32 protein-coding genes (1 of these 32 only partly in view) are annotated in these 44,934 nt (G+C 50.8%); 24 read left to right on the top strand and 8 right to left on the bottom strand.

Features of this window, described 5'->3' with window-relative positions:
• The 9 genes from GC101_RS36085 to GC101_RS11435 all read left to right on the top strand — a co-directional run.
• Positions 1-2,997: beta strand repeat-containing protein (locus tag GC101_RS36085; RefSeq protein WP_171717357.1), on the top strand; the 2,997-nt coding region annotated here is incomplete at its 5' end.
• A 201-nt stretch (positions 2,998-3,198) separates the two neighbouring features.
• Positions 3,199-4,305 carry an alpha-helical endospore appendage domain-containing protein gene (locus tag GC101_RS36520; protein WP_216626559.1) on the top strand — a complete coding sequence of 369 codons (1,107 nt, stop codon included), beginning with the start codon at positions 3,199-3,201 and terminating at the stop codon, positions 4,303-4,305.
• Between the two features lie 27 nt (positions 4,306-4,332).
• The gene (locus tag GC101_RS36515) at positions 4,333-5,442 is read left to right on the top strand and encodes an alpha-helical endospore appendage domain-containing protein (protein WP_281365838.1); all 1,110 of its coding nucleotides are present in this window, start codon (positions 4,333-4,335) and stop codon (positions 5,440-5,442) included.
• A gap of 308 nt (positions 5,443-5,750) precedes the next feature.
• Positions 5,751-6,986 carry a collagen-like domain-containing protein gene (locus GC101_RS36510; RefSeq protein ID WP_171717356.1) on the top strand — a complete coding sequence of 412 codons (1,236 nt, stop codon included), beginning with the start codon at positions 5,751-5,753 and terminating at the stop codon, positions 6,984-6,986.
• A gap of 64 nt (positions 6,987-7,050) precedes the next feature.
• Positions 7,051-8,265 carry a collagen-like protein gene (locus tag GC101_RS36505; RefSeq protein WP_171717355.1) on the top strand — a complete coding sequence of 405 codons (1,215 nt, stop codon included), beginning with the start codon at positions 7,051-7,053 and terminating at the stop codon, positions 8,263-8,265.
• A 32-nt stretch (positions 8,266-8,297) separates the two neighbouring features.
• On the top strand, positions 8,298-10,622 hold the full coding sequence (locus GC101_RS36500) for a WD40 repeat domain-containing protein (RefSeq protein WP_216626558.1): 2,325 nt from the start codon (positions 8,298-8,300) through the stop codon (positions 10,620-10,622).
• A gap of 127 nt (positions 10,623-10,749) precedes the next feature.
• Positions 10,750-11,631: a glucose-1-phosphate thymidylyltransferase RfbA gene (rfbA, locus tag GC101_RS11445; RefSeq protein ID WP_171717354.1), complete on the top strand. Its 882-nt coding sequence runs from the start codon at positions 10,750-10,752 to the stop codon at positions 11,629-11,631.
• Between the two features lie 36 nt (positions 11,632-11,667).
• A complete protein-coding gene (locus GC101_RS11440; RefSeq protein WP_171717353.1) occupies positions 11,668-13,437 on the top strand; it encodes a thiamine pyrophosphate-binding protein in 1,770 nt (589 codons plus the stop codon).
• Between the two features lie 83 nt (positions 13,438-13,520).
• Positions 13,521-14,240, top strand: a complete 720-nt coding sequence (locus GC101_RS11435) for a glycosyltransferase (protein WP_171717352.1) — start codon at positions 13,521-13,523, stop codon at positions 14,238-14,240.
• 79 nt (positions 14,241-14,319) lie between these two features.
• Here the strand turns inward: GC101_RS11435 and GC101_RS11430 are convergent, their stop codons facing one another.
• On the bottom strand, positions 14,320-15,033 hold the full coding sequence (locus GC101_RS11430; RefSeq protein WP_343049659.1) for a GT-D fold domain-containing glycosyltransferase: 714 nt from the start codon (positions 15,031-15,033) through the stop codon (positions 14,320-14,322).
• 174 nt (positions 15,034-15,207) lie between these two features.
• On the opposite strand from GC101_RS11430, the gene GC101_RS11425 reads away from it, so the two are divergent.
• The 5 genes from GC101_RS11425 to GC101_RS11405 all read left to right on the top strand — a co-directional run bounded on the left by GC101_RS11425 (position 15,208) and on the right by GC101_RS11405 (position 19,398).
• On the top strand, positions 15,208-15,945 hold the full coding sequence (locus GC101_RS11425; RefSeq protein ID WP_171717351.1) for a glycosyltransferase: 738 nt from the start codon (positions 15,208-15,210) through the stop codon (positions 15,943-15,945).
• 29 nt (positions 15,946-15,974) lie between these two features.
• Complete coding sequence (locus GC101_RS11420; protein ID WP_246354291.1) at positions 15,975-17,312, top strand: nucleotide sugar dehydrogenase; 1,338 nt, start codon at positions 15,975-15,977, stop codon at positions 17,310-17,312.
• On the top strand, positions 17,312-17,722 hold the full coding sequence (locus GC101_RS11415) for a hypothetical protein (RefSeq protein ID WP_171717350.1): 411 nt from the start codon (positions 17,312-17,314) through the stop codon (positions 17,720-17,722). The genes GC101_RS11420 and GC101_RS11415 overlap by 1 nt, the downstream gene beginning before the upstream one ends.
• Before the next feature lie 37 nt (positions 17,723-17,759).
• Positions 17,760-18,167, top strand: coding sequence for a hypothetical protein (locus GC101_RS11410; RefSeq protein ID WP_171717349.1), 408 nt, complete (start codon positions 17,760-17,762; stop codon positions 18,165-18,167).
• Positions 18,168-18,270: 103 nt separating this feature from the next.
• Entirely contained in the window at positions 18,271-19,398 is a 1,128-nt protein-coding gene (locus tag GC101_RS11405; RefSeq protein WP_171717348.1) for a tetratricopeptide repeat-containing glycosyltransferase, read from the top strand.
• A gap of 21 nt (positions 19,399-19,419) precedes the next feature.
• Here GC101_RS11405 and GC101_RS11400 read toward each other — a convergent pair whose 3' ends face one another.
• Positions 19,420-22,533 (bottom strand): ATP-binding response regulator, encoded by a 3,114-nt coding sequence (locus tag GC101_RS11400; RefSeq protein ID WP_171717347.1) that lies wholly within the window; start codon positions 22,531-22,533, stop codon positions 19,420-19,422.
• A 67-nt stretch (positions 22,534-22,600) separates the two neighbouring features.
• Positions 22,601-22,756, bottom strand: coding sequence for a hypothetical protein (locus GC101_RS11395; protein WP_171717346.1), 156 nt, complete (start codon positions 22,754-22,756; stop codon positions 22,601-22,603).
• 181 nt (positions 22,757-22,937) lie between these two features.
• On the opposite strand from GC101_RS11395, the gene GC101_RS11390 reads away from it, so the two are divergent.
• Positions 22,938-23,981: a glycosyltransferase gene (locus GC101_RS11390; RefSeq protein WP_171717345.1), complete on the top strand. Its 1,044-nt coding sequence runs from the start codon at positions 22,938-22,940 to the stop codon at positions 23,979-23,981.
• A 15-nt stretch (positions 23,982-23,996) separates the two neighbouring features.
• Here GC101_RS11390 and GC101_RS11385 read toward each other — a convergent pair whose 3' ends face one another.
• Positions 23,997-27,086 carry a hybrid sensor histidine kinase/response regulator gene (locus GC101_RS11385; RefSeq protein WP_246354290.1) on the bottom strand — a complete coding sequence of 1,030 codons (3,090 nt, stop codon included), beginning with the start codon at positions 27,084-27,086 and terminating at the stop codon, positions 23,997-23,999.
• A gap of 148 nt (positions 27,087-27,234) precedes the next feature.
• Here GC101_RS11385 and GC101_RS11380 point away from each other — a divergent pair, with 148 nt between their 5' ends.
• The 4 genes from GC101_RS11380 (at position 27,235) to GC101_RS11365 (ending at position 31,597) form a co-directional block, all read left to right on the top strand.
• Positions 27,235-28,140 (top strand): O-fucosyltransferase family protein, encoded by a 906-nt coding sequence (locus GC101_RS11380; protein WP_171717343.1) that lies wholly within the window; start codon positions 27,235-27,237, stop codon positions 28,138-28,140.
• A gap of 73 nt (positions 28,141-28,213) precedes the next feature.
• Positions 28,214-29,695, top strand: a complete 1,482-nt coding sequence (locus tag GC101_RS11375; RefSeq protein ID WP_171717342.1) for a glycosyltransferase — start codon at positions 28,214-28,216, stop codon at positions 29,693-29,695.
• Positions 29,692-30,639: an NAD-dependent epimerase/dehydratase family protein gene (locus tag GC101_RS11370; protein ID WP_171717341.1), complete on the top strand. Its 948-nt coding sequence runs from the start codon at positions 29,692-29,694 to the stop codon at positions 30,637-30,639. Before GC101_RS11375 ends, GC101_RS11370 begins: the two co-directional genes overlap by 4 nt.
• Before the next feature lie 97 nt (positions 30,640-30,736).
• On the top strand, positions 30,737-31,597 hold the full coding sequence (locus tag GC101_RS11365; protein WP_171717340.1) for an alpha/beta fold hydrolase: 861 nt from the start codon (positions 30,737-30,739) through the stop codon (positions 31,595-31,597).
• A gap of 91 nt (positions 31,598-31,688) precedes the next feature.
• On the opposite strand, the gene GC101_RS11360 is transcribed toward GC101_RS11365, so the two are convergent.
• Positions 31,689-32,345 (bottom strand): class I SAM-dependent methyltransferase, encoded by a 657-nt coding sequence (locus GC101_RS11360; protein ID WP_171717339.1) that lies wholly within the window; start codon positions 32,343-32,345, stop codon positions 31,689-31,691.
• Between the two features lie 244 nt (positions 32,346-32,589).
• On the opposite strand from GC101_RS11360, the gene GC101_RS11355 reads away from it, so the two are divergent.
• From GC101_RS11355 to GC101_RS11340, 4 genes are all read left to right on the top strand, one after another.
• On the top strand, positions 32,590-34,980 hold the full coding sequence (locus tag GC101_RS11355; protein ID WP_171717338.1) for an alpha-L-arabinofuranosidase C-terminal domain-containing protein: 2,391 nt from the start codon (positions 32,590-32,592) through the stop codon (positions 34,978-34,980).
• 28 nt (positions 34,981-35,008) lie between these two features.
• Positions 35,009-36,823 carry a glycoside hydrolase family 43 protein gene (locus tag GC101_RS11350; RefSeq protein ID WP_171717337.1) on the top strand — a complete coding sequence of 605 codons (1,815 nt, stop codon included), beginning with the start codon at positions 35,009-35,011 and terminating at the stop codon, positions 36,821-36,823.
• Between the two features lie 32 nt (positions 36,824-36,855).
• On the top strand, positions 36,856-37,812 hold the full coding sequence (locus tag GC101_RS11345) for a glycoside hydrolase family 43 protein (RefSeq protein ID WP_171717336.1): 957 nt from the start codon (positions 36,856-36,858) through the stop codon (positions 37,810-37,812).
• Positions 37,813-38,012: 200 nt separating this feature from the next.
• The gene (locus GC101_RS11340) at positions 38,013-39,590 is read left to right on the top strand and encodes an alpha-L-rhamnosidase-related protein (RefSeq protein ID WP_171717335.1); all 1,578 of its coding nucleotides are present in this window, start codon (positions 38,013-38,015) and stop codon (positions 39,588-39,590) included.
• 54 nt (positions 39,591-39,644) lie between these two features.
• On the opposite strand, the gene GC101_RS11335 is transcribed toward GC101_RS11340, so the two are convergent.
• Genes GC101_RS11335 through GC101_RS11325 form a run of 3 tightly spaced genes read right to left on the bottom strand, consistent with a single transcriptional unit; the run spans position 39,645 to position 44,012 of the window.
• The gene (locus GC101_RS11335) at positions 39,645-40,637 is read right to left on the bottom strand and encodes an AraC family transcriptional regulator (RefSeq protein ID WP_171717334.1); all 993 of its coding nucleotides are present in this window, start codon (positions 40,635-40,637) and stop codon (positions 39,645-39,647) included.
• The gene (locus tag GC101_RS11330; RefSeq protein ID WP_171717333.1) at positions 40,618-42,198 is read right to left on the bottom strand and encodes a response regulator; all 1,581 of its coding nucleotides are present in this window, start codon (positions 42,196-42,198) and stop codon (positions 40,618-40,620) included. The genes GC101_RS11335 and GC101_RS11330 overlap by 20 nt, the downstream gene beginning before the upstream one ends.
• Positions 42,199-42,218: 20 nt before the next feature.
• Positions 42,219-44,012, bottom strand: coding sequence for a cache domain-containing sensor histidine kinase (locus tag GC101_RS11325; protein WP_171717332.1), 1,794 nt, complete (start codon positions 44,010-44,012; stop codon positions 42,219-42,221).
• Between the two features lie 150 nt (positions 44,013-44,162).
• Between GC101_RS11325 and GC101_RS11320 the strand changes: the two genes are divergently transcribed.
• Positions 44,163-44,934 carry the 5' portion of an ABC transporter substrate-binding protein gene (locus GC101_RS11320; RefSeq protein WP_171717331.1) on the top strand. It continues 611 nt past the right edge of the window, so the window shows 772 of its 1,383 coding nt (coding positions 1-772); the start codon lies at positions 44,163-44,165; its stop codon lies off the right edge, out of view.

The following is a 44,934-nucleotide window of genomic DNA, read 5'->3' as shown; positions in this document are numbered from 1 at the left end:
ACGGGGCTTACGGGCGAAACGGGAGCGACAGGGCTCACGGGTGAAACGGGAGCGACAGGGCTCACGGGTGAGACGGGGGCAACGGGTCTTACGGGAGAAACGGGAGTAACGGGGCTTACGGGAGAAACCGGGGCAACGGGGCTGACGGGTGAGACCGGGGCAACTGGGCTTACGGGTGAAACCGGAGAGACCGGGCTGACGGGCGAAACCGGGGCAACAGGGCTCACGGGCGAAACGGGAGCAACAGGGCTTACGGGTGAGACGGGAGCGACGGGGCTTACCGGTGAAACGGGAGCGACAGGGCTCACGGGTGAAACGGGTGAAACCGGACTCACAGGTGAAACGGGGATCACGGGGCTTACGGGTGAAACCGGGGTAACGGGGCTAACGGGTGAGACGGGAGCGACCGGGCTGACGGGTGAAACGGGAGCAACGGGGCTCACCGGAGAAACGGGAGCAATAGGGCTCACGGGTGAAACCGGAGCAACAGGGCTGACGGGTGAAACTGGGGCAACCGGGCTGACGGGAGAAACCGGGGCAACCGGACTCACTGGAGAAACGGGAGCGACGGGACTTACGGGTGAAACCGGAGCAACGGGGCTTACGGGTGAAACGGGAGCAACAGGGCTGACTGGTGAAACCGGAGCGACGGGGCTTACGGGTGAAACTGGGGCGACGGGGCTTACGGGTGAAACTGGGGCGACCGGGCTTACGGGTGAAACCGGAGCGACCGGGCTGACGGGCGAAACCGGGGCAACTGGGCTGACGGGTGAAACAGGAGCGACAGGGTTTACGGGTGAAACGGGAGCAACGGGGCTTACGGGTGAGACGGGAGCGACAGGGCTGACGGGTGAAACGGGAGCAACGGGGCTTACGGGTGAAACCGGAGCGATGGGGCTTACGGGTGAGACGGGAGCGACTGGGTTAACGGGTGAAACTGGGGCAACGGGTCTTACGGGATCCACAGGTGAGACAGGAGAAACGGGAGAGACCGGACTCACAGGTGAAACAGGGATCACAGGGCTTACGGGCGAAACGGGAGCGACCGGGCTTACGGGCGAAACGGGAGCGACAGGGCTCACGGGTGAAACGGGAGCCACGGGACTTACGGGAGAAACCGGAGCAACGGGGCTCACGGGAGAAACCGGAGCAACAGGACTTACGGGTGAAACTGGAGCGACAGGGCTGACGGGTGAAACGGGAGCAACGGGGCTTACGGGTGAAACGGGAGCAACGGGGCTTACGGGTGAAACGGGAGCGACAGGGCTTACGGGTGAAGCTGGGGCAACGGGACTTACGGGTGAAGCTGGGGCAACGGGACTTACGGGTGAAACTGGAGCGACTGGGCTGACGGGTGAAACGGGAGCAACGGGGCTTACGGGTGAAACCGGAGCGACAGGGCTTACGGGTGAAGCTGGGGCAACGGGACTCACGGGTGAAACTGGGGCGACCGGGCTGACGGGTGAAACTGGGACGACAGGGCTCACAGGAGAAACCGGAGCAACAGGACTCACGGGTGAAACGGGAGAGACGGGGCTTACGGGTGAAACCGGAGCAACGGGGCTTACGGGTGAAACCGGGGCAACGGGGTTGACGGGTGAGACGGGAGCGACCGGGCTTACGGGTGAAACGGGGCTGACTGGTGAAACTGGGGCGACCGGGCTGACGGGAGAAACCGGGGCAACCGGGCTCACTGGAGAAACGGGAGCGACGGGACTTACGGGAGAAACCGGAGCAACGGGGCTTACGGGTGAAACGGGAGCAACAGGGCTGACTGGTGAAACCGGAGCGACGGGGCTTACGGGTGAAACTGGGGCGACCGGGCTTACGGGTGAAACTGGGGCGACGGGACTTACGGGAGAAACGGGAGCAACAGGGCTAACGGGTGAAACGGGAGCGACTGGGCTCACTGGAGCAACCGGAGCAACGGGGCTCACGGGAGACCGTGGTCCAACAGGACTCACGGGATTAAATATTGTTGAAACAGGAGCGACAGGCCCAACAGGACCGACAGGTCTAGTAGGACCAACTGGAACAAAGGGTAAAGATGGAGATAACGGAACCAACGGCGAAGACGGTTTTACCGGTGCTACCGGGCTCACAGGAGAGAATGGAGCAACAGGTCTCACAGGTGACACCGGGGCTACTGGGTTGACGGGAGCTACTGGAGCTACTGGAGCTACTGGCTTAACGGGTGAAACGGGGGCAACTGGTCAGACGGGAACCACGGGGCATACAGGAGAAACCGGAGCAACGGGAGACACTGGGGCTACCGGACTCACAGGCGAGACTGGAGCAACAGGGCTCACAGGTGACACCGGCGCTACTGGGTTGACTGGTGCTGCCGGAGCTACTGGCCTAACGGGAGCAACGGGGGCAACTGGTCAGACAGGAACCACGGGGCATACAGGAGAAACAGGGGCAACGGGTGTTACTGGTAATACCGGAGCTACCGGTCTGACTGGAGAAACTGGGGCAACAGGTTTGACTGGACCCACGGGCTTTACTGGAGCTACTGGGATGACGGGTGTTGGTATCGTAGGTCCGACCGGATCGTTGTCTCAGAATTATGCCCAATTTTACTTTAAAGGGCCTAGTGTTGAGGCATCTAGTGATAACTTCCCTATTCCCCATTTCGCAATCATTCACAATTCCAGCAGTGGAGATGCTATAGGGCCTGATAGTCAGGATACTGATATATTTGTTGTCGAAAGCGGCAGCTACCTGATTCTGTATCAAGCTAATATTCAGTCTAGTGCTGACCAACCGGCTGGTTTGGAGCTTATTATTGACGGTACGCCTAAACCTTTGACTCAAATTGCTGCTCCAATTATGAGTGAGCCTTCAATTGTACATGGAACCTACATCTTTATAGCCGATGAACCCTCGACGATACAGTTGGCACTTATGTACCAGAATACTGTGGTGACCAGTCATTTTCATGGTAATCCTAGGTCTTTTCCTGCGGCAAAGGTCACTATAGTCCAGCTTAGTTAAAGCCTACAATAAATTGTGATGCTCTGTAATATTGTTCCGTTAAGGCCAGCCGGAAATCGTGCTGGCCTTATTTATATCCGGTACCAGAGCGAGTGGAAAAGATAATTGATTTATTCTTACATAGCCTGGACTGATTAACGAACCATTTGCTGTGACCGACATATGATGGACTATTCTAAACAAGAAAGGAGAGGATTTGATTTGTCTCAAGCCAATTTGCCGAACATTACTCCATCGATTTCACTTACCCGGAACGACGCCATTAATATGATGCTGGCAGCGATCGCCATGGAAGAATTAGGCCTTAGCCACGTCATTAATGCAGAAGGGGAGAAGCTGCAATATGTGCTGGGAACTCTTCCTGGAGTAACAGCTCCGGTGGTTAACATTTCCAATCTTCAGGATATTACTTTGAGCATCAGGGGGTTGTTGGGGGAAACCGTTAAAAGCGCTTGGTTACAGACCAGCCAACTGGAGAGTCTGCTTGCAGCACCAACGGATTACGGTCCTACAGGAGCGGTTGGCCCAACGGGCCCAGACGAAGGTCCACCGGGTCCAAGAGGTCTGCCGGGTCCAATAGGAGATACTGGTGATGAGGGGGCGACTGGCTCTACCGGAATAACTGGTTTCATCGGTTTAACAGGTCAGCCAGGTTCAACCGGGGACACAGGTTTCACAGCCGAAACGGGGGGCACTGGAGCGACTGGAGCCACAGGTCTGACTGGTGAGACAGGAGCCACAGGTGCGACGGGTGAAACTGGAGCTACAGGAGAAACTGGAGCTACAGGTCTGACGGGTGAAACTGGAGCTATAGGAGCAACAGGTGTTACCGGAGAAACTGGTGTTACCGGAGCCACCGGATTAACCGGTGTTACCGGCATACCTGCAGTAGACCGGTTGCTGTCCTCCGGCACTGTAACAACTGTGGGTGCAGGGGACCCGGTAGTTTTTGACACAGACGATTATAGTAGCGGTTCGAGCATCAACCGTGGGATTGGTGGATCCTTTAATTTGCTGAATAATGATGTTCTGGGTGTAAATGAGCCTGCTCTATACTATGTCCAATATTCGGCCAACGCGGTTTCCGCGGCCGGGGAGGGAATGGAACTGTCGCTATTACTCAACGGAACTCCCATTGAAGCGAGTCAAGCAATATCTACTATTCCGGCCGCTCCAAATGTGGTGGCGGGTGGCAGCATTTTCCCAACGGATATTGCTGAAAATCCCAATACACTGACATTGAACAATACCGGTGCAGGCGATCTTACCAGTGTCGATGCTATGATTTCGATTATTAAATTGATTTAACCCATTCCACACAGAGGAGTTGATTCCATGTCTCAGGCTAACTTGCCTAATATCACCCCAACGATAAATATTACTAGGGATGATGCTGTCAACCTATTGCTGTCTTCTATTGCAATGGAAGAATTGGGACTCAGTCATATTATCAATGCCGAAGGAGAGAAGCTGCAGTATATCCTAGGGACCTTACCTGGAGTTACAGCTCCTGAAGCAACCATTGGCGATGTGCTTGCCATGAATGATAGTGTAAGAAATATGATGCGTGATATTGTCAAAAAAGAATTTATTCTCACTAACAAACTGGAGACGGTGCTCTCCGCTTCTATAATGGTAGGTCCTACGGGAGCTACAGGTGCTACAGGTAATCCGGGAGGACCTCCAGGTCCTGAAGGCGCTCAAGGTGAGGCTGGACTGCAAGGTCCAATAGGCGCGACCGGGGCAACCGGAGAGTCGGGTGTCACAGGGCTAACGGGAGAAACGGGAGCCACTGGGCTCACTGGGTTTACTGGTGAGACCGGAGAGACAGGTGCTACAGGACTGACTGGAGAGACCGGTGTTACAGGTGAAACTGGCGCTACAGGGCTTACAGGGGAAGCCGGCGCTACAGGTGAGACTGGACTAACCGGAGAGACAGGTGCTACAGGGCTAACCGGTGCTACTGGGCTGACCGGAGAGACCGGGGCCACAGGGCTAACCGGAGAGACCGGCATTGCCTTCTTCGCAGACTACAACTCTGCAGGAACTACCGAATTATTGATAGGTGCTGGAGATCCAATAGTCTGGGATGTTCCAGGACCGCAAAGTGGTGCTATTGTACTTGGTGCTGGCGGGACACACTTTAATTTACCGGAAAACTCTACAATATTCGTGCAATTTTATGCGAGTGGCATTAACCCCAGTCCAGGAGGTCCAATGATTTTTGAATTGTACAACACAGATCTTGGCGGAGGACAGTTAGGTCCTGTCCCGGGAGGGGAGGCAAGCTCTCCTATAGGAACTGACGCTATTGCAACTGTATCAGGTGGTGGTATTGTACAGACAACAACAGCGCAAGGTGTAGCTCTGTACAATCTCACTGGGGAGCCTATCGGAGAAGGTACAGCTTTCAGTGCCAACATCCAGTTGATCAGAATTAACTAATTCACGTGAGTAAGAATGCCAAGGCGCCGAGATCATTCAATCCCGGTGCCTTGCTGTGTTATAGCCGCAGGGACGCTAGACAATTCGCCTGTTTACAGTTGCTTTCAGCAATATCCCATACCAAATGGATTCAACTGCATAGAATATAACATGCTGCCGGACCAAGCGGATCTATAAGATATCTTACTTATAGTGGACTTGGACAAACCATGGGCCGCATAAAATAGTATCGGAGGTGTTGTTGGGCAGCGCAGTCGTGCAATAGACGGCAAACAAAATTATGAAAGAGAAAGAAGGGTTGTGTCCACATGTCATCATTAATTCCGGTTCAACTGGGAAGTCCGGGAGCGGCATTACGGTTGGAAAGTCCTGTACTGCTGGAAGAAAGCCACCCCTTGACCCAAATTGATTTCAGCGTACCATTGACCTTCCAGCCGGCTGTGTCCGGCAATTATCACTTAATCGTTCAGTTATCGGTTTTGAAAGACGGGCAAGTCATTCGCACCCTCACGGACCCTTATATCGGCAGCGGCAACGCAGGGGAATCGCTTATAGCCGATGTGAATGTGAACATCACAGGGAGCTTCAATCAAGGAGCACATCAGTTTGAATTGGAGTTAAGTATTCTGTCATACCAGAATATTCAGGCAAATCCACTGTTAGGTGTCCCTGCTGTCTCTGTACAAGGGTCGACTGCTGCAGAGGATGATATTGGTCCAACTGGTCCGCCGGGACCTCAAGGTCATGCTGGCACGCGGGGACCATATGGTCCCACCGGAACTACAGGTCCCACCGGAGCGACCGGCGTGGGAATCATCACTGGAGCGCAGGGGCCAAAGGGACCAACAGGACCCACGGGTGTCATTGCCGCTACAGGGGACGGAGGTGGAACGGGAGCAACTGGGCATACAGGAGCTGATGGTATAGGTATTCCCGGGCCGACTGGTGCCACGGGAGTCGGAGCGACCGGAGCGACCGGATATGGGCCAGCAGGATCGACAGGGGATACCGGAGCACAAGGGGTGACCGGGTCAACCGGACCGGGCTCGAATATAGCCGGGCCAACCGGACCGGTAGGACCTACTGGTGCGACAGGACCTAGCCGGGCTTTGCCGATGGTTGTAAGCGATACTCTGCTGGTGAGAAGCCCCGCGGTAGGGCAAGGACAGATTGTTGGCCAGCTTCCGCCGGTGGAGGTTAATGCGGCGGATCAATGTGTATTAGTCGAAGGAACACTTCAGATTGGGTATGGAAACCCAGCTAATTTTACATTCACCAATACAGTTTTTTACCAGGTGTATAGAGATGGTCAGGCAATAGGCTCAGGTCTATTTTGGACTCTGAATTATAATTATTATAATTCTCCAGGGTTCAATACCTTATCATCCCAACAACCTCTGGCATTTATGGCGATCGATGAGAATCCGCCGCTTGGTCTGCATAATTATACGCTGTCAGTTAATGTCGGCCCAGTCTCAAGCAATACAACAATCGCCTATGAATCCTTCAACGCAACGGCAAGCGTATTTCGTAAAGGTAACTGAGCAGCATCAATTCATATGTAGACATGGATACAAAAGTATCTGAGAAAGAAGGAGTTGAGCGTACGTGACGGAGATCTATTCGTCGCTTCCTCTGGGAAGCGGCAATGTACTGATTCTTGCGGACATCCGGACAGATGTGGAACAGACGGCCGCTTCTGCAGAATTGCGGTTGGCCGTGCCACTGCTGCTGAGTGTTCTGACGCCAGGGTACTACCATCTGCACCTGGAATATGAACTGTGGAGGGAAAATGCGCTTGTAATAGCACGAAACGTATCGATAGAATCGCTGGCATCCACCTCCGGGTTGATCCAGACAGAAGCGATTATAAGCTTCAGCGATCAATTACCCGCTGGCATCCACCATTATGAGTTGAGACTGAAGGATCTTCATCATCAGAATATTGCTTCCTATATCCGGGTAGGTTCGCCGTTGCTGCAGACCGGACCCGGGCCTATTATATTTGCGGGACCTTTCGGTCCTCAGGGTGCGACCGGCCCTACGGGTCCGACCGGTATAACCGGAGATGCAGGGTCTGAAGGAAATCCGGGGAACCCCGGGCTTTCGCTCCCCGGTCCAACCGGGGCAACCGGTCTTACGGGGGCAACTGGAGCAACAGCTTATCTGGGAGAGGCTAAAGGATACACTGGTGAGACGGGCGCGACAGGATTAGGCACTAATGGCCCGACGGGATTGACAGGAGCGGGAGTGACTGGAGCTACAGGTGATGGAATCACAGGCGACACCGGTCCAGTGGGTCCGACAGGAGCAACGGGTTTCACCGGTCCGCCTGGAACGGACGGCGAACAGGGGAATACGGGACCAACCGGTGCAATTGGAACCACTGGAGCAACGGTAAACAGTACCTATATCCCCACATTAAATTACAGTATTATTCCCTATACAGTCATTAATCTCAATAATTCTCATGTGCTCGCCTCCCTCCCGGTGGCTCCTCTAGAGTCAGACGTATTCCAGATAGAGGGTTATTTGGATATATATTGGGAAAAAGGTGGAAATCATCAAAATAACAGCGGGATAAAAATAACCTTTACTCTGGCTGACAGTTTTGGTACCCCACTCTATCAATACAGCAATTATTGGCAGAAACAAACGCTTGACTATGCCAGTGTTGAACAAGTGCATCCATTTCTAGTGATGTATAGCGGGCCGGCGACGACGATGACGCTCAGCGTACTGATAACCGGAGACGCTCAAGATCGATGGGAACTGGCCGCATTTGGTGCCTTAACCGCCGCCTTACTTCCCGATAACACCTGAAACTCGGAAACTATCAAAGGAGTGATGAAATTATGTCGACGCTTAAGTCTCTTCCCTTGGGTGTGCCGGGACCGGTGATTCACTTGGCAGAGACTCTCGAAATCATTGCAGCGCAGCCTCATGCGCAGGTTACCTTCCATATCCCGCTTGTATTCCAGAGCATTACTCCCGGTCCCTCCTTGCTGCGGATTGAACTGGAAACTACCCTCTCCGGAAGTCTGATTCAGACCCAATTGGTCACCTTATCCCATGCCGGTCTGGAGGAAGCGGCAAGAACGATGCAGGTGACAGTCAACCATCCGGCCCATCCTGGAACCTATGCTTACAGTATTAAGGCCAGAGTGATAAGTCATAGCAACATCAAGGACAGTCCATCTATAGGAAGGGCTGTTGCCGGCATCGCCTCCGTTGAAGCGGCGAGAGCCGTTAGCGGAGCTACCGGCCCTACCGGCCCTACCGGAACGACCGGTAACAGGGGGTATAAAGGCTTCCCTGGTAACCCTGGCCCTAATGGACCGACGGGAGCGACAGGCTACGGAGCTACTGGTCCTACAGGAGCCACGGGAGATCCTGGGCCGCCGGCGAGCCTCACCGGAGGTGTTGGCGTTGGACCAACTGGTCCTACCGGTCCAACCGGGCTGACAGGAATTGGCGCCACAGGGCAGACCGGCCCTTCTGTGACAGGAGCGACAGGAGGAAGCGAAAAAGGTGCGGAAGGGGCAGTAGGTGCCGAAGGACTACCGGGACCAGATGGCCCCGCAGGCTCGGGAGGCAAAGGTCCTGACGGTCCGATTGGACCCACCGGTCCGCAAGGGGTAACTGGCGCACCATTACCTCCTGTCCAGTATCAATACACAACTGATCCGCTACGACTCAGCTATGGTGAACAGAATGTCCTCACCCTGGCTAGCCTGCAAACGGAGTATGGAGAGAATGTATTATTGCAGGGTAATCTCCTTATAACCTTTCAACCGATACAGCTTGCTCAAAGAATCCCCATCCTTGTCAGTGTACTTTATAATGGTATAGTCATTAAACAGTATGATTTTCGTTCCATTCCACAAGGTTATGGATTCGGCGTTCCCTTTCCCGATCCCGGTGAGAAGGCGAGCGTAGAATTCCCCTTCAGCCTGACGCATGCTCCTGCCCCCGGAGCAGCAGTATACTCGGTCCAAGTAGAGATCAATTTTATTGTCAATGATGGGTTCCCTATAACGGTGGAGAGCAGGTATTTATTGGCCGAAGTGGTGGGACCGGGACTGCCTTATAACCGGAATGCAACAGCGTATTACCTTGCTTCGGGCGGGGTTGAGATATTCAATGCTATTTCAGGACCTACAAGACACGTGGCTATGGATAATAATATAAAAGGCTCTTTAACCGCTGCTTATGCCGCTTCCGGAGACGGGAATTATATTTACTATGCAGTACAAGATAGACTGTACCGGTTCAACACGCAGGCACAAACCGTGGATTGGGGAATAGATTTGAATGAGGATGCGTACGTCACAGATCTGCTGCTAATGCCTGACCAGAGGTATCTCTTCATCTCAGATAGTGCAGGCACTACGCTCCAAATCTATGATCTGGTGAACATGAGTACTGTCAATACTTTGCCCATGGAATCGAACGTGCTCTTCTCTGCCGCCTCTCCCGACAACAGGTATGCTTTCTTCTATATCTACACAGGCCAGGTTCACGCCTATGAGATGAGTACGGCTACGCTTATCAAGAATATTTTCGGTAATTTTGGTACGGAACCGCATCCGGGTTTCTCCAACCCTTTGGTAGTTACACCCGACAGCAAGGAAGTGCGGTTTACTGACAATTTGCAATTCGCCTCATACATGTATGCGGAGATTGGGAACTTCAGCAACAGGGGCACTAAGGCAGCGTCAGATCAACCGAATTCCAAATGGGGTATTCGGATATTAGAGACCGGTGAGTCGTATGTGATGGACAACGGAGAGGACCCCGGTAACACAGCAGCACTATTAATCAGACGTCTTGATCAGAATGGAGACATGACAACTAGCTGGCCAGGTCCGGACGGTATGTTTGCCCTCGTCCTGTCACCGGATGAACAGTGGGTATGCGCCCAAGGGACTCAGGAGCTGGTACTGATATCAACAGACACTTTGATTTCGCAGACCATCCCAATGACGGATAACACTCTTCAGGGCGGGCTGAATTTTACGGGAGACAGCCTTTATATTGTTACTATCGGAGCAAGGCATGTTTACTCTGTGAGCGTGGTTGATTTCTCGGTCAGAAGCTTTGAGCTATCTCAAGACTTTGAAGATTGGCCACTGAACTATTCCCTCTCCAGCGGAGCTTACAAGACACAAAGCAAATAAAAGCGAAGCTAGCGCAAACTCCAACAATACCTAGATCAACTCTTTTGGTTCCAGGAACCATGGAGTTGATCTTCATTTCATACCAAGTGGACAAGGGTAGAATCTATTTAGAGCGGGAGTGATAAGAGTGAAGGGAATCATCCTGGCGGGCGGCTCGGGAACGAGGCTGCATCCGCTGACGAAGTCGATATCGAAGCAGATTCTGCCGGTGTATGACAAGCCGATGATCTATTATCCATTGTCCGTCCTTATGCTGGCGGGCATACGGGATATCCTGATTATCTCCACTGGGAGAGATATCCAGCTGTTCCGGAACTTGCTGGGAAGCGGTGAACAACTCGGGTTGTCGTTTCAGTATGCGGTTCAGGATCAGCCGCGCGGACTTGCGGAGGCGTTCCTTATCGGCGAAGAATTCATCGGCAAGGATCAGGTGTGCATGATTCTGGGCGACAACATTTTCTATGGGCAAAGCTTCAGCGCCATTCTGGAGAAGGCTGTTCTGCGGCAGGAAGGCGCCACAATATTCGGCTGCCGGGTACAAGATCCGTCGGCCTATGGTGTTGTCGAATTCGATGTAACTGGCAAGGCGGTTTCGCTTGAAGAGAAGCCACTCTTTCCACGGTCGCATTATGCGATCCCGGGTTTGTACTTCTATGACCACCAGGTGGTGGAGATCGCCAGACGTATTAAGCCCTCACGGCGCGGTGAAATCGAGATCACCGATGTCAACACGGAGTATATGAGACGAGGCCAATTAAACGTGGAACTATTCGGCAGAGGAATGGCCTGGCTGGATACGGGAACACCTGACTCGCTTCTGGAGGCGGCCAATCTGGTGGAGACCCTACAGAAGCGGCAAGGGCTATATGTAGCCTGTATAGAAGAGATCGCGTTTAACAGAGGCTATATTACCAAGGAGCAGCTTCAGGAGCTGGCCAGACCGCTGAGCAAGCTGGCGTACGGACAATACTTGTCGAGCATAGCAGAAGAATCTTTTGCAGCGAAATAAAGGACAATATCTGCAGAGAGTAAGGAGTGAGATCCCTTGAAATTATCTGATTATGTTATCGACTGTCTCAAGCAACAAGGCATATCTCATGTATTTGAATTTATAGGCGGGGCCATTGTTCATTTGCTGGATTCCGTTTCATATAGAGATGATATGGAATGCGTTTCTGTACGTCATGAACAAGCAGGTGCCTTTGCGGCTGAAGCTTATGCCAGAATGAACGGGAAGCTTGGAGTTGCCATGGCAACGAGTGGACCGGGAGCCCTGAATTTGCTTACCGGTATAGGCAGCTGCTACTTCGATTCTGTTCCTTGCTTGTTTATCACGGGACAGGTAAATACCTATGAGTATAAATTTGACCGTCCCGTAAGGCAGATTGGATTTCAAGAGACTGATATTGTCAGTGTGGTGAAGCCATTGACTAAATATGCTGCTATGGTTACAGCGGCGGATCAAATAAGATTTGAATTAGAAAAAGCAATATGTCTTGCTCAGAATGGCCGTCCGGGTCCGGTATTATTAGATATTCCGATGAATCTTCAGAGGGCACAAATAGAACCGGAGAACTTAGCCAGCTTCTACGATAGTGAAGAATATAATGACCTTTCGAAAGGTTCGAAGGATATAAGTGATTCTGTTATTTCAGAAGTTATTAGAATGTTAGGTGCAGCCAAGAGACCGCTGATTCTGGCAGGTGGTGGAGTAAGGGTTAGCCAATCTACAGCTGCACTGTCCCAGTTCATTGAAAAGTCACGAATACCCATAGTTACTTCATTGATGGGGATCGACGTGATAACTCATGATCATCCCTTATATTCAGGTTTAATTGGATCGTACGGCAACCGGTACAGCAATCTGATTCTGGCGAATTGTGACTTGTTACTCATCTTCGGATCCAGACTGGATAGCAGACAAACCGGAACCAGGCCGGATACCTTTGCGCGCGGTGCTAACAAAATACATGTTGATATTGATCATAATGAGCTTAATAGCAAGGTTACTGCAACTCTCACCGTTCAAGCCGATTTGAAGGACTTTTTGGTAAAAATGAATGCTGCATTCTCAGAAGTTCGCCCGCCGGATATTACCGGGTGGTTAGCTTTCATTAAGGAATTGAAAGGGCAATATCCCACGTATTCTTTTACCCCAACTGCTAATGAAATTGAACCGAACCGCTTTATGGAGCTGCTGTCTTCCAAGTCTAAGCAATTCACTGCAGTCTGCCTTGATGTTGGCCAGCATCAGATGTGGGCTTCCCAATCCTTTAAGCTATCCGGGCATCAACGATTACTCAATTCCGGCGGAATGGGGGCTATGGGCTTTGCATTGCCGGCAGCAATTGGTGCTTCCCTGGCAACAGGTGGCGAAACTCTCGTTATTGCCGGAGACGGTGGCTTTCAGCTGAATATACAGGAATTAGATACTATTGTCCGGCTGAATCTACCCATAAAAATAGTGGTTATGAATAATAGCTCATTGGGAATGGTAAGGCAGTTCCAGGATTTGTATTTCGAGGGCAGACAACAATCTACGGTGAATCCCAATCCTTCATTCATTGATATTGTTAAAGCCTACGCAATCCCGGCTTATCAAATGAACACGATGGATGAGGTTCATCAGCTTGAACAGTTCCTGAACACTGCCGGACCCGCTTTTATTGAAGTGAAGTTAGAAAAGAAAACCGAAGTTCATCCCAAATTAGTTGTAAATAGACCTATTGAGGATATGTATCCGTATCTGGACAGGGAAGAATTGAAAAGAATAATGCTGATCGACCTTGTGGATGAGATGGACCTTCCTACTTGATTACCCCCATTCAGAACCTCCGTGCATATAAACTTTTTCGGACTTTGTGCATATCATGTAAAAACATGCAGGAGGTTAAACCAATGGGGAATATCATCGTTTTCGAGATCGACTTCAACACCTCGGGCTTGAAGCCGAACCGGCTCACCAGACAATGGTTCAAAGAGAGAATCGGGATCTTTCGGAGATTCACCTTGAAAAGCCTGGAGGCGCAGACCAACCAGCAATTTCTGGCTGTTGTCAAGCTAGCCCGTGACTGGAGTGACATGGTAGAGGAAGAAATGGCGCAGCACCCGCCCTTGCCGGCTAACATCCGCTTTGGAACTAACCTGGAGAGCAACAGAAGCATTGCTTCCTGGGTCCGGGAGGTCCGGCAAGCCCGGCAGAATCCCTATAAGGGTCAAGAGCGGAATTTATTCATCACAAGAATCGGCTTCGATGATTTGTATCACAAGAGCTTTGTGCAGCAGCTGCATGATTACATTCCCTTGCCCGGCACTGTCGCACTGGTGAATCAGAAGGGATACCTCTGGGACACCGTTCATGGGCAAATGGCTCCGCTATTTTATTCATCGCCTCAGTTTTATGTCATTCTATATTCAGCCAGCGCCTATCTCTCCGGAGTACGCATCATGATTCCCGGCAATGGCCACCGTAATGTAATGAAGCTGCCCCATGAGGTCCTGAAGGACCGGAATTACGTTGATGTCATTCATGCTTTGTCTGTTACAGCCCCCACAGTGCCGCTTGTAGACCGTCTTTCCACTACGGAAATGGAGCATGTGCTCGCGGAATTCATATGATATTGCCATTCAGCAGCACCGGAAATAGCAGCCCACTGGGCTGCTATTTTGATGTTCAGAGCTGTGTTAATCCTCTGGCTTAATTCGCTCTGCCCTGCAGCAGAATATTGCTGGCCTTGCCGAAATCAAGCGCGGCTTTGCCTGTCCGTTCTGCCGTTTGCTGTGCCAGCACGACTGCATTGACACCGCAGGAGAACAAAGCTATATCAAAGCTGTTCGCATAAGCCTCCACCTGCTTCAAGGTTTCCTCTATTTGCTCGTACCGCTCCACCACAAGGGTCTGTGTGACTTTAATGCTATAAGGCCAGGTGGCCAGAATATTGCGGATGGGCTTCGGCTTGGCTGTTGCCAGCAGCACCCGGCGGCCGCGGAGCAGATCCCAGAACCGGGAACTGACAGCCCACTCGCGGTTGATGCAGGCATGGCAGAGGGCAGAGGGAGTAATTCCGTAATGAAGGAAGACCGAATCGGTCAGCATCCGCTTCAGATGCACCGGGGCTTTAATACTCATGTCGTCATAAGGCAGGATGCCCACGATGTCAGCCTTTTTCACAGAGGCAATGAGTTGATCCCGCAAAACAAGATTAGGCAGAAATGTTCCTTTAAGACCCTTGTTTGCTTTCATCGCCCAAGGCTCCTTCAGCACCTCCTGTATCGGCCAAACCCCGTCCTGGGCAAGCACAAGATTCTCCCCGTCGCCTACCCGCACAAGTGAATAAGGAAGGCGGTGAGTAAGTGCATGCTCCAGCCTCCCCAGCACCTCATACTGCTCCAAATAAACGCCGTAGTCCACAATAACCCTCCCCAATCTTTGTTGGAACATCATATGCTTGGGGAGGTCTGGTTAATTGTACCCCTGACTATTTTGATAGAAATCCATAAATAATCGCTGAAGAATAGACGGACATACAGGCTTTTACGGACTTCGTGCATATAGTGGCATAAACAGACCGCAGGAGGTTGAACAGTGGGGAAAACTATCGTGATCGAAATTAACTTCAACAATTATGGCATGAACCCGAACCGCCTTACCCGGGAATGGATTAGCGAAAGAATCCGTGTTTTCCGGAGATTCACCTTAAAAAGCCTGGAGGCGCAGACCAATCAGCAATTTCTGGCTGTCGTCAAGCTTGCCGGAGGGTGCAGCGGTATTGTAGAGGAAGAATTAGCGCAGTACCCGCCCTTGCCGGGCAATATCCGGTTTGGGACTACCGCAGAGAGCAACCTGCACATTGCTTCATGGGTCCAGGAGGTCCGTAAAGCTCAAGAGCTTCATCCTGTCCGGCATTACCGGGATTTGTTCATTGCCAGACTCGATTCGGACGATTTGTATCACCGGACCTTTGTGCAGCAGTTGCATGATTATACCCCCTTACCCGGCACCGATGCGCTGGTGAATCAAAGGGGATATCTGTGGGATTCCGTTCAAGGGCAAATGGCGCCGGTATTCTATTCTTCCCCGCAGTTTTATGTCTTTCTGTATTCGGCCGATGCCTACCTTGCCGGTGAACGGATCGCCATTCCCGGCAAAGGCCACCATAATGTGGCTTTGCTGCCCCATGAGGTTTTTAAAGCCAGGAATTTCGTCAATGTCGTTCATTCCTCCAATGTATCTGTCAAAAAAGTGCCATCCGAAAACCGTCTCTCCAGAGAAGAAATGAAACATGTGCTGGCAGAATTCATGTCGGAGGTTGAATATAACTAAAGTCAGGACGAGAGAAGGAGAGAGACATCTTGAGCATTGTTGAAAAAATAAAGGAGCGCTCGGCTGTAATTGCCGTGGCCGGACTTGGTTATACCGGCCTGCCGATGGCGCTGGAGATCGCACGGGCAGGATACAAGGTCTATGGCATTGATCCGGACCGGAGCAAGATTGCTTCGCTGCTCCGTAAACAATCGTACCTTATGGATATTCGCGATGAGGACCTGAAGGAGGTGATTAATGAAGAAGAGGGACTCATTCCCGGCAATGATTATGCTTGCGTTGCTCTGTCAGATGCCTTGATTATTTGTGTGCCGACGCCGCTTGATAAGAACCGTGAGCCGGATCCTTCATTTATCCGGCAGGTGATTGAAGAAGCACTTCCCTATCTGAAGCCGCAAACCTTAATCATTCTGGAAAGCACCACCTATCCGGGTACAACGAGAGAGCTGGTGAGCAATGTAATTGAGGCGCGCCGTGGTTGGGTGGCTGGCGAAGACTTCTATGTCTGTTATTCCCCAGAGCGCATCAATCCCGGCAAAGACGGGATCAGCGTGAAGCAGACACCCAAAATCATCGGAGGCTGTACCGCAAGATGCCTGGAAGCGGGCAGCGCCCTATACGGCTCATTTGTGGAAACGCTGGTCCCGGTCTCCTCCACTACCCTTGCTGAAACGGCCAAATTGCTTGAGAACACCTTCCGCAGTGTAAACATCGCGCTCATCAATGAATTAACACCATTATGTGAGCGGATGGGCATCAGTATATGGGAGGTGCTGGAAGCGGCCGCAACCAAGCCGTTCGGGTACATGCCATTCTATCCCGGCCCCGGTGTAGGAGGACACTGCATTCCGGTTGATCCGCTGTATCTGTCCTGGAAGTCCGGCAAGCTCGGGCTGCCCCTGCACTTTGTGGAACTCGCGGACCGGGTGAATCAGGGCATGCCCGGCCTGATCCTGGAACGCATTCAGTGGCTGCTTCAGGCCGAAGGCAAGACCTTGAAGGGCTCCAAAATTATATTGTCGGGCATCGCCTACAAAAAAGATATCGACGATATCCGCGAATCCCCGGCGCTCGCGCTGTTCGTCCTGCTGCTTGAAGCAGGTGCTATTGTCCAATATTGCGACCCGTATATCCCTTCCTTCAAGCTGGGGGAAATGACGTATTTCTCACGCACCCTGCAGCCTTCACTATTGTCCTCTGCCGATCTGGTGGTCGTTGCGACGGACCATTCCGCCGTGGATTATCAAGGCCTGGCGGATGCAGCACCGCTTGTTCTGGATACCCGGAACGCAACTAAGGACTGCACGCGGGGACGGATCGCCGTGCTGGGCAAACCATATCAGCATCAAGTAAGGTGGGGAAAATAATGGCATACTTTTTGGACGCGCGGAGTTTATCCGATGCTCCGCGCAGTGGATCAATCAAGATTAAGCTTGGGTCTGCTCCCCAATTGTTTGGAAGGATCGGTATGGGTTTCTCATCCTCCGTTGAGGATACGGTCATTATGGTCTGCGGCGCAATTGGACTGACCGGTGACGAGGAGGACACCTTCACCATTCACGTAGTCCGCGGCGAGTCGTATAATCCGGCGAACGTCATTTATATGATGCAAGGGACGGTGGCTGACTCTGGCTTCAGTGAGATGATTAGCTTTCATGTCCATGACTTTTCAGTTCCGGCTGTACCCTCCATTGTGTACACCGCTTATATCAGCGGGGAACCGACTACGTTCCGCAGCGGTCCCGAATTGTTCTTCGGTGTAGCCTCGCTGTCTTAGTCCGAATCCTAACCCAACATTTAAGGAGGAATTATCAATGGCATATTTTTTAGACCTCAGAAGTTCATCCAATGCTCCGTCCAGCGGATCAATCAGTATTGAGCTTGGTCCGGCCCCTGAACTGTTCGGTTTGATTGGTCTGGGGATCTCCTCCATCGAGGATACGGTTATTACTCTTAGCGGCACAATTGGATTAATCGGTGACGAAGGGGACCCTTATACCATACAAGTGGTCCGTGGCGAATCCTTCGATCCGGCGAATATCATTTACACGGCGCAAGGCTCAGTGGCTACCACCGGCTCCAATGAGCTGCACAGCTTTCATGCACAGGATCTTTCGGCTCCTGCTGTGCCTACACTTGTGTATACAGCTTTCATCAGCGGGATTTCGACTACAGTGCGTAACGGCCCCGAAGTATTCTTTGGCATAGCTTCGCAGTCCTAGTTTGATTTGGCAGATTGCTTCCGCTTCTCCCCAATCTATAGGTGTAGGGGAGAGGGGAAGCATTTTGTGATGAGAATAGTAACTTGTACAAGGAGGCAGAGACATGGACGCAGATCAGCAAGGTCTGTTCAGTTTGTGCATCATCGTGAAGAATGAAGAAGCTGTGCTGGCCAGGTGTCTGGATTCTGTCAGCGGCCTTATGGATGAAATTATTATTGTGGATACGGGATCAACGGATGGGACCGTCTCTGTCGCCGGCAGATATACCGAGAAGATATTTTCATATCCATGGGAGGATGATTTTGCGGCTGCCCGCAATTATTCCTTTGAACAGGCGGCTATGCCGTATGTGATTTGGATGGATGCGGATGAGCTGCTGGCAGCGCCGGAAGCAGCGAAGCTGGCCCGCTTAAAGCTGCAATTAGCGCAGGAGAGGGAAGCGGTGGATGTGGTATGGCTGGGTACCCGGTTATTTGCCGATTCAGAAAAGGCCGCTTCCGCATCACTCCCCGTGTATACAGCGCGGAGGCCGCGAATGGTCAGACGTGAGCGGAATTTCCGCTGGCACGGGCGTGTGCATGAAGACCTGGATATTGGCATTGCCGCTGAGCTGAATACGGATATATGGATAGAACATAGACCTGTTGCCGTCCATACATGCCGTAACCGCACCATTCTGGAGCGCTGGATGGCAGAGGAAGGCCGAGGGGAGGGGCGTGTGTTATTCCATTACGCGAACGAGTGCTTTGAGGACCGGGAATTTATAACCGCGGCCGGTTCTTACGAGCAATTGTTGAGTGAGCCGAGCGGTTACCGGGAGGACCGGATTACAGCCTGCCTGCGGCTGGCTGAATGCTACCGGCAGCTGGGCGATGCAGAGAAACGGCTGAACAGCCTCTTCCGCTCCTTCCGTTATGGGCTTCCGCAGGCAGATATCTGCTGCGCTGCAGCCGGGTTCTTCGAAGAACGCAGGGAGTGGGACAGCGCCGTCTACTGGTATCTTCAGGCGATAGCCCGGCAGAAGGACGGTGCGGGGAACCGGCCTGTCTCGCAGGCCTGCTATACCTGGCTGCCTCATGTGCTGGTCAGCCGCTGCTACGCAGCAGCCGGGGAATGGGAGCAGGCCTGGCTGCATAATGAGCGGGCATTGACTTATCTGCCCGGTGACCAGGTCTTGCTTGGCAATAGAAGTAAGCTCCAAGCTGCGCGGGACATCAGACGTGATATATAAGGCGGTGAAATCCCTATGGAACTAAGCTACCGGATGGTTATCATGAGGAATCATGAACGATACTGTCGTGCCCCTGCCCGGTTCACTTTGAATAAGCAGACCCTGGCCATACCGCTGAATCAAGCGGCGGTTGGTATTCCTTAAGCCGATTCCCCCGGTGTTATGCCGGGTAAGGCTTAGGAGGTTCTCAATCTGAGCAGCCGGAATCCCTTTGCCATTATCTATAATCTCTACACAAGCGCCAGCTTCCGCCTGATATATGCGCACCACCAGTTCGCCGCCCTTCGCCCGGCTTAGCAATCCATGTCGTACTGCATTCTCAACGAGTGGCTGGATGGACAGCGGAGGAAGCTTGAAACGCAGAGCGGGCTGGATCTCCCACACCACTGTTAGCCTGTCTCCAAAACGAACTTGCTCAATGAATAAATAGGATTTCACCAGGGAAATTTCATTCTCCAGATCCACCAGCTGATTCGTATTAATGAAATCAACGCTATACCGCAAATAATCTGCAAATGCACCTGCTACATTACGCATCTGTTCCATATCAAATTCACTCAGGGCCATAATGGAGTTGATGGTGTTGAATAAGAAATGCGGTTTGATCTGGGCCTGCAAGTAGGCTGTTTCCATCCGCAGACTTTGGTCAATCGATTGTTTCAACGAAATTAATGCCTGCACTCTGTACTTCAGCTCTAATCTTTCAACAGGTTTGGTTACATAGTCATTGGCTCCATGTAAGAATTCTGTATACGACTCTTCTGAAATGGAATGGGTAATTAACAAGAGTATCGGCAGCTCCGTAATATCAAAATGTTGTCTGACCTGCTTGGTAAGCTCATGTCCTGACATTTGCGGCATGGTCACATCGGCAATTAACAAATCCCAGGAAGCGGAGCGGATCAGTTCAAGGGCTTCATGGGCACTGGAGACCGCAGTTAATCTGTAATTTTCTTCAGAGAGAATATTAGCCAACACTTTCAGGTTCACCGGATCATCATCCACAATTAGAATATTCGGTCTTGCCATCTCATAGAGAGGACCGGACGATTCTGCATGGACCTTATTAGCAGATCCTTTATCTTCGCTAATGTTGCGGCGTTGATCTTTGACCCTTCCGGCGGGATAATGCCCCGTATGCATCTGCGAATCTTCTGGTATCAAGCGCATCTGATGCTGCGACGAAGGCAGGGTGAAGCTGAATGCCGATCCTTCATGAAGTCTTGAGACCACTGTTAATTCGCCGTGATGGAGTTCTGTGAGCCGTCTGCTGATGCTGAGGCCAAGACCCATTCCACCTTCAATATTTTGTTGCCCCTGTTCATAAGGGTTGAAAATACGGGCCGTGGTTTCATCATCCATTCCTATTCCTGTATCCGTAATGCTGACCTTAACCCGGTCACCAACTGTAGAGGCTTCAATAATAATCTCTCCTTGCTCCGTATACTTAATTGCGTTATGCAGCAAATTAAATAGAATTTGGGATAATCTTTTTTCATCTGCATATACGTGTGAGAGTTTTGAAGAGATGTTGATTCTTAACTGCAGAGGTTTTCCTTCCATTAAGTAAATGAGCATGTTGAGAACATCCGTGATAACTTTCCGGAGCTCCACATCTTTGAAATTCAACTGAATCCCCTTCTCTCCAAGAACGGGGGCATCGAGCAGGTCACCAAGCAGCAGGGACATCCGGTTTCCAATTTTGATTAATAGTTCAATATTTTTGTGCGAAGGAGAATCCGCAGCTTGAGTACTGGCAGCAGATTGAGAATGGGCGAGCTGTAGTATGCTGTCCAGCGGTTTTTTCAAGGCACGGGAAGTATGAACCAGAAACTTGTCTTTTTGTTGATGGTCGATCAGCAGCTTGTGGGTGAGTTCCTGATTCTCATACGACCGGCGGACGAATTGTTTAAACCAGTAAGCAGAAAAACCAACAATGGCTGAAAGGATATCAATCGGGTAAAAGGGGAGGTTTTTTTCGCCATTGTTCACAACAGCCCCCCATATAAGGCCGGCGATGATGGCACTTGCAGCAAACAGCAGAAAGCCGGTGTCCTTTTTTCGCTGGTAAACCATTTTCCCGTATAACATAAACATCCAGACAGCCGGGAGATTATATAATCCGCCGAACATCCAATAAGCGTGATTCAATATATCTTTAACCGGGAAAAACAACATATATATGCTGTAAGTGGTAAGTATTGTCACGTAAATTCGAAAGGACAGCGCTGTAACTTTGGGTGTATTAAATCTATAGGTTAACAGCAGCATGGAGAAAACCAGCCATAAGTAGGACAATAACTTGATTTTGATACCCCAGGTATAATTCAGAGGCAGTACATTCATGAGTATCGCATCATTGTCGGCAGCTACAGACAGCGCCGTACACAGGAGCAGGAGAATAAAGATCCATAAGGTACGCTGCCTTGACATGATTAATAATATTCCGGCATACACCGCATGCAGCAGGAAAATAATGATGGTTCCGAGCTGAAACCCTACAGACAACCGGCGTTCTCTATCAATGGCAGCTTCAGCACCAAAGCGAATAGAGTAGGAGATGCCTGATTTCGTGCCGTGATCAAAATTGGCCGTACGAATGATCAGAATAATCTCATCCTCATTCCCCGCATCATAGCTGACGGTAAAAGGAACGGATTCCGGTCTATACTGCTCCTTCACTGCAGCCGGTTGTCCCATGGTGTACAGGACTTTTCCGTTCACTTCAATCTCCGAAGAGGCTTGAATCTGATGGAACCAGAAGACATAAGGCTGCTCCATCGGCTGGTCAATCCGAATGCGCAGCACATAGGTGCCATATCCGTAGGATGAACCGGTGGCCTGTGTCCAATTGCCGGGAACTTGAATTGTCTGCTCATTTCTGCCGGACCTGCTCAGAATATCTCCGCTAGTCATCCACTTTGAGGGATAGAAATCCCATTGACCATCCAGCACAAGCGAATGGGATTGTTCGAAATTCCAGCCCCGGAAATCAAGTACACCCTGCTCAGCTTTAGGTTGCTCAGGCGAGAAGAAGCCCTTCTGCCAAACCCGTTGAAGGCCGACCAAAAGAACTAAAAAACAAAGGGTCAGAACGACATATTTCAGATAGTATTTTGCGGATTCTCTATTCATAATTTAAAGACCTTCTACAGCTATACGGGTTTCCCCTTCATTTTTCGCATCAGTTCAAGACATTATTTCACAGAATTTTCCGGTCCGGATTTTTGGATTTCTCCTCCTTCTTCGAATGCCAGTCCTTCCAATAATGTTGCTTGCACATCCCTTTGGCGTAATGGTTGTTAGTGCAGGTGCCTGACTCGCATTTACGTTTTTCTTCCGCTCGTTTTTTGCCCAAGGTTAGATGCCTCCCCTCGAGCACATTGTAAACGCCCCGTCTGAACAAAAAATGAACAAATTTTCAATGTTAAAAAATGTAATATAATTCCATTAACGCATTCCGGGAAGTCCGCATATACATGAACATAAAGTCCGCCAAATCCATAAAAATCAGATCAACCGGGTGAGGAGGGGAAGGATTGTCCGATTCCATGATTGAAATCAGCTTATGTATGATTGTCCGGGATGAGGAGAAAAGTCTGGGACGCTGCTTATCGTCAGTCGGGGATATTGCTGATGAAATCATCATCATCGATACAGGTTCTACAGATGGTACTAAGGAGATTGCCCGCTCCTTCGGTGCGAAGCTCTATGATTTTGCCTGGGTGAATGATTTCGCGGCAGCCAGAAACTATTCATTCCGTAAGGCCGGCAAAGATTATATTGTGTGGCTTGATGCCGATGATATTCTTTTGCCGGATGACCGGGAGCAATTCATGCAATTGAAACGGATTTTGCCAGCCGGTATAGACTCGGTAGCCATGAAGTATAACGTGGGCTTTGATGGCGAAGGCAGGGCTGTAACCAGTCTCAGGCGCAACCGGCTGGTGAAACGAAGCTGCAACTTTGAGTGGATAGGCGCGGTACACGAGTATTTAGACATCCCGGCAAATATTCTGCTCAGCGATATAGCGGTTACCCACATGAAAGATAAGGAGCCTACCGACCGCAATCTGAAAATATACCGGGCCCGTGTGGAGCAGGGTGAGCAATTACCGGTACGGGATTTGTTTTACTTTGCAAATGAGCTGAAGAATAATCATTCTTTTGAAGAAGCGATATTTTATTATGCGGCCTATCTGGCATCCGGGTTGGGGTGGGTGGAGGACAATATCCGTGCCTGCATCAAGCAATCGGAGTGTTATTATCATCTGGGGAACTTAGAGGAGGCCGTCCGGGCAATAGGGCAGAGCCTTGTGTATGACAAACCCGGACCCGAGTTTTGTTACCGGTTAGGATGTTATTTATGCGGACTTAAGGCTGTTGGGCAAGCGGTGTACTGGTTTGAATTGGCGCTTCAGGTGCCCATGAACAACAGCGATTTAGGCATCGTAAATCACATGTTTCACACCTGGCTTCCTCATTATCAGCTGGCCTTATGCTACGACTATCTGGGAAATCCTTACAAGGCCAACTATCATCATGAACAAGTATTGCAATACAAGCAGCAGACAGCCATGTAATTCAAGCCATCCTGCTCATTGCGGAATTTCAAAGGAAACCTCTGTTCCTTCTCCCGGAACACTAGTGATGGTCAGTCCGCGGCCATAACGCTGAAGCAGCCGGCGGTTAGTGTTGGATATACCAGCTCCGCGGTTAGAATGCCGGTTGGGATTCAGAAGCTCCCGGACCAGACTTTCTTCCATTCCGGTTCCGTTATCTCTTATTTGAACTAGGATGGAACCCGGCTGGTTCACAATCCGTACATGCAGCTCCTTGTTGCGATTATGCCCCGTAAACCCGTGATTCACGGCATTCTCAACAAAAGGCTGAAGGATTAGGGGAGGGATGGACAGGGTCAGATCAGCCTCTACCTCCCATCGGATAGAAACCGGTTCCTTCAGAATCGCATTCTCCACATGCAGGTAGGCCCGGATCAATTCAAGCTCATCTCCCAGCTTAACCCACTGGCCGGAATTCACCGTATCAAAGCTAATGCGCAAATAGGTGGTAAATGCTTCACTTAGATCATGCATTTGATCAATATCGATGACACTGAGTGCCGTAATGGCGTTAAGTGTATTGAAAATAAATTGTGGACGGATCTGCGCTTGTAAATAAGCGGCCTCCAGCTTCAGACGTTCATGTACGGAGCGTTTGAGTGAAGCCAGTGACCATACCCGGTACTGTAATTCCGCTGCATGTACGGGCTTGGCTACATAATCGTTGGCTCCTGCGGTGAAGCCGGCGTAGATATCTTCGATCTGGTTGCGGGCGGTTAACAGCAGGATGGGCAGCTCTGAATGGGAATAACGCTGCCGTACCCTTCGTGTTAACTCATAGCCTGACATATGAGGCATCATAACATCGGCAATCAGCAGGTCCCATTCCACCTCTGAATTCGTCAGTAAGTCTAAAGTTTCGCTTCCGCTGCCGGCCATCGTGACCTGAAACTGACCTGAAGAGAGGATGTCTGCAAGAACCTTTAGATTAACGGGATCATCGTCCACCGCAAGAATATTAAGCTTCTGCTGTGCTAATAGACTACTGCGCAGCCCGAATTCAACGTCTCCAGAATCCCGCTGATCCGTAGCAGCTATACTAATCAGAGCGGTGTCATTCCCGGCAGCAAAGATCGTATCCGGGGCCGCTTCCAGCGAATCACCGGTTGCTGCCGGAAGGGTAAAGCTGAAGCTGGACGCTTCCCCCGGAATGGAGCTTAGTTCAAAGAAGCCTCCGTGCAGTTCAACCAACTGCCGGCTAATGTTTAACCCCAGCCCGATTCCTCCGGTATCCTCGTTGACATATTCATAAGCCGTATAATTGCGGTCCAGTTCTGCCGCAGCGATCCCGCAACCCGTATAAGAGACAGAGACAAGGAGAGCGTCGTCTAAGCTTTCGGCAGTAATGGAGATAGACCCGTTGTCTGTGAATGCGAGGGCACCGCGTAAGAGATTGAACAGGATCTGCACGACCCGCTTTTCATCCGCCCAGGCTAAAGGAAGATCGGCAGGAATCTCTACGGACAGAGAAACCGGCTTATCCTTCATTAAATATTGCGCCATATCCGCCACCCCTGCAGCAGCTGAATGAATGGACATTGGCCCCGGGTGAAGATCAAAGCGGTGATCCCGTAAACGTGACAGATCCAGCAGGTTGTTGACAATATGCGACATCCGCCGGCTGATGAGAATTAACTGCTCCATATTACTCCGGGATTGAAGGGTATGCTCACCCGCTGGTTCACTGTTAAATACGGATTGGGCCAGATTAATGATGCCATGCAAAGGTGTGCGTAATTCATGCGCAGTATTGGCCAGGAATTCATCCTTCCGCTTATCCGATTCACTCAACTTACGGTATAGCTCGGCATTGTCTTTGGCATTCTGGAAGTATTTCTTAAACCAGAAGGACGAGAACCCGATAAGCGCCGCAATCAGATCCAGCGGATAATAGATGCCTGAATCCTTACTTATGAGGTGAATCAATCCCCACACCAGGCTTGAGATCACAGCTGAAGCTGTAAACAGCAGATATAACGAATGCTTGTACTTGCGGAGAATCAGTTTGCCGGTGGTGTGAAAAAACCAAATGAAGGGCACAAGATAAAGGAATAAATATATCCCTTCAAAGTAGTAATACAGACGCAAGGGCGGACCTAGTAGAACAAATACAGTAAACATTCCTAGTACAGCAGCGAACCAATGAATTGTTTTTTGCCGATCCTGGATATCAGTCAAATGCCGAATCAGCAGCAGCATCAAAAAAGGAGAAAACAGGTAAGCCAAAAGCTTGATTTTTAAGGCCCAGCTGTCATTAAGGGGCAGCCATTGCAGCCATAGGGAGTCATGATCAGACGCAATGGAGACCGAGAGGGCCGCCAGCAGCAGAATAAATACAGGAAGCGCTGCTTCGTTGCGGTTGAACAAATATAAAATGCCGGCATACAAAATATGCAGCAACAAAATCATCAGAGTAACCAATTGAAGAGCGATGGAAAGCGAACGTTCTTTGTCTATCGCATGCTGTGAGCCAAAGCGGATATTCTTCACAATTCCGCCAAGGTCCGGATGGCTGTAGTTCGCTACCCGCACAATGAGTTCAATCTCATCCGCTGGTTCACCCTTATAGGTGGCCGTATAGGACCTGGTAACGGGTTGGTATAACGCGGCTTCTGCAGCAACTTCCCCGAAGACCGCCGCTATCTGCCCGTTGATCTCTACTTCCGAAGAGGAAAGAATCCGCTCTATCCAAAAGCCATAGGCCCCCGCTGGAGCCGGGTCTACCAGAATACGCAGTCTATACGTCCCGTAACCAAAAGAGGGATTCGGGGACGCTTCCAGACTACTGGCCCAGTTGCCAGGCACCTGTATATGGCCGGACTTCTGCCCCCCGAATCCGGCCCGCGCAAGAAGCTGACCCGGATAGAATTCCCAGTCTCCCTGCAGGGGGATGGAATGGGATTGCTCAAAGTCCCAGCCGCGCATATCCAGAATCCCCGCAGAAGCTTGCGGATGATCCGGTGTATCGTTGACCACTGACCAAATCCAGCGGCAACCCAGCAGCAGGATCAGGAAGAAGATCAATGCTGTGGCCATTTTTAAAGGGTACGGGAGTTTAGCAGTCATTGTTCGCATAATGAACTCATTTCGACAAGAAAGGATGGAATCCTTTTTATTACTTATTAAGGGGAGGTATTCAACATCATTGAGTACACATAGAATGTTTGAGCTATGAATAGTATATTTACAACGATGAAAATAGAGGTGGTATTATATGAAGTATTTTCAGAACCGCGTGGGTGAAATGGAGGGGCTTTGCAATCAGCTGATGGCTATTTTCCGGACAGTATCGGAAGCTTTCCATAGTGTTGAGCAAGGTGAACCCTCCTGTATTTTGCTCGCTGATGGACAAACGCGCAACTCTATTGAGATGGGGCCAGAGCCTTTTTTTTCACCTGTATCCATTGATGCTTTCATTGAGGTGGATCGATTCGAAAAGGTTCTGGCCGCCCGGAACGTGTCGCTTAAACGTATGAGGGACGCAGAGATAGACCGGGTGGCGGTTTCATGCTCGCGCTTTCCTGTAAGCTCCATACCTGAGGATGAAGCCCGCACTACTGGAGCCTGGATCGCCAGGACCCTTCCGTTTGCCGCGAAGCCGTTGAAATTGGCTCATTATATCATCGGCTGGATGTCCAGCTATCCCAAGTGGGCGGCTATCCAATTGCGGATTGAAGATGACATTATGTATTTCGAGGCGAACCGCAGCATGGGGCTTGATGGTTTTGCACAGCTGCAAGTGCAACAGGCGGCCGGCGAATTATCTCAGATACCTGCCGTATCGGCAATATATGTAGCAACCGGTGCAAGTGAAGACTTTCTCAGACATTCCACTACGGAACTGACAATCCGTTTTCCTGAAGCTAATCAAATCCATAAAAAGGATATTTTAAGCTTGGCGCCTAAGCTGTGGGAAGAATTTGAAGCAATGTCGTTGGAAGAGCAGGCGTTGGTAGATTGGCTGGTCTGCCTGGGTGCTCCATATTTTCTGGGACCACACGGGACGTCCTTTTCCTATCTTGCCGGGTATATGCGCCACTACCGCGGGTTTGATTCTGACCTGACCCGCCTTTGGCCAGAATATCAACAATACTGGGATTTGTGGTTTCCCAGATTGTAATAGGTGAATAAAGGCTTTGGAATACTTAAGCTCCAAGCGGGTATGTTGTTCGAAGAGGAGAGGGGCTACTAGGATGAATGGGCTGAAGAATGACCAAGATATTTATTTCAATTTTGGTACACAATCGCTTTTGGCGGAGACCGGTTATATATCGGACCCTTCACGAATTTCTATAGGAAACAATGTACAAGTGCAGGCGGGTTATCACTGGAGTATTAATGATGCGGCTTCTGGCAGTACACCAAATCTGACAATAAAGGACGGTTGCAGTGTGAAGGCAGGTCTGCATGTGGATTGCATCCACAAAGTCCACATAGGCCGGAATGTGCAGATTGGACCTTATGTCAGTATGTCGGACCGGAGGGCTGCTGCGGTTAGACCGGGTTACCCGGGATGGGCAAGCACAGCAGGGGATACCAACAGCCTTGAAGTCCTGGAGGTAGGGGATGGATGCATCCTTGGCGCTCATTGCGTGATTGCCGGACCCGTCAAGATCGGGAAATTCAGTATCGTAGAGCCTAACAGTGTAGTTATGAATCATGTTCCAAGCTACTGTACCGTCTCCGGCAATCCGGCAGTTGTCACTAAAGTATTTGTTCCCGAAGCACTGGACTGGGTTGCAGTGAACGGAGAGGCGGACAGAGAGGCTGCACTTGCCCTCCGCCGGGAGCATCCATTGCTGTCGATTGTGATTCCGACTTATAATCGTGCACATCATCTGAACAACATTCTCCATTCCATATATAATCAAATCTGCGACGAGGATCTGGTGGAGGTGGTGGTCACAGACAATGCCTCGCCGGATACTACACAGGTAATTGGCGAGACATACGCCAGTCTTTTCTCCAGTCTTCATTACAGCCGGAACAAGCAGAATATCGGCGCCGATCTCAATATTGCCCATGTCTCCTCGTTGGCCAAAGGCAGCTTCATCAAATTAAATGGAGACGATGATTACTGGCGGGATGGGGCACTGATTGATTTCATCGGGATTGTTCTGCAGAATCTTGACTGTACACTGATCCATACGAATCACTTCAATTCGGATGGCCAAGTATTTCGCCTGGAGGGCTGTGATCAATTCCTGACTCATACCAGCAATAATGCGGTGCATATGACCATGAATACAATGAAAAGATCCGTCTGGGATCAAATTGAGGATAAATCTAAGTACGCCTATACAAGCATCAATCAGATTTACTGGTTTTATGATATTCTTAGTCTGGATCCGAAATTTTGTATCATCAACCGGGATTTATATTACTATGCAGGAGTAGCGCCGGAGGGATATAACGTAGGCGAAGTGGTTATTAAGCATTTCCTGGATGCGCTGCAGCATTACGAAGGCCGGGCCCTGAAAAGTGAAACGATTCGTGAGGAAAAGAAAAAGCGTCTGTACCAGGTGATTCTCCCATTGTACGAAATTATTGTGACACATGGTTACTCAAGTGATGTCTCAAACTATGAGGAATATTATACGGATTATTACGCGAATGAAGATTATTATGAAGAAGGACTACTGAAACTGCGGCAGTTATCTGCTATAAAGCAATGATGGACCACAAGCCTGCCAATATCGCCATCCTTGGAGCGACAGGTCACATTGCCAAGAATCTGATCCTGGGTCTTTCAGCGGCAAACGAATATCAATTCTATTTATTCGCACGTTCTAAGGACAGATTGGCCCTTTTTTTGGCTGAGAATAACCTCAAAGAACATGTCCATCTGTGTAGTTACGAGCAATTCGCACAAGCAGCAGTGTATGACGTTATTATTAATGGGGTAGGGATAGGAGATCCGCAGGACCTGATTCAGCATCCGTTCAAAGTCTTTCAAATTACGGAGCAATACGACAATATGATTCTGCAATATCAGCAAATGTACCCAACCTCAACGTACATTAATCTTAGCAGCGGGGCTGCGTATGGATCTGACTTTGAGTGCCCGGCCACAAATGGTAAGCCTCTTACTTTGGATATTAACCATTTGTCCGTCAAAGACTTTTACGGAATATCCAAGCTTAATATGGAGGCCAAACATAGAAGTCTGAACAGTTATAGAATTGTGGACCTCCGGGTATTTGGTTTCTTTAGTGCTTTCATTGATTTGAATTCCAAGTATTTGCTGACGGATATTATTAAACATATCAAGACGGGAGAAGTGCTGCACACTTCAGCAGACAACATCGTAAGAGATTATGTGCACCCCAAGGATTTTCTTCACTTAATCAAGCTGTGTCTGCAGGAGAACGTGATGAATAATGTATATGATGTATATTCGCTCAAACCCGCAGCTAAATTTGAGATTTTGGACTATTTCGCGGAAACCCATGGGCTGAACTATGTAATTCAGAGTGACCCTTCGCATGATTCGATTACTGGCTCCAAAAATAACTATTATTCGCTAAACCATAAGGCTTCGGATATAGGGTATCGGCCTTGCTATACTTCTTTACAAAGCATTCAGACAGGTTATGGGCAATTGAAGATAGGTATGTAGACGTGAAAGAAGCCGCTGAATCCGTTCAGCGGCTTTTTTTAAAAAGCACATATAAGGGTAACTTTGAGTAATGGTTATAAACAAGGAGGAAAAGAAGATGTTATTCGAAAATTTCCAACTGAGAACGATCGACACTGGAGAAGTGAATATCCGCTTACGCTACGGCGGAGAAGGACCTCCGCTGCTTCTTTTGCATGGTCATCCGCAAACACATATGATGTGGCATCACATTGCTCCGCTACTGGCCACAACATTCACGGTCGTTATGCCGGATTTAAGAGGATATGGTGATAGTTCCAAGCCTCAAACAACTAATGATCATTATCCGTATTCCAAACGGGCTATGGCCAGAGATCAAATTGCAATGATGAAAGAGTTAGGATTTAATCAATTTTCAGTTGTGGGTCATGACAGAGGGGGCAGATGTGCCTATCGGCTAGCGCTCGATTTTCCTGAAGCCATCACTAAGCTGGCTGTACTTGATATTATTCCAACAGGAGAAGCCCTTAGACGCACAAATAAAGAATTTTCCCTCGGGTTCTGGCACTGGTTCTTTCTGGCCCAACCCTTCGATCTTCCTGAACAATTGATTGGCCACGACCCGGACAGTTTTTACTTTCGTGGAGACAGAAGCATTTTTCACCCTGAAGCCCTGGACGATTATTTACGTTGTATACATCAGCCGGGAACAATTCATGCTATGTGTGAGGACTATAGGGCTGGTGCTTCTATCGATTATGAATTAGATGAGGCAGATCGGGGAATTCATACAATTAAATGTCCCATTCTAGTTTTATGGAGTGAGCAGGGTGAGCTTCCAAAATGGTATGATGTCTTGTCAATCTGGCGGGATTGGGCGGAAGAAGTAGAGGGTCGCGGAATCAATTGTGGACATTATTTGGCTGAAGAGGCGCCTAAAGAGACTTTTGAAGAATTGTATAATTTTTTGATAGATTAACTTCTCAAAGAGTTACAAACGATGAAACAGGCGCCAGGGTTAACAATCACCCGAGGCGCCTGAATAAAGCATACCTTTCTTCAGTAACCTATTAAGGATACAGCGGCTTGATTTTATCCCATTTGGCCAGCATATGAGCAGTTATTGGAGAACAGCCGTTAGGCATTAGAATACCCAATCCAAAGCAATGCTCAAATTGAACCGCAGGATACAACTCTTTCAATTCTTCCCACAAACGGTAAACGCCAAAATCGTCTTTTGTAACCGTAATATCATGGAACATAATAATTCCGTTATCCGCCAGTTTGGGCAGCCAACATTCATAATCATTTTTAACAGCCTCATAGGTGTGAAGACCGTCAATATGCAGCACGTCGATGCTTTTGTCTGGAAATTCACGTAGCGCCTCATCAAAAGTCATGCGCAGTAAATGGGATATTCCGGGGTAAAAGTCATCAGCCGCCGACCGCACAGACTCATAGAAGGTTTCAGTGTAGAACCCGGCATGCTTGTCTCCAACCCAAGTATCGACAGCATAACATTGTGTGTTTAACCTCTGATCTTTCACAGCCTGACAGAATGAGAAGAAAGAAGCCCCGTAATAGGTTCCTAATTCTACTACCGTACCGGGTTGCATATGACGGATCAAATCGTAACCGAATCTGCGATGCCCTGCCCATGCGGTATAAATATGTACCCCTCTTTGGTCCGTTTCAAAAACAGGATTGCTGCTGTTCCATATATTCATGTGAGTCCCTCCTGATAAAGTCCTGATATAAGTTAATGTATTCAGAGGACTGAGGATTAGAATATCCATTTATCCGCAAAGTCCGGTAAGTCCGCTCACTTCTTTGCAGGTCGCTATTATTGCAGGTGAATTTCAACATAAACAGCATTGACTCTATCTATGTTCTCTAACTATAATATTAATATAATAGTAAATAGATTAATATAAATATTAACTAAATCAGTTTGTTGAAAGGAATCTATCCATGGACACGAAACCAAAACTGAACGTGTATACGCAGCAAACAGGAGCAGAGCTGGGGGATTTGTTCGGAATTTTCTTCGAGGATTTGAATCATGCCGCAGACGGGGGACTTTACGCCGAGCTGGTGCAGAACCGCTCGTTCGAATTTGACCCGGTTGACCGTCATGATTACCATCCACTGACGGCCTGGGAGAAGGTAGAACGCGGGGGCGGACGTGCCTGCTTAAGTGTGGAGAGCGGGTCTTCAGTTCATCCGGAGAATCCCCACTATGCGGTGATCGAAATTCTGGAGCCGGGAACCGGAGTAGGGTTATCTAATGCCGGCTTCAACACAGGCATTCCGGTCAAGGCAGGGGAGAAGTATCTCTTCTCTGTATATATGCGGCGCAGCGGCAGCTTCGGCACACCTGTGCAGGTTCTTATTGAGGACAGTAGCGGAGCGGTGAACGCGTCGGTTGAATTTACTGTAGATTCTGCTGAATGGCAGAAGTATGAAGCGGTTCTCACAGCGGAAGTAACCGATAACTCCTGCAGGCTGGTGATTCTGACCGGTGGGGCAGGCAGACTGGAGCTTGATATGGTGTCGCTGTTCCCCGAGAAGACCTATCTCGGCCGCCGCAATGGATTGCGGGAGGATATTGCGCTGCTGCTGGCGGAGATGAAGCCGAGGTTCATGCGTTTTCCCGGCGGCTGTCTCGTTCATGACGGCTCGCTGAACCCGGATGACCGGAATTCAATGTACCGCTGGAAGAAAACAATCGGAGGCGTAACCTCGCGGCCGCCGCGGCGCAACAACTGGGGCTATAACCAGACACTGGGCCTTGGCTATTATGAATACTTCCAGTTCTGCGAGGATATCGGAGCCAAAGCCATTCCCGTATTGCCCGGCGGCTACGACCCTCACCATGGGCGCATGGTTCCCCTTGATGAGCTGGGACCCTGGATTCAGGATGCGCTGGATGTGATCGAATTCGCCAGAGGAGATGCTTCAACGGAATGGGGAGCGGTCCGCAGCTCACTTGGCCATCCAGAGCCCTTCGGGCTGGATTATATTGCAATCGGGAACGAAGAGGTCGGGGAGCCGTTCTTCGAGCGCTATCCGTATTTCCATAAGGCGATCAAGGAACGATATCCGGATATGCAGGTGATTAACAGCAGCGGGCCGTTCGCGGCAGGCGGCGAATATGAGCGTGGCTGGGCTTCGGCAAGAGAGCACGGCTCGGATCTGGTGGACGAGCATTATTACCAGTCACCGGAATGGTTCCTCGCGAACATGGACCGGTACGACCATTTCAAGGCAGATGAGCCTAAGGTGTTTCTTGGTGAATACGCTTCCTGGGGCAATACCTACTACAATGCCCTGGTAGAGGCTGCTTATATGACCCGGCTGGAGCATAACGCCCATGCAGTCGGTCTGGCCTGTTACGCGCCGATGCTGTGTAATGTCGACTATGTGAACTGGAAGCCGGATATGATCTGGTTTGATAACCACCAGGTCTTTGGTACACCGAACTATTACGTCCAGAAGCTGTTCATGAATCATCAGGGAGACCGGCTTCTGCATATTGAGGCCGAGAATCTGCCTGAGCAGCCCGAGGGGCTTCAGCCACCAGTCAAGGGAAGTATTGTGCTGGTTGCCGAGAAGTCTGCGGTTACTTACCGGGATATAACTCTGACGAATAACCTTACAGGTGAGCGTAGAGTAATAGAAGAGACTGTCGAACTGGACGATGCGGAAGCGGCTGCGAGTAAGGAGGAGGAACTCCGCTCCTTCCTGCTGGGTAACACGGACTGGAGTGACTACACGCTCCAATTGACCGCCAGAAAGAATGGAGGCGTGCGCGGATTCTTGATCTATTTCGGCATGCAGGACGGTATGAACCGGCTGAACTGGGAGCTCGGAGGCTGGCAGAATCAGGACAGTATACTGAGCGCGGTCACCAGCGGCCGGGGCTCATGTCTGACGCAGAGCCTGTTCACGGTGGAGAATGATACGGATTATGAACTGAAGCTGCATGTTTCAGGCCGCCAGATTACGGCATCAATCAATGGCATTGAGATTAACCGGGCGGAAGACCGCTTGCCTGAGCTTCAGCCGCTGTATTATACGGCAAGCGTGGAAGATATTTCAGGAGATGTAATTGTCAAAGCGGTAAATGTGCTGGATACCCCGCTGTCCGTCCGGGTTGAGCTGAAGGAGCTGAATACCGCTTCGTATACAGCAGAAGTGCATGAACTGTCAGGAGTAGAGCTTGACGCCGAGAACAGCTTCGCTGATCCGCTGAAGGTCAGCCCTTCTACCCGGGCTATAGCCTTCGAAGGACACAGCTTCGAATATGACTTCCCGGGCCACTCCGTTACATTGTTCAGAATAAAACGGCAACATTCATAATTCTCTAAATCCCTAAGGAGGGCTTATCTTGTCTCAATCTATACCCGCATATACCGGTTATCTCTTAGTTCATTTCATCGGGGAGCAGCCGGATGGCGAACAGGTCTATTTCTCCTACAGTGAGGATGGCCTGCACTTTAAGGATCTGAACGCAGGTCTGCCTGTTCTGCGCTCGGAGCTCGGGGAAAAGGGAGCCAGAGATCCCTTTATCGTCCGTTCGCCGAAGGAAAGCAAGTTCTATCTGATTGCCACCGATCTGCGTATTGCCAGCGGCAAGGGCTGGAGTGCAGCGGTGGAGGCCGGAAGCCGCGATATTATCGTCTGGGAATCCGCCGATCTGGTGAACTGGTCACAGCCATGGGCAGTTACGGTAGGCGTGGAAGGTGCCGGATGTGTCTGGGCCCCTGAGGCTATTTACGATGAGGCCGCAGATGAATTTCTCGTATTCTGGGCTTCCGCTACTCAGGAGCCGCATGAGAGCGAACGGAAGCACAAGATATATAGTGCACGTACGAAGGATTTCCGGGAATTCACAGCCTCCGAGAAGTACATTGAACGCGACAACCATATCATTGATACGACGATTATCGCAGATGGCGGGATGTACTACCGCTTCTCCAAGGATGAGACAACCAAGAATATCCGGGTGGAACAAGGGGCGTCGCTGGATAAAGACGCCTTCAGCTTTGTGGATGCACCGGTTCTGGAGGCCATCATGGGCGTGGAGGGTCCGGAGATTTATAAGCTGAACGGCCGCGGAGAGTGGTGCCTAATTGTGGACCGTTATGCGGAAGGGAAGGGGTATCTCCCCCTGCTGACGACAGATCTTAAGAGCGGGGGGTTCCGCGTGCTTGCAGACGGGGAGTTCGACCTTGGCGTAAGCAAAAAGCGTCACGGCGGAGTCCTTCCGATTACCGCCGGAGAATGCAGCCTGCTGCTGGCAGCCTTCGGGGACGGACATCAAGTGCTGCCGGGACAATTCGCTGACCCGGATCTGGCGAAGTTCGGGGGCCGCTACTACCTGTATCCTACGACAGATGGCTTCACAGGCTGGTCGGGAACAACGTTCCATGTATTCTCGTCAGCGGATCTCAAGCTGTGGCAGGATGAAGGTGTTATTCTCGATCTTGCATCGGATGATGTGCCCTGGGCTGTAGGCAGCGCCTGGGCTCCGGCCATCGCCAGTAAGGAAGGCCGGTATTTCTACTATTTCTGCGGCAAAAAGCCGGATGGAGAAAGCGCCATCGGCGTTGCAGTTGCCGACACTCCTGTGGGCCCGTTCCGCGCACAGCCGGAGCCGCTGATTACCATGGAACAGATCCAACGTCTTGGTCTGGTCATGGGACAGGCCATTGACCCGTCCATCTACGTGGAGGATGACGGTACAGCCTATTTGCTGTTTGGTAACAGTCACCCGGCGATCGTGGAGCTTGGTGCGGATATGGTAACGGTCAATGAAGACACGATGAGAAATCTGGATGGATTATACGACTTCCGGGAAGCGGTGACCGTACTCAAACGGGACGGACTCTATCACTTTACCTGGTCGTGCGACGATACGGGCAGCGAAGATTACCATGTCAACTATGGTACAGCAGAGCAGCTGTACGGGCCGGTGACCTACCGTTATCCCGTTCTCGGCAAGAATAAGGACAAGAGCATGCTCGGCACCGCCCACCATTCGATCATGCGTGACCCGGATACCGGGCAATACTGGATGGTTTACCACCGGTTCGTGACACCGTTAACCCGATTCAACGATTACAAAGGCATTCACCGTGAGACCTGTATTGATCCGCTGGAATTCGGCGCAGACGGGCTGATGCAGCAGGTGAAGCTCTAACAAGCAAATGACTCAGGAGGCTGAATTATATAATGAATGAAACAATCACAAACCCAGTGGTCCTTCAGCGGGCAGACCCCTGCATTTACCGGCATAGTGACGGCTATTATTACTTCACCGCTTCGGTTCCCGAATATGACCGGATTGAGCTGCGGAGAGCCCGGACGATTGGCGGACTTCCAGCCAGTGAGCCTGTTGTCATCTGGACGAAGCATACCAACGGTATTATGAGCGGTTATGTATGGGCGCCGGAAATTCATTACATCAGCGGGAAGTGGTACATCTATTTCTCCGCCGGCAGTGATGATGCGCCCTTTGCGCAGCGTCTATACGTGCTGGAGAATGATTCTGACAATCCGCTGGAAGGAAGCTGGGAGGAGAAGGGGAGAATCTATACCGCATGGGATACGTTCTCGCTGGATGCCACTACCTTTGCGCATGCGGGATCACAGTATCTGGTGTGGGCGCAGGAGGACCCTTCGGTTCAGGGGAACTCCAGCCTGTTTATCTCGAAGATGGCTAATCCATGGACGCTGGAAGGTGAGCAGATCCTGCTGACCCGGCCGGAATATGAGTGGGAGACGATTGGATACCGTGTAAATGAAGGGCCTGCTGTTATAAAAAAGAACGGAAGAGTTCTCCTGACCTATTCGGCCAGCGCGACCGATCACCATTACTGCATGGGCCTGCTTACCGCGCCGGATGACAGCAATCTGCTGGACCCCGGCTCGTGGACGAAATCCCCGGTCCCGGTCTTTACGACCAGCGAAGCGAACGGCCAGTACGGTCCGGGACATAACAGCTTTACGGTAACGGCAGATGGAACGCAGGACCTGCTCGTCTATCACGCCAGAAATTATAAGGAGATAGAGGGAGATCCCTTGAATGACCCTAACCGTCATACCCGTGTCCAGCCTGTGGCATGGGGAGAAGACGGACTGCCGGTATTCGGATGGCCGGTGCCGGATGGCCATGAGCTAACTTTATAGAATGAGGAAGGGGTACCCGGCATGCGCCAAGCAGCCGGGTGCCCCTTCTTCTGAGCAATGGATTTTCCCAATAGTGTTCCCTAATAGAGAAGCAAACTGTAATAAGAGCAAGATCTGCTGTATTCACTGCATATTCAAACGGGCTGGAATGCGTTTTACTAGAGGAGGAAACAAGCTTACCCCAGGGAGGAACTACAAGTATGACACAAGCTATGCAGCGTCAAGAAGCCGTATCCATTCGCAAAAATGAGGCGTTTGCCGCAGTTGCCGCGCAGCTGGAGCCCCGGCTTATTCAGCGGGAATGTACGCCGAAGCAGGTCGTCCGGATGATAAGGAATGAACAGCAGATCCATGGCTGGCAGGCAGAAGCGGTGCAACACGCACAAGACCTGCCCGGCATATCATTCGGCAAAGGTGAAGAGGTGATTGTGGATTTCGGCGAGCATCTGGTCGGAGCTCTGGCCATCCGGATCGTTCCCGTCGGCAGCCCGCCGGATGCCCCGCTGCATCTGCAGATTACACTTGGTGAAATGCCGGTGGAGATGGCGGAACCCTTCTCAGAATACAACGGATGGCTTAGCAGCTCCTGGCTGCAGGAGGAGCGGATTCATCTGGATGTACTCCCCGCTGCCCTGAAGCTGGAACGGAGATACAGCTTCAGGTATCTCAAGCTAAAGGTTCTGGATACCTCGCCCAAGTACAAGGTATCCTTTGCCGACATCAGCTGCACAGCTGTAACCTCGGCCGACCGCTCTGCGTTATCCGCCACGCTCACCTCTGCGGACGCGGAGCTGCAGGCGATCGATGAAGTCAGCGTAAAGACGCTGGAGGAGTGTATGCAGGAGGTGTTCGAGGACGGGCCCAAGCGGGACCGCAGACTATGGCTTGGTGACCTTCGGCTGCAGGCGCTCGCCAATTATGAGACATTCTCAGGCAACGGTCTTGTGAAACGCTGTCTGTATCTGTTCGCGGCTTATCCGGATGAACGGGGCAGGATCACAGCCAATTTGTTCATGAAGCCGCAGGTCATAGCTGACGATACGTATCTCTATGATTATTCGCTCTTTTTTGTCTCTGTGCTTCACGATTATTTCCTGGCTACGGGTGACCGAAATACGCTGGAGGAGCTGTGGCCGTCTGCTTACCGGCAGATCGAGCTGGGGCTGGAGCGGCTCGACGAACGCGGAATCGTTGCTGATGATGAGAGCTGGTGGTCCTTTATTGACTGGCACCCTAACCTGAACAAGCAGGCCCCTTCCCAAGCTATCTTAATCTATAATTTGAAGCGTGCGCTGCATCTGGCAGCTTTGCTCGGAGATGAGCGTAAGGCTACGCTGGAGCGGACAATCGGAGAGCTTACACAAGCGGCGGCGGAGCATCTATGGGACGCCCAATCCGGCTGCTTCATCAGCGGCAGGGACAGACAGGTCTCCTATGCGTCACAGATCTGGATGGTGCTGGCTGAAGTTCCGGAACCGGAGCAGGCGAAGGCGCTCATGCTGAGGCTGCTGGAGGACAAGTCTGCGATTCCGATGTCCACACCTTATATGGTTCATCACTTCATTGAGGCACTGATTCAGGTAGGCGAGAGGGAGACAGCCATCCGGGAGATCAAGAAGTACTGGGGGCAGATGATTAAGGACGGAGCGGATACGTTCTGGGAGCTGTATGATCCAAACGACAAGAGCTTTTCACCTTACGGCAGTCATCTGATTAACAGCTATTGCCATGCCTGGAGCTGTACTCCGGCTTATCTGATCCGTAAATATCAGCTGTAGAAGCAACTGGATAAGGCAGCACGAACAACCTGAGCATCCGCAGCAAGCGGCGTCTCAGGTTGTTTGGTTATGTTTGCGGTAGAGCAGCGGAGTTAGCCCGTAGCGCTCAACGAATTTCTTGTGGAAAAAGCTCAGGCTTTCATAGCCGCATTCGCCGGCAATCTCTCCGATAGAGCGGCCGCTGCTGGTGAGCAGGAGAGCGGCATAAGCCATACGGTGCTCCTGAACCAGCTCCCCGAAGGTTTTGCCGGTGCTTTTCTTCAGCAGATTGCCCAGATAATTCGGATTGAAGTTAAAGTGCGCAGCCAGATCCTTCAGGGAACAATGACGGAAGTGCCGCTCGAGATACTGCAGAATCTCCAGCAGATCGGCCCGCTTAGTCAACGGAAGCCCGCTTAGCGCAGGATATTGGTTCAATACCCGCATGAGCTCCGTGAATACGATGACCATATAGCCGCTGATCATATCCGCCGAGAATTCACAGGGAGCGAAATACTCGCACATAAGACTGGCGAGAATATGGTGAAGGTTCAGGCAGTGCTCCGAGCGGAAGAGGAGATAACGGTCATGGGCGGTGGAAGGAAATTGGGCATTGACCAGGAAATCGGTTAATCTCCCGTCAATGCCGAGGCGTGTCAGAAATGCCGCGCTCAGCGTTTCCTTACGCATCAGAATATTAATCAGAATGTCATCCTCTTCAAGAATGGATATCGAATGGGGCATATCCGTATCGAGCAGGCAGATCTGGCCTTGAGTCAGCTCAATGTCAGAGCCGCCGATCCTCTGACGGCAGCGGCCGGAGTACATGTAATTAAGCTCGATAAAAGAATGGGTATGCTCCGGCATCGCCGCAAATCTGTGGTGCTTGCTGATATGATAATCACCCTGGCGGAAGAAGAGGTGTTCCGGCAGACGCGGAACCCGTTCTCCGGGCGGCAGGGTCATTTCTTGGCCGCCGAACTCCTCGATGTTGCGGCGGGTGAGCCGCTGCTTGGCTTCTATGGTATTATGGCGGCGCAGCTCCTGGTCAAGCTCCCGGTGATCCATCCGGTCCGGTCTCCTTTCCGGCTACACACAGCTTCCGGTATTCTTCCGGTGTATGTCCCGTCATTTTCTTGAACAGCCGGAAAAAGTATTTGGCGTTGTCGATTCCTAAAGCTTTGGCGATCTTATAAATCTTATCCTCACTTGTGCGCAGCAGCAGCTTGGCGCGCTCAATACGCTCTTTGTTGACATAATCAATCAGATTCTCACCGGTCTTTTCTTTGAACAGAAAACTCAGATAGCTCGGGCTGATGTAGAACAGACCTGACAGATGCTCAAGTGTGACGGGTGAAGCTATGTTTTTGCAGATATATACCTTCACATTGTCGATGACATTTGGCGAAGAGTACACCGATTGCTCCTTGAGCAAGTCCGCAGTGGAGGTGAGCACCGTAAGGAAGTACAGCCGTATCTCCTCAGCATCGAACGAGATGCTAAGCACGGCTTCCAGGCTCGAAGACGGATGCTGTCCGTTCTGGGCCGGGAAGTAAGCAGCGATCAGCGTTTTGACCTCTGCGATGATCTGCCGGCAATTCTCTTTGAGCTGATGAATAGTTGCCGCAGGCTGACCGCGGTAATAGTCAAAATATTCGTGCACCCCTTCAGTGACCTTGCCTGTGTTGCCCGATTCAATGAAAAAGATCAGGTCCCGGCTGCCTTCCCATATCACGGGCGCAGTCTGGTAGCTGCCGGGATGGTAGAGGAAATACTGGCCCTGGTCTGCGATGGCACGGCAGTTCAGGGCAGACATGGATTCCTCGCGTGCCTGCTGCAGCCCGGACACAGTGCTCTTTACACTGCTGATGCCAATGCAGGCCTGGGGTCCTGTACCGGCAATCAGCTTCCGGGCTTCGGAGGCGGCCAGCTCCAGGATCTCGGTCTCTGGAAGTGAACTGTCATAGAGCTGGAGAGAGAAGGCCACCTTCCTGCTCTGCGGGTGCAGAAGAAACAGGCAGGTCCCCTTCAAAGCAGGCTCCTGGGCAGCTAATTCTTCCGGTGTATAGAGAGTTAACAGGACCATTCTGCCGGCAGACATGAGATTCCGCATGGGGGCAGAGCGGAACACGGGCGGGTGCTCCACGGGATAGAATCCAGAAATATATTGCAGCAGGGCATGCATATCTCCAAGCAGACTGAGCTGCTCAGCTTCTCTGGTGATGCTCAGCGTCTCCGCCTTGGAGGACTGCTCACTTTCGATTGCGGTTACCGCTTTGGAGATGGCATCAAGGATCTCTTCTTTACTGAACGGCTTCAGCAGATAGTGGACTACGCGCGCCGAAATAGCCTCCTGCATATATTCGAAATCAGAGTAGCCGCTGATTACAATAATCTTTTTGTCGGGATATTGGCTTTGCAGCTGCCGGAGCAGGGATTTGCCGTCCATTACCGGCATCCGCATGTCGGTGAAGATCAGATGCGGGTCCTGTGTGCGGACGAGCTCAAGAGCATCCTCGCCGTTGTCTGCTTCACCGCAGAAGCTGAGCTCAGCAGTTACGCTGCGGATCTTCTTCAGCAGGCCCTGGCGAATCAAAGGCTCGTCGTCGACAATGATGAATTTGTACATGGTCCAGCCTACTTTCAGTGTTATTTGGAGGGGAGAGTCAAGGTTATGGCCGTACCCGCCGCAGGTTCGCTGGTAATCGCCAGTCCGAAGTCAGAGCCGTAATAGAGCGCAATGCGGGAGTGCACATTCTTAATGCCGATGCTCTGTCTGCTGCGATGCCCCAGTCCCATGAACTCAGGCTGCAGCTCGAGCAGCTCCTGAATCTCATTCAGCCGTTCGGCGGGAATGCCGATCCCGTCATCGCGGATTTCAAAGATAATCCGCCCGCTATCCGGCTCCAGGTAGCCTCTGAGCAGAAGCAATCCGCTGCCCTTCTTGTTCTCCAATCCGTGGTAGACGGCATTTTCCACCAAAGGCTGAAGAATCAGCTTGAGAATTCTGGCATCCAGCACAGCCGGCTCCATTTCTTTGACATAACGGATTTTGCTGCCATAGCGGATCTGCTGGATGGTCATATAGTTATCGACATGCTGCAGCTCTTCCCGGGCAAGCACCAGCTCACTGTCGGTCTTGATGCTATAACGGAACATGTCCCCCAGGGATTTGGTCATCACGGCAATGCTGTCTACCTCCTCAATTTCGGCAATACTGTTGATAGATTCAAGCGTGTTGTACAGGAAATGTGAATTAATCTGGGCTTCAAGCGCTTTCATCTGCGAGTCCATGGTCAGGATTTTATTCTGGTAGCTTTCCCTGACAAAGGTATCGATGTCCTTCATCATCTTGTTGTATTCCGTATACAGGAAGCCGATTTCGTCCACCCGTTGAGGCTCAATATCGGTCGTGATGAACTTCTGTGATTTGTTTTTGCGCATGATCCGGGCCAGCCGGGTAATCGGTTTGGTAATCCAGTTGGAGAGCAGAACAGAGAGCAGAATGAAAATAACGGCGCAGGTCAGAGAAATGTAAACGATCAGCTTCCGGGATATTCCGTATTTCTCATACAGCCCGCTTAGTGAGATATTGGCGATGACACTCCAGTGATAGACCGGAAGCTTTTGAATCACAGTTAACATGTCCCCGTCGTAAAATTCCAGCTCATCGCCCGCCATGGCCTCCGTTCTGCGGATTAAGGCGCTTGGCAGCCGGGTGTCGGTGTTCTTGCCGGTACTGTCATAGATAATGTTGCCGTCGTCATTCGCCAGGACAAAGTAGCTCATATTGGGTACGGCATCCTGGTTCAGGCCCTTGAAAATATCCAGGCTGCAGTCCAGCATGAATACGCCGAGGAACTCTTGGGTCTTCATATCGTAAAGCGCCCGGGAGAAGACCAGGGAAGGTTCAGAGTTAATGATATATGGTTTTACTCCGGGTTCTCCGATATAAAGCTGGCCTTTGCTGGCTATGGTCTGCTGATACCAGTCATCCTGGAACGGGACATAGCCGACCTGAAGCTCGGCGGTGCTGCCGTAGCTGATGTTTTTGCCGTCAGGGGCAAAAAGATAAATTCCGTTAACATAATCATAGCTGAGCAGCAAATTCTCGAAGATCAGCTTCAGCTTGTTCTGTATAATGAAAATGTCGTAGGAGTCGCTGGTAAGTGCCAGCTTCTTCAGTTCATCACTTACTGTACTGTATGCGGTTGCACTCGAAGACTGCTGCTGGATGGTCAGCGAGATGCGTTCAATATTTCCGAATATGTCCTCAATGCCCTGAACCGTATTATGAACGGTGTTGGAGGCAACAAGTGAGGTCTGCTGGTTGACCAGATCGGTATAGCTCTGATAGGAGCTATACGTGACAATGACTATCGGAATGACGGAGACAAGGACCAGCGCCAGAAAAAGCTTCGTTTTGATACTGACAAATTTCATACTTGTTTCCTCCGATGTAGAAGACCGTAAAATAGTGCACCTTAAATGCAAAAGTAATTATACCGCTTTCACGATTAAGATATCAATACAGCCACCGGGATGAAGGGCGGCCGGGAAATCGAAGGTATAGAAGAATAGGGAGGTTATTTAATGAAAACGCGATCAAAGAAACGGACGGGCACGCTGCTGCTGGCGTTGATGCTTACACTGCTTGCCGGCTGCGGATCAGGAAGCAACGGGAATCAGCCGGCCAATAATGGGAACGCTTCAACCAAGCCGGAAGCTGAGGCTTCGGCTGCGGCAACCGCAGATACCTCCAGCAGCACCAAGAAGGTGACGCTCACAATGATGGTATCCGGCACGAAAGCACCGGACGGACAGGATTTCGCACTCGATATCATGCCTAAGCTCGTCAAGGAGAAGTTCCCTAACGTGACACTGGAAACTTCGAAGCTTCCGGATGAACAGTACTTCACTTCTATCCGTACCAAGCTTGCTTCAGGTCAAGGGCCGGATATTTACTGGGTTTTCCCGAGAAATGCATCCCTTGGAGTGCTGGATATGGCCAAAGCTGGTTATGCGGCCGATCTGTCCGATCTGGCCTTCTGGGATAACATCAGCCAGGGCGCGAAGGAGGATATGTCTTACGAGGGCAAGCCTTACGGAATCGCAGGCGGCCTGGATTACCTGGGGGTCTACTATAATCAGGACTTGTTCAAGCAGGCAGGCATTACGGAAATGCCGCAAGACTGGCCTTCATTCCTTGAAGCCTGCCAGAAGCTGAAGGACGCGGGTATTACTCCAATCTCACTGGCGGATAAAGATCCGTGGTTCCTGCAGTTCGGAATGTATCAGATTGCCGCCAATGTCGTTTACCCGGATGAAATGGATTTTGACACCAAGCTCCAGGCAGGCGAGAAAT

The organism is Paenibacillus phytohabitans, from assembly GCF_013141775.1.
Classification (GTDB): Bacteria; Bacillota; Bacilli; order Paenibacillales; family Paenibacillaceae; genus Paenibacillus_AQ; species Paenibacillus_AQ phytohabitans.
This window is presented reverse-complemented; position numbering and strand designations above follow the sequence as displayed.

What these genes read in the sequence shown, in the direction of transcription:
- GC101_RS11400 (WP_171717347.1), bottom strand. Translation starts at nt 22,533, where the DNA reads ATGAATAGAGAATCCGCAAAATACTATCTGAAATATGTCGTTCTGACC.
- GC101_RS11340 (WP_171717335.1), top strand. Translation starts at nt 38,013, where the DNA reads ATGACACAAGCTATGCAGCGTCAAGAAGCCGTATCCATTCGCAAAAAT.
- GC101_RS11370 (WP_171717341.1), top strand. Translation starts at nt 29,692, where the DNA reads ATGATGGACCACAAGCCTGCCAATATCGCCATCCTTGGAGCGACAGGT.
- GC101_RS11345 (WP_171717336.1), top strand. Translation starts at nt 36,856, where the DNA reads ATGAATGAAACAATCACAAACCCAGTGGTCCTTCAGCGGGCAGACCCC.
- GC101_RS36500 (WP_216626558.1), top strand. Translation starts at nt 8,298, where the DNA reads ATGTCGACGCTTAAGTCTCTTCCCTTGGGTGTGCCGGGACCGGTGATT.
- GC101_RS11325 (WP_171717332.1), bottom strand. Translation starts at nt 44,012, where the DNA reads ATGAAATTTGTCAGTATCAAAACGAAGCTTTTTCTGGCGCTGGTCCTT.
- GC101_RS11355 (WP_171717338.1), top strand. Translation starts at nt 32,590, where the DNA reads ATGGACACGAAACCAAAACTGAACGTGTATACGCAGCAAACAGGAGCA.
- GC101_RS11330 (WP_171717333.1), bottom strand. Translation starts at nt 42,198, where the DNA reads ATGTACAAATTCATCATTGTCGACGACGAGCCTTTGATTCGCCAGGGC.
- GC101_RS11335 (WP_171717334.1), bottom strand. Translation starts at nt 40,637, where the DNA reads ATGGATCACCGGGAGCTTGACCAGGAGCTGCGCCGCCATAATACCATA.
- GC101_RS36510 (WP_171717356.1), top strand. Translation starts at nt 5,751, where the DNA reads ATGTCATCATTAATTCCGGTTCAACTGGGAAGTCCGGGAGCGGCATTA.
- GC101_RS11380 (WP_171717343.1), top strand. Translation starts at nt 27,235, where the DNA reads ATGAAGTATTTTCAGAACCGCGTGGGTGAAATGGAGGGGCTTTGCAAT.
- GC101_RS11405 (WP_171717348.1), top strand. Translation starts at nt 18,271, where the DNA reads ATGGACGCAGATCAGCAAGGTCTGTTCAGTTTGTGCATCATCGTGAAG.
- GC101_RS11410 (WP_171717349.1), top strand. Translation starts at nt 17,760, where the DNA reads ATGGCATATTTTTTAGACCTCAGAAGTTCATCCAATGCTCCGTCCAGC.
- GC101_RS11385 (WP_246354290.1), bottom strand. Translation starts at nt 27,086, where the DNA reads ATGACTGCTAAACTCCCGTACCCTTTAAAAATGGCCACAGCATTGATC.
- GC101_RS11435 (WP_171717352.1), top strand. Translation starts at nt 13,521, where the DNA reads ATGGGGAATATCATCGTTTTCGAGATCGACTTCAACACCTCGGGCTTG.
- GC101_RS11375 (WP_171717342.1), top strand. Translation starts at nt 28,214, where the DNA reads ATGAATGGGCTGAAGAATGACCAAGATATTTATTTCAATTTTGGTACA.
- GC101_RS11360 (WP_171717339.1), bottom strand. Translation starts at nt 32,345, where the DNA reads ATGAATATATGGAACAGCAGCAATCCTGTTTTTGAAACGGACCAAAGA.
- GC101_RS11365 (WP_171717340.1), top strand. Translation starts at nt 30,737, where the DNA reads ATGTTATTCGAAAATTTCCAACTGAGAACGATCGACACTGGAGAAGTG.
- GC101_RS11415 (WP_171717350.1), top strand. Translation starts at nt 17,312, where the DNA reads ATGGCATACTTTTTGGACGCGCGGAGTTTATCCGATGCTCCGCGCAGT.
- GC101_RS36515 (WP_281365838.1), top strand. Translation starts at nt 4,333, where the DNA reads ATGTCTCAGGCTAACTTGCCTAATATCACCCCAACGATAAATATTACT.